At 63.2% G+C, this 56683-nt stretch carries 55 protein-coding genes (2 of these 55 running past the window's edge); 30 read left to right on the top strand and 25 right to left on the bottom strand.

Features of this window, described 5'->3' with window-relative positions:
• The 7 genes in view from tssG to GEV02_RS01280 are tightly spaced (at most 35 nt apart) and all read right to left on the bottom strand, a layout consistent with a single transcriptional unit that may run on beyond the window.
• On the bottom strand, positions 1-535 hold the start of the coding sequence (gene tssG, locus GEV02_RS01310) for a type VI secretion system baseplate subunit TssG (protein ID WP_152836147.1). 548 nt of this gene lie to the left of the window's left edge; 535 of the gene's 1083 nt are visible here — the first part of the coding sequence; its start codon is at positions 533-535; its stop codon lies beyond the left edge, outside the window.
• Positions 499-2343 (bottom strand): type VI secretion system baseplate subunit TssF, encoded by a 1845-nt coding sequence (gene tssF, locus GEV02_RS01305; RefSeq protein ID WP_152836146.1) that lies wholly within the window; start codon positions 2341-2343, stop codon positions 499-501. The genes tssG and tssF overlap by 37 nt, the downstream gene beginning before the upstream one ends.
• A gap of 1 nt (position 2344) precedes the next feature.
• Positions 2345-2836, bottom strand: a complete 492-nt coding sequence (tssE, locus tag GEV02_RS01300; protein ID WP_008449052.1) for a type VI secretion system baseplate subunit TssE — start codon at positions 2834-2836, stop codon at positions 2345-2347.
• A 26-nt stretch (positions 2837-2862) separates the two neighbouring features.
• Positions 2863-3354, bottom strand: coding sequence for an Hcp family type VI secretion system effector (locus GEV02_RS01295; protein WP_008449053.1), 492 nt, complete (start codon positions 3352-3354; stop codon positions 2863-2865).
• Positions 3355-3388: 34 nt separating this feature from the next.
• A complete protein-coding gene (gene tssC, locus GEV02_RS01290) occupies positions 3389-4873 on the bottom strand; it encodes a type VI secretion system contractile sheath large subunit (protein WP_152836145.1) in 1485 nt (494 codons plus the stop codon).
• A gap of 2 nt (positions 4874-4875) precedes the next feature.
• Positions 4876-5379 carry a type VI secretion system contractile sheath small subunit gene (tssB, locus tag GEV02_RS01285; RefSeq protein WP_008449055.1) on the bottom strand — a complete coding sequence of 168 codons (504 nt, stop codon included), beginning with the start codon at positions 5377-5379 and terminating at the stop codon, positions 4876-4878.
• A gap of 35 nt (positions 5380-5414) precedes the next feature.
• Entirely contained in the window at positions 5415-6017 is a 603-nt protein-coding gene (locus tag GEV02_RS01280; protein WP_152836144.1) for a tetratricopeptide repeat protein, read from the bottom strand.
• A 267-nt stretch (positions 6018-6284) separates the two neighbouring features.
• Between GEV02_RS01280 and tssK the strand changes: the two genes are divergently transcribed.
• From tssK to GEV02_RS01210, 14 genes are all read left to right on the top strand, one after another.
• A complete protein-coding gene (gene tssK / locus GEV02_RS01275; protein ID WP_152836143.1) occupies positions 6285-7631 on the top strand; it encodes a type VI secretion system baseplate subunit TssK in 1347 nt (448 codons plus the stop codon).
• Positions 7632-7645: 14 nt separating this feature from the next.
• Positions 7646-8410, top strand: a complete 765-nt coding sequence (icmH, locus tag GEV02_RS01270; protein ID WP_152836142.1) for a type IVB secretion system protein IcmH/DotU — start codon at positions 7646-7648, stop codon at positions 8408-8410.
• Entirely contained in the window at positions 8410-11196 is a 2787-nt protein-coding gene (locus GEV02_RS01265) for a type VI secretion system Vgr family protein (protein WP_152836141.1), read from the top strand. The genes icmH and GEV02_RS01265 overlap by 1 nt, the downstream gene beginning before the upstream one ends.
• Before the next feature lie 3 nt (positions 11197-11199).
• Positions 11200-12033 carry a hypothetical protein gene (locus GEV02_RS01260; protein ID WP_152836140.1) on the top strand — a complete coding sequence of 278 codons (834 nt, stop codon included), beginning with the start codon at positions 11200-11202 and terminating at the stop codon, positions 12031-12033.
• Positions 12034-12157: 124 nt separating this feature from the next.
• Entirely contained in the window at positions 12158-12697 is a 540-nt protein-coding gene (locus GEV02_RS01255) for a hypothetical protein (protein ID WP_152836139.1), read from the top strand.
• Positions 12698-12771: 74 nt separating this feature from the next.
• Positions 12772-13617 carry a hypothetical protein gene (locus GEV02_RS01250; protein ID WP_152836138.1) on the top strand — a complete coding sequence of 282 codons (846 nt, stop codon included), beginning with the start codon at positions 12772-12774 and terminating at the stop codon, positions 13615-13617.
• Positions 13614-14537 (top strand): hypothetical protein, encoded by a 924-nt coding sequence (locus GEV02_RS01245; RefSeq protein ID WP_152836137.1) that lies wholly within the window; start codon positions 13614-13616, stop codon positions 14535-14537. The genes GEV02_RS01250 and GEV02_RS01245 overlap by 4 nt, the downstream gene beginning before the upstream one ends.
• Positions 14538-14664: 127 nt before the next feature.
• Positions 14665-15096 carry a hypothetical protein gene (locus GEV02_RS01240; RefSeq protein ID WP_152836136.1) on the top strand — a complete coding sequence of 144 codons (432 nt, stop codon included), beginning with the start codon at positions 14665-14667 and terminating at the stop codon, positions 15094-15096.
• 26 nt (positions 15097-15122) lie between these two features.
• Positions 15123-15911, top strand: coding sequence for a hypothetical protein (locus GEV02_RS01235; protein ID WP_152836135.1), 789 nt, complete (start codon positions 15123-15125; stop codon positions 15909-15911).
• 40 nt (positions 15912-15951) lie between these two features.
• Positions 15952-16668, top strand: coding sequence for a hypothetical protein (locus GEV02_RS01230; RefSeq protein ID WP_152836134.1), 717 nt, complete (start codon positions 15952-15954; stop codon positions 16666-16668).
• Between the two features lie 96 nt (positions 16669-16764).
• Entirely contained in the window at positions 16765-17616 is an 852-nt protein-coding gene (locus GEV02_RS01225) for a hypothetical protein (protein WP_152836133.1), read from the top strand.
• A 62-nt stretch (positions 17617-17678) separates the two neighbouring features.
• Positions 17679-18506, top strand: coding sequence for a hypothetical protein (locus GEV02_RS01220; protein WP_152836132.1), 828 nt, complete (start codon positions 17679-17681; stop codon positions 18504-18506).
• Positions 18507-18610: 104 nt separating this feature from the next.
• The gene (locus tag GEV02_RS01215) at positions 18611-19153 is read left to right on the top strand and encodes a hypothetical protein (protein WP_152836131.1); all 543 of its coding nucleotides are present in this window, start codon (positions 18611-18613) and stop codon (positions 19151-19153) included.
• Positions 19150-19632 carry a hypothetical protein gene (locus GEV02_RS01210; RefSeq protein ID WP_152836130.1) on the top strand — a complete coding sequence of 161 codons (483 nt, stop codon included), beginning with the start codon at positions 19150-19152 and terminating at the stop codon, positions 19630-19632. The genes GEV02_RS01215 and GEV02_RS01210 overlap by 4 nt, the downstream gene beginning before the upstream one ends.
• 15 nt (positions 19633-19647) lie before the next feature.
• Here GEV02_RS01210 and GEV02_RS01205 read toward each other — a convergent pair whose 3' ends face one another.
• Entirely contained in the window at positions 19648-20145 is a 498-nt protein-coding gene (locus GEV02_RS01205; RefSeq protein ID WP_152836129.1) for an SgcJ/EcaC family oxidoreductase, read from the bottom strand.
• Positions 20146-20293: 148 nt separating this feature from the next.
• Here GEV02_RS01205 and GEV02_RS01200 point away from each other — a divergent pair, with 148 nt between their 5' ends.
• The 5 genes from GEV02_RS01200 (at position 20294) to GEV02_RS01180 (ending at position 24554) form a co-directional block, all read left to right on the top strand.
• The gene (locus GEV02_RS01200) at positions 20294-21061 is read left to right on the top strand and encodes a helix-turn-helix transcriptional regulator (RefSeq protein WP_152836128.1); all 768 of its coding nucleotides are present in this window, start codon (positions 20294-20296) and stop codon (positions 21059-21061) included.
• Entirely contained in the window at positions 21058-22890 is a 1833-nt protein-coding gene (locus GEV02_RS01195; protein ID WP_152836127.1) for a hybrid sensor histidine kinase/response regulator, read from the top strand. Before GEV02_RS01200 ends, GEV02_RS01195 begins: the two co-directional genes overlap by 4 nt.
• Positions 22887-23354, top strand: coding sequence for a response regulator (locus GEV02_RS01190; protein ID WP_008449070.1), 468 nt, complete (start codon positions 22887-22889; stop codon positions 23352-23354). The genes GEV02_RS01195 and GEV02_RS01190 overlap by 4 nt, the downstream gene beginning before the upstream one ends.
• 96 nt (positions 23355-23450) lie before the next feature.
• Positions 23451-24083, top strand: coding sequence for a PEP-CTERM sorting domain-containing protein (locus GEV02_RS01185; RefSeq protein WP_152836126.1), 633 nt, complete (start codon positions 23451-23453; stop codon positions 24081-24083).
• A 78-nt stretch (positions 24084-24161) separates the two neighbouring features.
• Entirely contained in the window at positions 24162-24554 is a 393-nt protein-coding gene (locus GEV02_RS01180) for a nuclear transport factor 2 family protein (protein WP_152836125.1), read from the top strand.
• 97 nt (positions 24555-24651) lie between these two features.
• Here GEV02_RS01180 and GEV02_RS01175 read toward each other — a convergent pair whose 3' ends face one another.
• Positions 24652-25734: an ATP-binding protein gene (locus GEV02_RS01175; protein ID WP_174998961.1), complete on the bottom strand. Its 1083-nt coding sequence runs from the start codon at positions 25732-25734 to the stop codon at positions 24652-24654.
• The gene (locus GEV02_RS01170; RefSeq protein ID WP_152836123.1) at positions 25734-26471 is read right to left on the bottom strand and encodes a response regulator; all 738 of its coding nucleotides are present in this window, start codon (positions 26469-26471) and stop codon (positions 25734-25736) included. The genes GEV02_RS01175 and GEV02_RS01170 overlap by 1 nt, the downstream gene beginning before the upstream one ends.
• Positions 26472-26600: 129 nt before the next feature.
• On the opposite strand from GEV02_RS01170, the gene GEV02_RS01165 reads away from it, so the two are divergent.
• The 4 genes from GEV02_RS01165 to GEV02_RS01150 all read left to right on the top strand — a co-directional run bounded on the left by GEV02_RS01165 (position 26601) and on the right by GEV02_RS01150 (position 33277).
• The gene (locus GEV02_RS01165; RefSeq protein ID WP_152836122.1) at positions 26601-27758 is read left to right on the top strand and encodes an efflux RND transporter periplasmic adaptor subunit; all 1158 of its coding nucleotides are present in this window, start codon (positions 26601-26603) and stop codon (positions 27756-27758) included.
• Positions 27759-27776: 18 nt separating this feature from the next.
• Positions 27777-30908 (top strand): efflux RND transporter permease subunit, encoded by a 3132-nt coding sequence (locus GEV02_RS01160; protein WP_152836121.1) that lies wholly within the window; start codon positions 27777-27779, stop codon positions 30906-30908.
• Entirely contained in the window at positions 30905-32332 is a 1428-nt protein-coding gene (locus GEV02_RS01155) for an efflux transporter outer membrane subunit (protein ID WP_152836120.1), read from the top strand. The genes GEV02_RS01160 and GEV02_RS01155 overlap by 4 nt, the downstream gene beginning before the upstream one ends.
• Positions 32333-32434: 102 nt before the next feature.
• On the top strand, positions 32435-33277 hold the full coding sequence (locus GEV02_RS01150) for a universal stress protein (protein WP_152836119.1): 843 nt from the start codon (positions 32435-32437) through the stop codon (positions 33275-33277).
• Positions 33278-33286: 9 nt separating this feature from the next.
• Here GEV02_RS01150 and GEV02_RS01145 read toward each other — a convergent pair whose 3' ends face one another.
• Entirely contained in the window at positions 33287-35032 is a 1746-nt protein-coding gene (locus tag GEV02_RS01145) for a PHA/PHB synthase family protein (protein ID WP_328595684.1), read from the bottom strand.
• Positions 35033-35149: 117 nt separating this feature from the next.
• Positions 35150-36079, bottom strand: coding sequence for a Gfo/Idh/MocA family protein (locus GEV02_RS01140; RefSeq protein ID WP_268878613.1), 930 nt, complete (start codon positions 36077-36079; stop codon positions 35150-35152).
• 164 nt (positions 36080-36243) lie between these two features.
• On the opposite strand from GEV02_RS01140, the gene GEV02_RS01135 reads away from it, so the two are divergent.
• Positions 36244-37341 (top strand): acyl-CoA dehydrogenase family protein, encoded by a 1098-nt coding sequence (locus GEV02_RS01135; protein ID WP_152836118.1) that lies wholly within the window; start codon positions 36244-36246, stop codon positions 37339-37341.
• An 8-nt stretch (positions 37342-37349) separates the two neighbouring features.
• Positions 37350-38393 carry a serine hydrolase domain-containing protein gene (locus tag GEV02_RS01130; protein ID WP_235922572.1) on the top strand — a complete coding sequence of 348 codons (1044 nt, stop codon included), beginning with the start codon at positions 37350-37352 and terminating at the stop codon, positions 38391-38393.
• A gap of 19 nt (positions 38394-38412) precedes the next feature.
• Here GEV02_RS01130 and GEV02_RS01125 read toward each other — a convergent pair whose 3' ends face one another.
• Positions 38413-39618, bottom strand: coding sequence for an NnrS family protein (locus GEV02_RS01125; protein ID WP_152836116.1), 1206 nt, complete (start codon positions 39616-39618; stop codon positions 38413-38415).
• 186 nt (positions 39619-39804) lie between these two features.
• Here GEV02_RS01125 and GEV02_RS01120 point away from each other — a divergent pair, with 186 nt between their 5' ends.
• Entirely contained in the window at positions 39805-40083 is a 279-nt protein-coding gene (locus GEV02_RS01120; protein WP_152836115.1) for a heavy-metal-associated domain-containing protein, read from the top strand.
• A gap of 14 nt (positions 40084-40097) precedes the next feature.
• Here GEV02_RS01120 and GEV02_RS01115 read toward each other — a convergent pair whose 3' ends face one another.
• The 3 genes from GEV02_RS01115 to moaA form a co-directional block, all read right to left on the bottom strand.
• A complete protein-coding gene (locus GEV02_RS01115; protein WP_152836114.1) occupies positions 40098-40763 on the bottom strand; it encodes a response regulator in 666 nt (221 codons plus the stop codon).
• 24 nt (positions 40764-40787) lie between these two features.
• Positions 40788-42728: a type IV pili methyl-accepting chemotaxis transducer N-terminal domain-containing protein gene (locus tag GEV02_RS01110; RefSeq protein ID WP_328595683.1), complete on the bottom strand. Its 1941-nt coding sequence runs from the start codon at positions 42726-42728 to the stop codon at positions 40788-40790.
• A 92-nt stretch (positions 42729-42820) separates the two neighbouring features.
• Positions 42821-43795, bottom strand: coding sequence for a GTP 3',8-cyclase MoaA (gene moaA, locus GEV02_RS01105; protein ID WP_152836113.1), 975 nt, complete (start codon positions 43793-43795; stop codon positions 42821-42823).
• 494 nt (positions 43796-44289) lie between these two features.
• Here moaA and GEV02_RS01100 point away from each other — a divergent pair, with 494 nt between their 5' ends.
• Positions 44290-44718, top strand: coding sequence for a hypothetical protein (locus GEV02_RS01100; RefSeq protein ID WP_235922571.1), 429 nt, complete (start codon positions 44290-44292; stop codon positions 44716-44718).
• Between the two features lie 36 nt (positions 44719-44754).
• Here GEV02_RS01100 and GEV02_RS01095 read toward each other — a convergent pair whose 3' ends face one another.
• The 6 genes from GEV02_RS01095 to GEV02_RS01070 form a co-directional block, all read right to left on the bottom strand.
• Complete coding sequence (locus GEV02_RS01095; RefSeq protein WP_152836112.1) at positions 44755-45501, bottom strand: peptidylprolyl isomerase; 747 nt, start codon at positions 45499-45501, stop codon at positions 44755-44757.
• 10 nt (positions 45502-45511) lie between these two features.
• Positions 45512-46195, bottom strand: coding sequence for a respiratory nitrate reductase subunit gamma (gene narI / locus GEV02_RS01090; protein WP_152836111.1), 684 nt, complete (start codon positions 46193-46195; stop codon positions 45512-45514).
• Positions 46196-46205: 10 nt separating this feature from the next.
• On the bottom strand, positions 46206-46883 hold the full coding sequence (gene narJ, locus GEV02_RS01085) for a nitrate reductase molybdenum cofactor assembly chaperone (RefSeq protein ID WP_152836110.1): 678 nt from the start codon (positions 46881-46883) through the stop codon (positions 46206-46208).
• Positions 46876-48432 carry a nitrate reductase subunit beta gene (gene narH, locus GEV02_RS01080; protein WP_152836109.1) on the bottom strand — a complete coding sequence of 519 codons (1557 nt, stop codon included), beginning with the start codon at positions 48430-48432 and terminating at the stop codon, positions 46876-46878. Before narH ends, narJ begins: the two co-directional genes overlap by 8 nt.
• On the bottom strand, positions 48429-52136 hold the full coding sequence (locus GEV02_RS01075; protein ID WP_152836108.1) for a nitrate reductase subunit alpha: 3708 nt from the start codon (positions 52134-52136) through the stop codon (positions 48429-48431). The genes narH and GEV02_RS01075 overlap by 4 nt, the downstream gene beginning before the upstream one ends.
• Positions 52137-52303: 167 nt before the next feature.
• Positions 52304-52645: a hypothetical protein gene (locus GEV02_RS01070; RefSeq protein WP_152836107.1), complete on the bottom strand. Its 342-nt coding sequence runs from the start codon at positions 52643-52645 to the stop codon at positions 52304-52306.
• 221 nt (positions 52646-52866) lie between these two features.
• Here GEV02_RS01070 and GEV02_RS01065 point away from each other — a divergent pair, with 221 nt between their 5' ends.
• From GEV02_RS01065 to GEV02_RS01055, 3 genes are all read left to right on the top strand, one after another.
• The gene (locus GEV02_RS01065) at positions 52867-53253 is read left to right on the top strand and encodes a hypothetical protein (protein WP_152836106.1); all 387 of its coding nucleotides are present in this window, start codon (positions 52867-52869) and stop codon (positions 53251-53253) included.
• A gap of 1 nt (position 53254) precedes the next feature.
• A complete protein-coding gene (locus tag GEV02_RS01060) occupies positions 53255-53488 on the top strand; it encodes a DUF3079 domain-containing protein (RefSeq protein ID WP_152836105.1) in 234 nt (77 codons plus the stop codon).
• A gap of 110 nt (positions 53489-53598) precedes the next feature.
• The gene (locus GEV02_RS01055) at positions 53599-55470 is read left to right on the top strand and encodes a LamG-like jellyroll fold domain-containing protein (RefSeq protein ID WP_152836104.1); all 1872 of its coding nucleotides are present in this window, start codon (positions 53599-53601) and stop codon (positions 55468-55470) included.
• Positions 55471-55509: 39 nt separating this feature from the next.
• On the opposite strand, the gene GEV02_RS01050 is transcribed toward GEV02_RS01055, so the two are convergent.
• The 3 genes from GEV02_RS01050 to GEV02_RS01040 form a co-directional block, all read right to left on the bottom strand.
• Positions 55510-55782, bottom strand: a complete 273-nt coding sequence (locus GEV02_RS01050; RefSeq protein ID WP_152836103.1) for a hypothetical protein — start codon at positions 55780-55782, stop codon at positions 55510-55512.
• A gap of 118 nt (positions 55783-55900) precedes the next feature.
• Positions 55901-56563, bottom strand: coding sequence for a carbonic anhydrase (locus tag GEV02_RS01045; RefSeq protein WP_152836102.1), 663 nt, complete (start codon positions 56561-56563; stop codon positions 55901-55903).
• Between the two features lie 9 nt (positions 56564-56572).
• Positions 56573-56683, bottom strand: partial view of a Crp/Fnr family transcriptional regulator gene (locus GEV02_RS01040; protein WP_152836101.1) — the end only. The gene runs 570 nt beyond the window's last position; 111 of the gene's 681 nt are visible here — the last part of the coding sequence; its start codon lies off the right edge, out of view — the gene reads right to left on this strand; the stop codon is at positions 56573-56575.

Genomic DNA, 56683 nt, shown 5'->3' with positions numbered 1-56683 from the left:
TACCCATGCCGGCCAGCGACAGCAGCAGCGGCAGAAAGGTATCCTTGCCGTCGACCTGATACTTCAGCTCCAGCCGGTACTTGCGCCAGGCCTCGTAGAACAAGGCCAGCGCACGGTTGGAGAAGGTGTCGAGAAAGGCGCGAGGCCCCTCGTCCTTTTCGTACAGCGCATGCGCGGCGATGCGCTCCGTGTAGTGCGCGGGCAGCGTGCCGTTACTGCCCAAAAATCCCATGAAGGCAGGCGTAATGCGGATGTACTTCAGCTGCGCCGATTGCAGCGCCGCCGCCAGCGCGCGCGGGTCGGTCGGCACATCACGCGGCTCCGGCTGCATCGCTTCCAGCTGGCTGGCCGGGAAGTTCAGCGAGGTCGAATTCTGGAAGCGCAGGTAGTTCGCCACCGCACCCTCGCCCGGTGCGCCGTGGCGCTTGAGCCACAGCTCCAGCATGCGCACGGCCTGGAAATACTCGAACCGGTACGGCTGCGCAAACAGCCGCTCGATTACAGCAGGCTCAAATCGCCGCTTCGTGGCGTGCATCGCAACAGCTCCTCTCCGGTTTTATTCGATACGATCACCAGTTGGGTGAAACTATTGGCGTGCACGTACAGGCCGAGGAAGCGCTCGATGATGTGGGCGAACGCGTGAATGCCGCTACCGACGAAGGCTTCCTCGTCGATGGTCAGCCTTACCTCGATGCCGCGCACCAGGCAGGCGAACGGGTTCCCGGGCAGCCAGGTGTTGGCCGCCTTGTGCGATACCGCCAGCACGCCGCCGATCTGCCGCTGCGACGACGGTGAGCGCGGCAGGTCGTACAGCGTCAGCATCTCGCGGAAGGCATCCAGGCCGCCGTCGGCAAGCGACAGGTGGTTCAGCGACAGGTGCGAGATCAGGCGCCAGTGCGCGCCGCGACCGCGTTCGAAGCGATGCGAGGATGTCGGCTTGCGCAGGAAGCTGATGGCGCGCACGCTGGAGCCTCCCTCCAGGAACAGATCGCCGCCGCGTTGGCCGTAGCTCAGCGAGGCTGGCAGATCGCGGTTGGTGCAGCTCAGCTCCAGGCTCAGGGTATCGGTCTCCACCTCGGCCGGATCGAAATCGATATCGACGATGGAAATCTGCGTTTCGTAGCCTGGGCTCTTTTCCGCGATGATGTCGTCGCGCCGCATGACCCAGTAATGGCCATTCTTTTCCGGCGTCTGGCCGTGGCGCAGCGAGTAGAACGGGCGGAACTCCTGCACCGATTCGCCTTGCGGCGTTTGCCGCACCAGCTTCACGGAGTCGATGGACTGCACCTCGTAGGCGAAGGCGCGGCGCGCGTCGGCCAGCACCGGATAGCTGGCGGTGGTATGCGTCAGGCGTATCGGCTCGCCGCGCTGGCGGAACAGGTTGACCACCGGCGTGCAGCCCAGCAGCACGTTGTTGGTGTTCAGCGTGCCGAGCATGCGGGCGGTGTTCGAATCGGTGCGCATGCCGGACAAGGCCAGGTGCAGCGTGACCGACTTGCAGCCGGACGGCAGCACGCCGGCCAGCGCATGCAGGTCGATGTCGAAGAAGTTGAACTTCTCTGGGAAGCAGAAATACTCGGTCAGCAGCCGGTAGGCGGCATGCGAGCGTGCGGAGAAATCGATCAGCGATTCCTCTTCCTCGAAGCCGGCCGGGCTGACGGGGATTTTGTGCAGCGGTATCCAGCGGCCATTGCCGTCCGCTTCAACGTAGGCGCATACGCCGCGCATGAACAGCGCGTCGCGCAGCGCGGCGCAGAAGGATGGCTCGCCGTCGATGAACACGCGCAGCTTCGACAGGCCAAGCTGCGGTACCGCCACCTGGGCCGACGTGCTGGAGATGGTCAGGCTGATGCTCGACGTGGCATTCGGCGGCGTGCGCGTCGCCTCCGGCGCGTCGATGATGGCGGCGAAGGCCGCGTGCGTCAGCGCCAGCGGCGCGACCGTCACCGGATACGCGGTGCGGAACGTGCACACGGCGCCGCGCACCGGGCGGGTGGTCAGCTGCGTGCCACGCGGGATTTCGCTGGCGGTGGTCAGCTGCGCCGCGGCGCCGCTGAAATCCATGCGCGCGATCGAGCACGATGGAAACGGCCGCAGATAATGCGGATACAGCACCTCGAACAGTGCTTCGGTAAATTCTGGATAGTCGTCGTCGAGCCGTTTGGCGATGCGCGAATTGAGCAGCGCGAACGATTCGATCATGCGTTCGATGTGCGGATCTTCGCACACCTCGCCGCCGATCAGCAGCCGGCCGGCGATCTTGGGGTAGCGTTCGGAGAATTCGCGCGAATAGCGGCGCAGGAATCCCAGCTCCCTCTCGTAATACGGTAATAATTGGTCCAACTCAGGCTCCCGATTGCGCCACGCGGCGTGCCTTGCTTATGGTGTAGTGCAGGCTGGACGGCTGCAACACAGCGTCAAAATTGACCGGTTCATGCGCCGAACTGACCACCAGCAGCGCCGTAATGGCGAAGTTGAGGCGGTTGATCGCATCGGCGCGCAATTCGAGCGAAGCCTGCACATTGCGCAGGCGCGGCTCATGGCGCGCGATGGCTTTTTCAAGGCATCGGCAAATAAAAGCACGGTCGTCGGTGCTCGACAGCGACAAGCCGGCAAAGTCATTCAAGCCGTATGTCACGATCGAGCGTCCGCATTCGGGATACCGCTTCAGCAGCTCTTCCGGGATCACAGTGCGCGTGTTGAGCAGCGCTTCCAGATCGCGCGCGACCGAGTCCTTCAAGTCCTCGATCGACAAACGCGATACCGTGCCGCTGGAGGCGCCATTGACCGGCATATCCATCAGCCGGTCGAATAGTCCCGGCGTAAAACCCTTCATCGGTATCCCATCAAACAGTCAGTCGATTACGCGGTTTTGTTAGCCGACAGATCCCAGCCGCCCGAGGTGTTACCGCCCGAACCACCGCCAACTTTTTGTTGGGTGTACTTCCACTTCACTTTCGAATACTTGATCGCCACGTCTTCAGTCAGGATGTTGCCCTGTTTGACGGTTGGTGCAACGCTGGAGATCAGAACATTTTCCAGTTCGATTTCGAAGTACTTGATACGCTCGCCATTGCCGTCGGCGCGCAGGAATTCCAGCTTGGCCTTAGGGATGGTTTTACCCGACGAGCAGGTTTGCAGCAGCAGAGGAGTAGCCAGGTCAGCCAGCTTCGAGACAACGATATCTTTGTGCTCGGTGCGCTCGGCAGTGTGGCCGCCGCCGGTCGATGCGGTAGCCGACTTAGGCTGCAGCACTTCCCATTGAACGGTCGATACCTCGATCCAGTCCTTGTGGGTAGCATCGGCGGATTCGCCTTTGATACCGTCGATTTGCAGATAGACGTCGATTGCCATTGTGATTCCTTTCAGTTGTTAAAGTAAGTACTGCTTAGTTCTTGGTCGATGCAGGGAGCTCCGCGACCAAACGGAGTGAAACGGACAGCTCGTCGAGCTGGAAGTGCGGACGCAGGAACGACACGGCGCGGTACACGCCCGGACGGCCCGGCACTTCGGATACTTGGACCGACGCTTCGCGCAGCGGGAACTGGGCTTTCTGTTCCTGGCTGGCGTTATCGTCCAGCAGCACGTACTGGGTCAGCCAGCGGTTCAGGAAGTCTTCCACGTTCGACGCGGCGGCGAAGCTACCGATTTTGTCGCGCATCATCGCCTTCATGTAGTGGGCGATGCGCGAGACGGCGAAGATGTATTGCAGCTGCGCCGACAGCACGGCGTTGGCGTTGGCGGCGTCGTTGTTGTACTTGCGCGCCTTCTGCGCCGATTGCGCGCCGAAGAAGGCGGCGTAGTCGGTGTTCTTGCAGTGGACCAGCGAAATGAAACCGAGGTCGCTCAGTTCTTTTTCGCGGCGGTCGGTGATGGCGATTTCGGTCGGGCACTTGAGCGCGACTTCGCCTTCGTCGGTCTTGAAGGTGTGGGTCGGCAGGTCTTCCACCAGGCCGCCGCCTTCCACGCCGCGGATCGCCGCGCACCAGCCGTAGTCCTCGAAGGCTGCGGTCAGCTTGGTGCCGAAGGCGTAGGCCGCGTTACACCACAGGTATTTCTGGTGGTCGGTGCCGTCGACATCTTCGACGAAGTTGAAGCCTTCGGTGGTGGCGCCATCGGCCGGGTTGAACGGCAGGCGGCCCAGGAAGCGCGGCAGCGTCAGGCCGACGTAGCGCGAGTCTTCCGATTCGCGGAACGACTTCCACTTCGCGTATTCGACGGTGTCGAACACCTTCGACAGGTCGCGCGGCTTACCCAGGTCGCTGTAGCTCTCCAGGCCGAACAGCTCCGGCGACGCGGCCGAGATGAACGGCGCGTGCGCGGCGGCTGCCACGTGCGACATCTGCTCGATGAAGTACATGTCTTCCGGCTGGCGGGTGATCTCGTAATCGCCCAGCAGCGCGCCGAACGGCGCACCGCCGAAGGTGCCGAATTCTTCTTCGTAGACCTTCTTGAACATGGTGCTCTGGTCGAATTCCAGCGCGGACTGGAAGTCCTTGACCAATTCCTTCTTGGTCGCGTTGAGCATCTTGATCTTCAGGTTCTGGCCAGTGGCGCTGTTGCGCACCAGGTAGTTCAAGCCGGTCCAGCTGCTTTCCAGTTTCTGGAATTCCGGCGCGTGCATCACGGCCGACAACTGCGCCGAGATCATGCGGTCCAGTTCAGCGACGCGGGCGTCGATGGTGGCGGCCAGGTTGTCGGAAACGACCACGGTGCCGTCCATCACCTGGTTCACCAGTTCGGAAATCAAATCCTTGGCGCGCGCATGTTCAGCGCTGGATTTGGCGACCTTGCTCTGCTCGACGATCTGGTCAAGCAAGGCCAATTCGGTAGTGGCGGCGGGCGCGCCGCCTGGAGTCAGTTGAGCGGACATGATCAGGCTTTCGTGGTTTGCTGGCCCAGTTCGGCCAATTTCTCGGTGCTGTTCAAGACGTCGTTGAGGATGTCTTCCAGCTTGTCGTTGCCGGCCAGTTTGTTACGCAGGTCGGCCAGCTTGGTGCGCGCTTCGAGCAGCTTGCGCAGCGGCTCCACCTGCTGCACCACGGCTTCGGGACGGAAGTCGTCCATCGATTTGAATTTCAGATCGACCGCGAACTGGCCGCCTTCGTCGCTCAGTTCATTGGCGACGCGGTAGGCTGCGCGTGGCTCCACGCCTTTCAGGACTTCGTCGAAGTTATCGCGGTCGATGCCGACGAAGCTGCGATCCTTCAGGCGCTTTTGCTCGACTTCCGAATTGCCGCCGAAGTCGCCGACCACGCCCATCACGAAAGGCAGCTCCTTGTTTTCAATGGCGTCGCCGATTTCGACGTCATAGGTCATCTGGACCCGCGGTGGGCGAATTTTCTGCAGTTTTTTCTGGACACTGGTATTTTTTGACATGGGATTCCCCTATCGTTGGGTTAAATACGGTTTGCTTACTTCAGGGCGTTGAATGGATTCGCGCTCGAATCGTCGTCGGCCTTGGCCTTGCCTTTTTTGGTCTTGGCGGCGGTGGCGTTGTTACGCGCCGGCACGACGGCTTGCGCAGGCTGCGGCGGCACCAGCACGGTCTCGCCCAGGCTTTCGCGCAGCAGCTTGGCCAGATCCTGCGATTCGGTGCGCAGCGATCCGGACAGATTGTTCTGGCGGCTCAGGTCCGACAGCGCGCGCGTCGACAGGCGCAGGCCGCTGATGGCGATGATGCTGTTGGCCAGGCGGTCGTTAGGATCACGCACCAGGATTTCCTGCGCACTGACGATGGCGTCGCCGTATTGGCCGGCTTCGTAGCGGGTCTGCGCGATATTCGTCCATGGCGCCTTGTCCGCCGGGTAGGCGACCGCGGCCTCTTTCCACAGCGTGATGGCTTGTTCCTTCTGGCCGGAGCCGCTGACCTGGCTGGCCTTGGCCATCATATCTTCCATGCTGGGCATGGCTGGTTTCTGGGCGATAGGCGCGGTCACGCAGGCGCTGAGCGATGCGGCGCAGACAGCGGCGCCAATGAAACGGCCGATGCGGCCGAGGGAGATAACGGTATTCATGCTGTCCTCAAACTAAATATCAAAAAAGAATGCTTAATCACTAATTGTTTCCAACAGGCGCCACGTTATCAGAAATTTATTATTGACCGCGTTCAATTGAATTTTTTGTGTGCGAGGGGAACTTTTTGGTACTCCAGAGGTCTTGTTGCCTATTTTTTAAGCGCGCGCACGATAGAAACCAAGCGGGCGCGGCAATTGCGCAAGGAATGTTATTGTTCTGCTACTTAACAAATGGCATCAATGCGCCACACTCACAAGGACGCACGCATGAGCAGCAAAATTTTATGGGGTGAAGGCTTGTTCCTGCGCCCGCAGCACTTCCAGCAGCAGGACCAGTACCACGAGCAGCGGCTGCATCACAGCATGCAGGCGCTGCATCCCTACGCCTGGGGCGTGAACCAGATCCAGATCGACCGCGACGCGCTGGCCAACAACACGCTGCGCGTGCTGGAACTGTCGCTGCGCTTCCAGGACGGTGAGCTGTACAGCGCCCCCGGCGACGATGAACTGCCGGACACCGTGGACCTGAGCCAGATGCTGCAATCGCAGCAGAGCGTGACGTTCTACGCCGCCCTGCCCGCGTTCAAGCCGTTCGGCGGCAATTTCGGCGACGGCGCCAGCGGCGCCAATGGCAATGCGGTGCGCTTCCTGCAATCGAACCGCGACACGCCGGACCTGTACACGCAGGCGGCATCGGCGCAGCTGAGCTATCTGAAGAAAACCGTGCGCCTCGTATCGGAATTCGAACCGCGCGATTCGTACACCCACTTCCCGCTGCTGCGCCTGCGCCGCGCGGCCACCGGCGGCTTCGAACTGGATGCAACCTTCGTCGCGCCCAGCCTGTCGATCCGCAGCTCGCCGCTGCTGTTCCTGCAGCTGCGCCGCCTGATCGACGCGCTGCAGGCCAAGGTCAGCGCGCTGTACGGCCACCACCGCGAGCCGAGCAAACACGTGATCGAATTCCGCTCCGGCGACATGTCGTCCTTCTGGCTGCTGCACACCGCCAGTTCGGCCTTCGCCTCGCTGTCGCACTACTTCCACCATCCGGCGCTGCACCCGGAACGGCTGTACGAACAGCTGCTGTCGCTGGCCGGCGCCTTGATGACCTTCTCGAAAAGCTGGACCCTGGCCGACCTGCCGCCTTACCAGCACAACGATCCCGGCCCGGCCTTCGCCACGCTGCACCAGATCATCCGCGAGCTGCTCGACACCGTGATCTCGTCCAAGTACTTCGCCATCGCGCTCAAGGAAGTCAAGCCTTCGTACCACCACGGCATGCTGGACTCGCAGAAGATCGACGACAAGACCACCTTCTACATCGCCGTCTCGGCCGATCTGCCGGCCAGCGAGTTGGTGGACATCGTGCCGCTGCGCTTCAAGATCGGCGCGCCGGACGACGTCGAAAAATTCGTGCTGTCGGCCATGCCGGGTGTGCGCCTGTCGCACTCGCCGCAGGTGCCGGCCGCCGTGCCGGTGCGCCCGGACGCCTGCTACTTCGCGCTTGAAGCCAAGGGCCAGATGTATGAGCGCATGCTGCAAGCCCAATCGATTTCCATCTACGTCCCCGGCGGCATCCACGACCTGAAGCTGGACCTGGTGGCCGTTACTTCCTGAACTGAGGACCAACCATGAATACCGTTACCGCACCTTCCCTGATGGGCGCTGGCGCCCCGCCCAGCGCCGCCAGCGCACCGCAAACGCTGCTCGATCTGATGTACGACGGCTTCTACGCCCTGTTCATGCTCAAGAACGGCAACGGCCCGCAGGACGACGGCGAGTTCGCCCGCAAGATGGCGGCCTTCCTCGACGATTTCGGTCGCGGCGCCAAGAAGCAGAACGCCTCGCCGGACGATGTCGACAACGCGAAATATGCGTTCTGCGCCGCCGTGGACGAGATCATCCTGCGTTCCAACTTCAGCATCCGCGACGCGTGGGAACGCCGCCCGCTGCAACTGGTGCTGTTCGGCGACCAGCTGGCCGGCGAGAATTTCTACAACCGCCTGGAGAACCTGCGCGCGCGCGGCAGCGCCCACCTGCAGGCGCTGGAGGTGTTCCATATGTGCTTGCTGCTCGGCTTCCAGGGCAAGTACATCCTCGAAGGCTCGGAGAAACTGAACTACCTGACCTCGCGCCTGGGCGACGAGATCGCCCACATGAAGGGCAAGCGCGGCGGCTTCGCGCCGCACGCCGAGCGGCCGGACCAGATCAAGCACAAGCTGCGCAGCGACCTGCCGGTGTGGGTGCTGTGCTCCGTGTTCGGCTTGATCTGCGTGCTGGGCTACATCGGCCTGCGCACCTCGCTGGACCACAATGCCGAGAGCCGCATGAACGCGTATAACGACGTGGTCAAACTGGCCCCGCGCGCCGCCAACCTGACAATCACGCTACCGTAATGGATCTGCCGTCACTACTTCCCTCGGCGCTTGGCCTGTTCGGCACGGGCCTGAGCCAGCACGCCCGCCTGCTCACGCTGGCCAGCGCGCAGGACTCGGGCTTGCCCGAATCGCTGATGGCCGAACACTTCAGCGGCCGCGAAGGCGTCAATGAACTGTATGCGTTCGATGTCGACGCGCTGAGCGTATCGACCGATCTGGATCTGACGATCTTCATCGGCGAAGAACTGACGGTAACGCTGCTGCAACCGGACGGCAGCCAGCGCGCCTGGCACGGCATCTGCACCGAAGCCGCGTGGCTGGGCGCAGATGGCGGCGTGGCGCGCTACCGCCTGCACCTGGAACCCGCACTGTCGCTGCTGCGGCTGCGCCGGGACAGTTATATTTTTCAGGACAAGAATGCGCAGGACATCGTCACCGAACTGCTGGCCGATTATCCGCAACTGCGTTTCGAATTCGATGTCACGCAAACGCTGGAGCCGCGCGCCATCTGCACGCAGTATCGCGAGAGCGACCTGGAATTCTTCACGCGCCTGCTAGCCTCCGAAGGCCTGAGCTGGCGTTTCGAGCATGACCAGGCGGAGGATGAAAGCAAAGACGGTCAGGCCAAGCACAAGCTGGTCATCTTCGACAGCAAGGCGCGCGCACCGGATACGCCGGGCAACGCCGAAATCCGCTTCCACGGCGTGCGCGCCACCGACACCGACGACGCCATCGACCACTTCTCCGCGCGGCGCCAGGTGCAGGCCAACGCCATCAGCATCAGCAGCTGGGATCCGGCGCAGTTGCTGGCGCCGTCGGCCGAGCAGGCATCCAGCCTGGATGCGGGCGAACTGCCGGTGCTGGCCGTGTACGACGGCAGCGGTGAACGCATCGCCAGCGGCGCAGATAACGGCGTGGCCGCCGATCCACACAGCCAGTTGATGCTGCAGGCGCTGGAGCTGGACAACAAAATCTTCGAAGGCAAAGGCGCCGTGCGCCGCCTGGCCGCGGGCCACGGTTTCCAGCTGACGCAGCACGAGCGCTATGCCGATGGCGACAACCGCTTCCTGGTGCTGTGGGTGCGCCACGAGGCGCGCAACAACATCCAGGCGCAGATCAAGACGCTGGCCTCTCTGGTTGGCGGCGGCATCGAGAACGGCACATACCGCAACAGCTTCGGCTGCGTGCGCGACAGCGTGGCCGTGGTGCCGCGCGCTACCGCCGCGCCGCACGCCAGCACGGCACTGGGGCCGCAGACTGCGGTGGTTGTCGGCCTGGCCGGCGCGGTTGCCACGACCGACCGCGATCACCAGATCAAGATCCAGTTCAGCTGGCAGCGCGGACAAGGCGCCAACGCCGGCGGCATGGGCCACAACACCGACAGCAAGGGCAACGCGCCCGGCGATGAAACCTCCAGCACCTGGGTGCGGGTGGCGGAAGCGCTGGCCGGCCCGAACTGGGGCTCGCAATTCACGCCGCGCATCGGCACCGAGGTGCTGGTCGACTTCATCGACGGCGACATGGACCGGCCCATGGTGGTGGCGCAACTCTACACCGGCGCGGATATGCCGCCGTTCTCGGCTGGCGTGGACTCGGGTGCGAATCATGCGGGCACGCTGTCGGGCATCCACAGCCACAATTTCGACGGCGGCGGCTACAACCAGTGGCAGCTGGACGATACGCCGGGCCAGGTGCGTACGCGGCTTGCCACCAGCAGCGCCGCCACGCAGCTGAACCTGGGCTACCTGGTCCAGCAATCGCCAGGCGCGGCGCAGCGCGGCGCCTATCGCGGCAGCGGCTTCGAACTGCGCACCGATGCCTGGGCCACCGTGCGTGGCGCAGAAGGCGTGCTGCTGACCACCAGCGCGCGCACTGCGCAAGGCAGCAGCGTCAACTCGACACAGATGGATGCGGCCGAGGCGCTGGCTTCATTGAAGGCGTCGAAGGAACTGGCGGATAAGCTCAGTGAAGCGGCCACGCAGCAGCAGGCCTTGTCCAGCAAGCCCGCCGCCGACGCGCACAAGGATTTCATCTCGCAGCTCGATCCAAAGGAAAAAGGCAAGCACGCGGGCGCCGTCAACGGCCAGCAGGCCGCCAAGGCCAAGGATGGCGCGCGCGATCTCGATGCGGCCAAGCCGGTTGAGAAATTCGGCGCCCCGCTGGTGCTGATGGATGCGCCGTCCAGCATCAACTGGGCCACACCGGCATCGACCGTGCTGTTCGCCGGCCAGCAGCTGCATTGGGTGACGCAGGGTGATGTGCACATGACAGCCGGGTACACGGTATCGTCGGTGGCGGCCAACGCGGCGAGCTTTTTCTCGCACGCGGGCGGCATCCAGGCGATTGCCGGCAATGGGCCGGTATCGCTGCAGGCACACACCGACCAGTTGGAGATCCTGGCAGACAAGTCGATCACCGTCATCTCGGTCAACGACAGCATCGAGATCAAGGCCAATCAAAAGATCGTGCTGCAGGCAGGCCAGTCGTCGATTACCTTGGAAGGCGGAGACATTACGTTCGCCTGCCCTGGTAACTTCACCGTTAAAGGCGGGAAGCATGTCTTCGAAGCTGCCGCCAATGTAACGGCTGTTTCAGCAGCACTACCGGACTCCCAGCTAAAATTATTCGATCAAGGGTTTATCGTGAAAGATGAAACCACGGGGCTGCCACTTCCCAACCAGCGCTATCGTATCAAGCTGGCCGACGGCACCTACGAGGAAGGGGTAACTGACGCTGAGGGCTTTACTCACGTCGTTGCGACCACATCGCAACAGGCGCTGTCGCTAGAGATTGCACGGGGCTGATAGATGACCAAATGGAAAACAATCGCCAGCAGCACAACTACTCCAAAAGAGAACAAGACGCGCGCGCCCGCCAGTGTGGCAGCATCGCCTTGTTCCGCTGCCACGATCACGGTCGAGACCTTTGCACTGCAACCAGTCCCTCGCACACGCACCACGGTGGGTGTTGGCGAGAAAATCAAGTTGACGTATAGCCTCGGCAATGCCACATGGACAGTATCGAACGGGATCTTGTCTTCCCCCAATGGTCAAACCGTCACCTTCGAAGCGCCCGATCGGGCGGCTTCCGTGATCGTCAAGGCCACAGGAGGCGGCTGCACCTGTACTGTAACTTTTACTGTCATCGAACCGGCCAGCGTGAAAATGGAACGTGCCCCGGGCACGGGTATATTCCATGCCAATGGCATTCCATCGGTCGGCATTAAAGCGGAGATCTTCCTCGAACCGGATACAGTGTCATTTGAATTCATCGAGATTTCGGAGGATGATTGTCCTGGCGTGGTGACGGGCTACTTTGTTGGCACCACATTGGATGGCATACGGCATGCCGCACACGGTGCAGGTACATGGGTGCGGGTCGGTCCGCTGGTTGCAGGCAAAGGATCGAAGATTATCGGCAGGGACACTGCCTCATCAGGCCATTGCAATTTCGGTACTCCGTATTCGAATGGCACATTCGATTGGGCGATTCCCTGGAAATTCCGCGTCCGCAGCGGGGCCGATAAAGTCTTCGCTACGGTACATCAGCGCTTTACCATTAATGCCGCCGGGGATATGACGGTCAGCAAAGCGGGAGCAACCGGCGCGGCCCAACTTAACGACCCGAATTCTACCTACTAAGAAGGCAAGCAATATGCGCTATGCTGTAATAATAGCAGCGGCTTTGGGCTTCGCAGGTCCGTCTTTGGCCCATGGAGGCCAGACACGTCAGGCTCCAAATCATCACTCTCAGGTGGAGAAAAATATGTCGCAGCAGTATGACAAAGCAACCCAGCAATTAGAGATTTTCAGAACCACCCACGATGTCGAGGCACTCTCGTCGGCCATCTCGTTAGCGAGTGCGCTGCCCGATTTTGTAACCCCGTCGCCGCTGACCAGCCAGCCCCAAGTCAAAGATAAATTGGCGCTGCTGCTTGCCATATTCGGCGCATTGGATGCGGAGATAGCTCCTGATTTTGATCCGGATGAGGTTCCTGAACTGACCGTGGAGCCGCCACCGGAATCAGGGCTGCCCGCCGGCGTTGCTCCTTCCAGTATCAAAGATCCCAAAGTGCGCAAGGCCTATGAAGAGTCATTGGCAGCAAACAGCCTGAAGAATCAACGATATCGTTACCAGTACGCCTTAAGGCAAGAAGATTTGCGCGCAGAGGCAGAAATCGAAAAAATCATTGCCCCCCCTGGTATGCCGGAAACGGCAAATTCCATCATTTTGAAAGACAGACTTGCGCACGCAAAGTTGCAACCTCATCGGCTGGCAAAGCTGCAAGCGCTGCTGATAAGGTAGCGGCTTGCTACGCAAAGCGATGTCGACTCCAGTCAGCAGGTCATGTGGCGACGGCGAGGCTGAAGTCCCCCCTTATGCAAAAACCTCCATTTCAATTGAGCACGCGGCAGGAAGTCCAGGTCACGCTGCTCTACTATTTTGCGTCGCTTGACTATCTCAAGGGATTGCAGCAACGCTTGCACGCACTGGCGGCGCCTGGCACATCGAATAAATGGTGCGGCAACGGCTGGCAGTTTCTGGCCGACTTTGAACTGTCCGTCGCCAGCGATATTGTGAAACGGGCATATCAGACCTATTCGATCACCGGCGCCTATCAGTGCGGGCGTGGCATGGCTGAAATGTCGCTCGGTTTAGCGCCGGAGGAGCAGAGCGAGTTTGACCGCCGCTTTGAGGAACTATCCGCCTATGCTGGGAACATCGACGATACGATGAATCAAACGCAACAAGCAGGCCGTTGGGACGATTTCAGCCTGGCGCGCGAATGCCAGAAATTTCCCGAGGCCTTGGCACAAGCGCCTGCATTGCAGCTGCGCGCAGACATCACAGGAGGAACCGGCATGGTGCCGGCCCGCACAGGAGTCTATTTACCGATAGACGACCCACATGGCACGCCCCAGTTTTGCTGGATCGGTAAGCCTGCTGGCCCACTTTTAGAATGCAGCACCTTCAACGATTTGGGATTGGATGCTTGGGCGGCAGTTGGCCCCATCGATCTTTGGGTCAACGACGACAGCATGCATGCCTTCGTGCAGGACCATTTAAACGATCCGCGCCTGACCCGTGATCCGTTCTTCGCCTATAGTGCGACAAAAGCCGAATTGGCGCCGAGCCTGGTCGCGCGTAACGCCTTTACCTCCCGCCCATGCGATTGGATATTCGTGGAGCAGATTCAGGGCGAACTGTGCGGCATCCAGCCATGATCTTATACATGATTCGAGTGGTGCTTTTTGCTGTGCTATCCATGACCATGGTTCCGTCGCAAGCTGCGCTCAAGCTCTTGACCGAAGAGCTCACCACCGGCACAGAGGAAGTTCGCGAGAATATAGTACTTCTGCTGGAAAAGCTTGGTTCGGAAATGGACACACCCTCGCCGGACAAGTTTCAAATTATCCGCAACCACGCAATTATTCGGGCGCTGGCTGTAAACGGGTTTGCCAAAGACGATGCCGCCGCAGACCGTGCAGCGGCAATTTTGCTCAGCCGCTGTAAGCCAACAGATCTGGCGGCATTTAATGACGTCTACGCAGCTTCGCTACAGCAAATGAAAGGCGATTACTTGAATATCGCCGCCAAAGCAAAGACACGGGAGGCGCGACCATTTGTCGAAAAAATGGCTCTGCAGCCTAAGTGGCGCGACGAACCGGAACGACGCGCGGCTATCCGGATAGTTCAAGCAGCCTTGGGCAATACTGAAATTGAAGAGGAGTTCATCAATGCCGCCACTGAAGCCGAGAAGTCCGCACCGCCCGCGCCACCTAACCGCTTCTACAACGTGGGGACAGCCAAAGACGGTACCGAATTAGCGAAGCAGTTGGAACCACTTGGCCTGATCGGCACACGGCGCAGCCTTTTACATGTATGTAGCTACCTTCGTTCATCGCTAAAAAGCTATGTTCGCGATGTAAGCGAGAAATCGGTACGATATGCTGCGCTAGATGCCCTGCTTTACAATTTTCCTGACGAGCGGGTATTGAATGACCCGAGAGATCTTGCCGGCTGGAGCGCTGCCGAACAGTTCTGCATCAATAAGCTCGGCGCGGTATTCGAGGGGCCGACTCCTGACATTCCGCCAGATCAGCCCTACCCTACCCGGATCCTCCCGCTACCAGCGCGCAAATAACCCTGAGTCATCTCGCAACATGACGGAAGGACGCACGGCATCGTCGGAATTTGATATGAAATCCTTATTTACATCGGCCCTGATGATCGGGCTTACGGCTGGCGCACTACTTCTGGAAGGCTGCTCCATGGAAGACCATACCCCCAGCGTATCGGACAAGCTGTCCGCACTACGTGAAGTGGTCAATGTTCAAATACCGGCGACCTCGGCCCGCTGGGAGATTTTTGGCACGCCGGAATACAAGGGCGGCGTGCCCGGCCCTACCGACTTCACCACCCTGATCGCCGAGTTACAACCTGCCGACGGCGCCTGGTTCGCATCGCAGAAGGAAACCGCCGGCACCTCCTTGATCGCTCCAGAAGCCGCGCGCCCATGGCTGAGCGATCCGTTTCGCCGCTTGCTGGCGGAACATAAGAATACGACGGCGGATCTGTCCGGCCTGCGTGACTGCCGCCGCTACGCCACGACATTGAAACAGTCCGGCAGCCCGGTGCAGGGGTTCGTTTGTGGCGGAGGCAGCCGCTTGCTGCTGTATATCACCTTGTCCTCGCCGCAGTGAAAGGGCGCCGGGGCCAGGACCACGTCTTGAGTATTGAGATGACAGAGAAATTTAACCCTCAAGAAATTTTTCTTATTGAACGCTATATCTCCGTCGCATATTTTGGACAACTGCGCGATGTGTGGGGAGAAATGATCAGGCACATAGAAAAATGCCTTGACAACTACATGGCTCGATTGTCCTTGGAGTATCGAAATCGGCCATTGCCAGAGCAACCTGATGTCGTATGGGGGGAGCGTGTTTTGCCGAACTTTCGCAATACGTTTCAAGAGCTTAGCGATGGATATATTTTATTGTCCAGCGGTAGTCTCAACGGCCTAAACTATTGTCACGGCCCGATGAACGACTTTAAAGGGCAACAAGAATTCTGGTCCGGGTGGATGAACTCTGATGATGACACACGCTATCGAAAACTGCTGATTACGGCAACCAACATGTCAGGAAATATCGCGGCCACCGTGGGAGCTCACTGGGAGTTGTTTGAACTTGAGAGGGACTATATGGAGGCGCTGCGAGGACCACTTGATTTGCCGGAACATTGGCCCGCCTATCAAGTTGACCAAACCATGACTGTTCTGACTGGTGATAAGCCTACTATTGCCGGTATCTATGTGCCTGACGTCGAGAACAGTTGCGCAGAATATATAAGCGTTGAATTTTCTGAGGCGCCCGCTTGTCGCGCTTGGGTACGTAGTGAAAACTTGATCGACGACACGACGGGGAAACAATATGGAACATCTGAGATTTTTGAAGATCGGCTGTGCAGATGGACTCTCGTCAAACGAATGAGCGAAGCATCGGCCACAAAGACGTGAACGCACTGACGATATCGTCTGTTTTTTGGAAAGCGGAAAAATGAAAGTCATGTTTTTAGCAAGAATTTCTTTTCTTCTCGCAACATGTCAAATGCACTATGCGTCTGTGGCCGCCGACTTTGGCGAGAAAGACATTGGTTCATTGTCTGTTGCCGCGGCGAATATAGGGGCGCAGCACGTGCCAAATAATGAAATTATAGATTTATATAAAAATTCAGAGCTAGAAGACATCCCCGCTACGGTTTCCATCACAGCAGCTCAGAAAAAATACATATTGGATTTATTTAATTCCATGCTTGATATTATTGACAAGAAGAGAGATTTGAAAGAAAACGATGCTATTTTCGGAAAAGGGGATTTTTTCTGGCCCAAGGATCCTAAGAAGCCCATCAAGGCCAGGATCTCCTATGATGTCGGCAATTTCAAGTTTCGCTCTATTTCCATAGGATTCAGCCGCGTCAATTCATCATCTCCCTGGAATAGCGCAGGCATTTCTGTTCACCCTAGAAATTTTCCTCTTGGCTTTTTTGAAATGAAAATTTCGAGATCTTTTTTTGAAAGATTTTTATTGGAAAAGGCTATTACAGAGAAACGTCAGCACGAAGCTTTGGAAATTGTGAACGTTTTTTGGTATACGGGACAAGAAAATGGCCGGAAGTTCAGGTTACAGTTTGAGGCAAGCCCGACCGTCTCAAGCATCAAAGATGGATATCCCCGTAGTTTCCATAATGCGGTCATATATTTAGAAGAAAACTAATCGCAACTTAGCCCGGTGCGCACTTGATATTCGACGCTTCATCGCCGATCATCTTGCACGCGCCTCGCACAGACTAATTTTCCAAAGAAATAAAAATTGAAATCCCGTACAAAGCACTATCTATGCCTTTTCGTTGCATTCTTTTTCGCAACTTACGTCAACTCTTCTGCGGCGGGCGTTGATACCCTGTGCGCGGGACTTCCTGCCAAGAAAAACACCGTACTGTTGAATGAGAATGGCAGTCAAATTGATCGTGTCTATTTTGACGCTGGGGACATTCCATTTTCACAGATGAAAAATGAATTTATTTTCTCAAAGGAAAAATATCATTTAATTCTGACTCCGAAAACTCGGACTATCGAGAACGATTGCTCGATGAGTGTGTGTGTTAAGGTAACACAAGTCACCTCGAAGTGTGGCAACGCCAACGAGTACGATTTATCTTTCGGTATCAGCCCGAAAAAATCAGGTCCGGGGCTACTCAAGACTGAATTTGAGTTAAAAATCAGTGACAACGCTGGACCGGATTCTGATCGCCAGGGTTTCTCATTCGAAGAAACAATAACCGGGTCATTCGCTATTCCCTGGCTCGTGCCGGTGAGGTCATCTGGGCTCGCGATCGCAGCGCTCTCGCTATTTCAGCCCACCACCGCTGAGGTTGAAGTCTCCCTTAAAAATACTGGCGCTATTGATTATAAATTCGGAAGTTGGACCGGAGAATCTAAGCAAAATAAAGACTATGAACTAATTCCCGGAAACTGCAAGAATATTTCGCTAGCCCCAAATGCAAGCTGTTCAGTAAAGATACGGAAATTGACTGCTGCCATGCCGGATACGGTAGTCCTTGAGTGGTGGAATACATTTGAAGGAGAAGATGTAAATGTTCGACTTCAGTTCGAAAAGATTAATACTAGCAAGATAGGTACTAATGTCTATAATTTGGAGTGAACATAATCATGCGACCACAATGACAAGCTTCTGCTCTCGCCCGCCAACACAATCCTTAGTCCATGAAAAAAATACTGCTCTGCCTGCCGTTGTTCGTCAGCGCCGCACTTCCGCCAGCCTACGCGCAAAGCCCGGCCAAGCCCGTCAGCGGGCACAAATGTACAAGCAGCCCGTGCGGAAATACCGCAACAGGAGAAGACCCTCAGGAACAGAGAATCCGCGAGGGGGAGCTCGTTTTGGACAAAATCCGTAACGGCGACGACGACCAGTTACGTTGGACATCGATACGCCTGTATTCTGATTCGTCGAACCCGAAGCACTTATCAATGCCCGTGGTGAAAGCAGCTGGATTGGAAATGCGCCTCAATCCAAAACTCGGCCATCTCAGCTTCAGCAAGCAAGGTAGACAACAGGTGTTTTCGATCGCGTCTCCACTTGGCAGCAAGAATTCAATATGCCCGCAGTACGTGATCGATGTTGTCGAGGCGTCGGCCGCGCACGCGCTCTTGCGCATGGCGTGCCTGAAAACAGAGACAGCTCCTGGCCGCTACCATATGGGGATCGAATACTATTTATATGATTTCGAGACGGCCACCATGCGCGAAATCTGGCGTGCCGCAGTCCAGGACAAAAATGCCCACATGCCTGATGCAAAGCCTAAACCTACCCTGAAGATTATTTCGAATGGATATCGCTTTGACTGGAAGGGTGTGCAGCCATCTGACAGTCCGCCATCAATCACTACCCTACACAACAGCTACACGCGCAGCACCGATAAGTCGGGCGTCAAAGGGCTGCTCTGTACCAATCTCAGCGCCCCAAAGGGAGAGGGCGTGGAAGACGACATGTGCGAAGGCGGCATCTTGCCGTTAGTGGTTAAAAATAACTAAAGCCTTATGCAACAACCTCCATTTCAATTGAGCACGCGGCAGGGAGTCCAGACCACCTGCTCTACTACCAACCTACCCGACGGAACTACGTTCCGATGAAATCAATGAAAATACAAACAGCGGTCGCATACTGCACCCTGGCCCTCGCGCTGGCGTTGGCGCCCGCCGCTCACGCCGACGTCGCGTCCAGCCAGCAAGGCCTGCATCAATGGCCCGTCCTGAAAGGCAAGCTGCTCATGGTCGCCGGCACGGTCAGCGACGTCTTGCGCTACAAGCGCAGCATGACCTTCTATTTCGAAGCCAAGCCCGGCGCCGACTGGATACACGTGCCCATCGTGAAATCCCAGGACGATCAGCAGGACACCTGGTTCAACGTCTCCCACGGCGAAACAACGATGGTGGACGGCTTCGTGGCCGCGCGCGGCGGTGACGTCTATCTGATCGAAGCGGCCGTCAGCGAATCGCCGGCCGGCATCAAAGCCAACTGGTACAAGCTGACCACCGACGATCCTGCCTATCCCGATGGTCCGTTCTACCTGCTCAAGCCGGTCGGCCAAAAATTCTACGCCAACAGCAAGGACTTGACGGTGGAATCGGTGTTGAAGAAAGAGGCTGCCGTCAAGCCCGAAAGCCGGGTGAAACGATGAAACGAGCTATCCCGACTATCGTGCTGCTGTCCGCCCTGGCCGCTAATGCCGCCACTCAGATCGACAGCGCCGGCGAGCTGTCCAAACCCAACGCCTGCACGGCTTCAAACAAGGCCGCCTTGCGCGCCCAACTGTCCAAATCGCCGGCTGCAGACGAGGTCTGGCGCTTGACCGAGTTGCTGCTATGCGGCGCCAGAACACCGGCCAACTCAGCGTATCTGCGCAGCCATATGCCGGCCAAAATCACCGTCAGCAACAGCGACACCGGCAGCGAGGACCAGACTTCAACCGTCAAGGTAGACGCCCAACTCATCGATACCTTGCTCGGCGCAGGCGAGGCCCGGGATGCCGAGCTCCGTGATGAAGGCAACGACATCGTGCTCCAGTACTGGCCCAACGAAGCCTGCGTCAATGGCCGCACGCTGCGCTACACCAAGGGCAAATGGCGCATCGTCGCCATCAGCGACGCTTGCGACTGATGCGCCACAGGCCGATTACTTGGCCACAGCTTCCGGCATCGCCGACGAGTGGTGGTTCAGGATCTTCCAGGCGCCATCGACCTTCTTGTACACATAGGTGTAACGCGCCTGCACCTGCTGCGGCTTGCCGTCCTTGTTCAGCTTGAAGGTGTAGACGCCCGTGTCCAGCGCCGCATCCGCGCCCAGCAGGCGGATCTGGCGATAGTTGATGGTGCCGGCCGGCTGCATCTTCAGGAACTTCACGAAGTAGTCCTTGATGCCCGCCGGCGTGGAGCGCACCTCGTTCGACACGGTCGGCTCCAGCACGCCATCCGGCGCGTACAGACGCGTCACCTGCTCGGCATCGCCGGAGGCCAGCGCGGCGTTCCAGCGGTCGAACAGACCGGCGATCTCGGCCTCGCGGGCATTGGCCGGCGCGGCCGCCACTTCCACATAAACTTTCGGTGCCTGCGCCGTGTCGGCTTGCGCCAGACTGCTAGCCGCCAGGGCCAGGGTGATGAGGATACGTTTCATAATCAGCTCCAGTGAAGTATCAGGCGAGCGCGGTATTGGCCGCCGATGAAACCAGTATCACGCCGCCGCCAACACAAAAAATCTGCCGCTCGGGGGTAGTCGCATATGCCGAGTGGCATATAATTCCCCGAAACCACCATATGCCGCCATGACCACTGACACCGCCCTCCCCACCGCCCGCGCCGCGCGCAGCCGCTACCGGCAGATCGAAAGCAGCGTCGCCCGCTGGCGTCTGCTGACCGACGCCGCCGGCGTGCTGGCCGCCGAAGGCGTGCGTCCCGGCGCGCTGGCCACCATCCTCGCCAAGTCGCTGGCCTTCCTGTCGCTAGAAGACGGCCTGCTGATGACCAGCCGCGACGATGGCTTGCAAGTCTGCGCCAGCCAGGGCCAGACGCTGCCGGTCGGCGCCCATCTCAGCCACGCGGCGGCGCTGCAAACAGCGCTGCAACCCGGCCCGCAACCGCCGACGGTGCGGCACGACGTGGTCAGCGCGCTGCGCATCGGCCGCGAGCAACTGGCAGGGCTGGAAATCCTGGTGCCGCTATGCCTGGATGGAAAACATCGCGGCGTGCTGGCCCTGCTCAGCGCCCACCCTGCGCCGCCGCCCAGCGCCGACGACCTGACCACGCTGCAAACGCTGGCCACGCTGCTGGCCGCCGCCATGGCCACTCCACGGCAAGCAACGCCGCGTGTGGCCGCGCCGGACGCTGCCGCCGCGCTCAAACTGCTGACGCCACGCGAGCTGGAAGTGTTCGCGCTGCTGCCCAGCGGCTGGACCAACGCCGCCATGGGCGAGCACTTGGGCATCGCGGCCGGCACGGTCAAGGTCCACGTCGAACGCATCCTGCACAAGCTGGACCTGCACGACCGCACCCAGGCCGCAGTGCGCGCAGCCGATTTCGGACTCGGCGCATGAACGCCCTGCTCCATCCTCGCCACTGGTCGCTGGGCGTCAAGGGCGGCGTCATCATCGCGGCCTCGCTGGCGCTGCTGCTGGGATCGGCCGCCACCAGCTACACGCTGGAACGCAGCACCGCCGCCGCTACCGCCGACATGCTGCGCACCATGCAGGTCCAGGCGGACATCCAGCGCCTGCACACGCAGATCGCCGAAGCGGCCACCGGCGTACGCGGCTACCTGCTGACCGGCCGCGACGATTTCCTCGCGCCGTACCGCATCGCCACCCGGCAGCTGCCCGCCACCATGGCCCGGCTGCAGGAAACGGTGAACGATCCCGAACAACGCAGCCGCCTCGATCGCGTGCGACCGCTGTTGCAGAGCAAGCTCGACAGCCTGGAAGAATTGCGCGGCCAGCGCCATGCCAGCAGCGTCGAACTGCAACAGCATCTGCTGGCCAGCAAGCAAGTGCTCGACCAGTTGCGCGCGGAAATCGGCGCCATGAATGTGCATGAAACGGAACTGGTTGCCAAGCGCACGCTGGCCTTGCAGCAGGCGTCCAACCGCAACCTGTGGATGACCATCGCCGTCATCGCTGCCGGCCTGACCGGCGCGCTGGCGACGCTGACCTTCACCTTCGGCCTGGTGCGCCGTGTGCGGTTGGCCGCCGAAAACGCCGAACGCCTGAACAGCGATCTGCCGCTCAAGCCGACGCTGGCCACCACCGATGAACTGGGCCAGTTGGCCGACCGTCTGCACCAGGCCAGCGTGCTGCTGGCCGGCCGCGCCACGGCGGCGCAGGCGGCCAGCCAGGCCAAGACCGAATTCCTGGCGCGCACCAGCCACGAGCTGCGCACGCCGCTGAACGCCATCCTCGGCTACGCGCAACTGCTGGAGAGCGGACTCAGCGAACCGCGCGACCACGAGCATGCGGTGCAGATCCGCCTGGCCGGCCAGCACCTGCTGTCGCTGATCGACGAAGTGCTGGACATCGGCCGCATCGAGGCCGGCAAGCTGACGCTGGATCGCACGCCGGTGGCGCTGGCGCCGCTGGTGGCCGAGGCACTGGCGCTGATGCTGCCGGTGGCGCAGCAGCGCTCGGTCACGCTGCGGCATGACCATACCGCGCTGGCCGTGATGGCAGATCGCCAGCGCCTGCGGCAAGTACTGCTCAACGTGGTCTCCAACGGCATCAAGTATGGCGCCGCCGGTGGCACCGTCAGCGTCAGCTGCACGCAGGAAGGCAGCGTCATCGCCATCCACATCGACGACAGCGGCCCCGGCATCCCCGCCGCCATGCAGGATCGGTTGTTCACGCCGTTCGACCGCCTGGGCATCGAACGCGGCAAGACCGAAGGCGCAGGACTGGGGCTGGCGGTATCGAAGAGCCTGATGCAAGCCATGCACGGCGACATCCGCCATCAAGCCGGCGCCGTCACCCGCTTCACGCTGACATTGCCTGCCGCGACCGCGCCCGAAGCCGCCGCCATCGCCAGCGCCGCGCCGGTCGAAGCGGCGCCCGCACCAGCCATCGCCACCACCCACAGCCTGGTCTGCATCGACGACGATGCCGCCACCCGCACGCTGATCGCCACGCTGATGCAACGGCGGCCGCACTGGCGTCTGTCCACCGCTGTCGATGCGGCGGGCGGCCTGGCGCTGGCCCGCCTGCGTCAGCCGGACCTGCTGTTGGCGGCCGCAGGCCTGGAAGACGCCGAACTGCGCGCCTGCGCCCGCAAGACGGTGGTGCTGGGCGGCACGGCCGACGCGCCGGCAGGCCAGCTGTCCAAGCCGCTCAACGTCCCCGCCTTCTTCGCCCTGCTGGACCTGATGGAGCAAACACCATGATGGAAAACGAAGTCCTAGCCTCCCGCATCCTCATCATCGACGACCAGCCCGCCAATCTGCGGCTGCTGGAAGACCTGTTCATCGGCGAAGGCTTGACTCACGTGGTCGGCACCACCGACGCCCGGACCGCGCTCGACCTGTACACCGCCTTCGACCCCGACCTGATCGTGCTGGACCTGATGATGCCGGACCTGGACGGCTACGCGGTGCTGGAGCGGCTCAAGCGGCGCGGCGATCCCTACGATTTCCGGCCGGTGCTGGTCATCACGGCCGACGCCACCGCCGAGGCCAAGCGCCGCTCGCTGGCCCTGGGCGCGAAAGATTTCCTGACCAAGCCTTTCGATACGCTGGAAGCCATGCTGCGCGTGTGGAACCTGCTGGAAACCCGGGTGCTGTACAAGCGCCTGCAGGCGCTGGCACCCAAGGAAGACCTGGCGCCGCAAAGCTACCGCAGCCGCCGCTGAAAATATTTTAATTTTTCGAAACCTTTTGCCAGTTGTCTGGAATACACGGTTCGCGCGCCCAGGCTCGCCTCCCATAACCCAGAACGGACAACTGACATGAAAAAACTGCTACTGAAGGCTATCACCCTGGCCGGCATCGCTGCCGCCGCCAACGCCCACGCCGTTGCCGACCCGGCCGGCGACTTCCTCGCGGTCTACACCGGCAGCCACACCGCCGCATTCGACGTGCTGTCGGCCGATGTCGGCTACAACGCCGCCACCAACGAGTTCATCTTCCGCACCACCGCCGCCGGGCCGATCGCCGGTGTGGCCGGGGCCGCCTACGTGTTCGGGCTGGATGTGGGCGGCTCCAGCAACGCGCCCTTCGCCTCCGTCGGCCTGCCGGGCGTGACCTTCAATTCGACCGTGACCTTGCGTTCCGACGGTACCGGCAACGCCGGCGCCAATGTGTTGAACACCCACATCGTCGGCAATGAAATCTACTCCACCGTCTCGGCTTCGCTGCTGCCGTCGAAAGGCCTGGCGTTCAAGGATTACACCTGGACCGTGTGGTCGATCGACAGCCGGGTAAACGGCCTGGGCCGCCTGGCAGACTTCGCGCCGGACGCCAACATCAAGGTCAGCGCCGTGCCGGAGCCGGCCACCTACGGCATGCTGGCCGCCGGCCTGGGCTTGCTGGGCGTGGTCGCCCGCCGCCGCGCGCGTGCGGGTGGCGATATCGCCGCCTGAGTATAGATGCTATCGGCGCGGCCCTGCCACAGCCGCGCCGGCGTCACGTAGGATGCCCTCTCAACCTGGAGACACCCTATGGATAACGCCCAAGCCGCGCAACCGCGCTTCAACGCCGAGCAACTGGCGGCGCTGCAACCGATACAGAATTATTTCCAGGGCCATGCCCAGGACAACGCCGACTTCATGCGCCAGGCTTTCCTGCCGACGGCCCACATCGAATCGATGCGCGAAGGGGTGTTCACCTCGTGGCCGTTGGCGACGTACTGCGAGCGCTTCAAAGGCACGCCGGCCGCCGACGAGGCGCAGCGCCGCCGCACGGTCGACTGGGTCGAAGTCCATGGCAGCGCGGCCAGCGCCCGCATCACGCTGGTGCACGGCGCCACCACCTTCATCGATTATTTCGTGCTGCTGAAAACCGCCGACGGCTGGAAGATCGCCAACAAGGCCTTCCACGGCCAGCCGTCCTGACGCCACCGAAGACTTCGTCATTCCCGCGCAGGCGGGAATCCATGCTGAGCTTCTGAGCACGCGACCTATGGGTTCCCGCCTGCGCGGGAACGACGGGCTAACTGATGGCCGGGCCGGGTATCGGCATCGGCCAGGCGATCTCGAACATCGCGCCGCCGTGGTGGCCGCGCCGGTAGGACGCGACGCCGCCATGCGCCTCGGCGATGGCGCGCACCACCGCCAGCCCCAGCCCGCTGCCACCGACCGCGCCGGCACGCACATGCTCGCCGCGATGGAAGGCCAGGAACAGCTTGCCTTCCAGCTCTTCATCGATGCCGGGACCGGCATCCTCCACCTGCAACAGATACTGCGCACCGAGCACCCGGGTGCGGATGCTGATGGCGCCCGGGTCGGCGTAGCGCCCCGCGTTGTCCAGCAAGGCCAGCAGGATTTGCCGCATGCGCGCGGCGTCGCAGCAGATGCGGCCCTCGGCCAGGTCCAGCACCAGCCGGTAACCCGACCGCTCCAGCTCCGGCGCCAGCAAGTGCGCCACGTCGCGGATGCAGCCGGCCAAGTCGCAATCGGCCAGCTCCAGCTTCAGGTGGCCGCTGTCGAACATGCTCAACATGCGCAAGTCGTCGATCAGGCGCGACAGCCCTTCCACCTGATGCAGCAAGCCGCGGAACTGTTTTTCATCGGGCTGGAACACGCCCTCGGCCAGCCCTTGCAGGCGGCCGCGCAAGATCGTCACCGGCGTGCGCAGCTCGTGGGCAATGGCGGCGTTCCACGTCACCATTTCCCGCTCCATGCGCTGCAGGCGTTCCGCCATCGCGTTGAAGTCGTCGACCAGCAAGGCGGTTTCGCCCAGCGACCGGTCGCCGGCCACCGCGCGCGCGGCCAGGTCGCCATGCGCAACGCGGCGCACGCTGTCGGCCACCGAGTTCAGCGGCGCCAGGATGCGCCGCGCCAGCCGCGCCGACGCCCACACCGCGAACACCAGCGCGACGATCGTCACCGACGCCATCCAGACCCATTCCGTGCTGGTCGGTATCATGTCGCTCGGCCCGGACAGCAGGTCCGGCCGGTACTCGATCACCAGCGCATAGAACACGTAGGAACCCAGCAGCACCACCAGCGTCATGCCCAGCGACACGGCCAGCATGGCCAGCGTGATCTGCCGGTTCAGGCCGGGACCGCGCATCATTCCGCATCCTCCAGCCGGTAGCCGACGCCGCGCAGGCTGGTCAGCACGCCATTCATGCCGCAATCCTCCAGCTTCTTGCGCAGCTTGCTGACGTGGCTATCCACCGTGCGTTCCAATGCATTGCCTTCGGGCAGACAGGCGACCAGCAGCTCGGCCCGCGTGAACACCCGCTTGGGCACGCGCGCCATGTGGGTCAGCAGGCGGAACTCGGTCAACGTCAGGTTCAACGGCGTGCGCTGGCCGGCCACTTCGGCGCTGGCCTGATAGGTTTCCAGATCGATTTCCAGCGGGCCGCAGCGCAGCAGGCCGGCCGCCGGCGGCGCGTTGCGGGCGGCGGCGCGGCGCAACACGGCGCCCACCCTCGCGGCCACTTCGGCCGGATTGAAGGGCTTGACCACGTAATCGTCGGCGCCGATGCGCAGGCCCATCAGCTTGTCGATGTCCTGGTCGTGCGCGGTCAGCATGATGACGGGCGTGTCGCCGCGCTGGCGCAGTTCGGCCAACACCTTCCAGCCGTCCACGCGCGGCATCTGCACGTCCAGCAGCACCAGGTCCGGCTTGAGCGACAGGTGCATGTCCAGCGCGATGCGGCCATCGGCCGCGTGCACGGTGCGCAGGCCGTCGCGGGCCAGGTAGGCTTGCAGGATTTGGGCGATTTCGGATTCGTCCTCGGCGATCAGCACCAGCGGGCTGCCCGCAGCGCCTGCGGAAACCGGGGAATGGGGATTGAGCATGGATTCATTGAAAAAAAGTAACGTTCTCCATCATATCTCCATATTTCCTCAATGGATAGATCACGTAGCACCATTAAAGTCGCTACCCTGCATTCCCTCGTGGAGGGAAAACACTTTGGACGACTCGCTATGCACATCACCAACTTCAAACTCAAGGCCCTGCCGGCATTGCTGTCCGGGCTCACCCTTCTGACCCTGGCCGCCTGCCATCAGGCGCCTCCCGAGGAAGCGCCGCCGCCGGCCAAAGTGACGGCCATGACCGTGTCCGCCGGCCCGGTGGAACTGACCGAGGACTTGCCCGGCCGCGTGACGGCCTTCCGCACGGCGGAGATCCGGCCGCAGGTGGGCGGCATCGTCCAGCGCCGTCTGTTCGAGCAAGGCGCCGAGGTCAAGGCCGGCGCGCCGCTGTTCCAGATCCACACCGCGCCGTTCCAGGCCGACGCCGACACCGCGGCCGCCGCGCTGCAACGCGCCGAGGCGGCGCTGGTGCGCGCCAAGCTTCAGGCCGAGCGCATCCGCCCGCTGGTGCAGGCCGACGCCGTCAGCCAGCAAAGCTATGACGATGCGGTCTCCCAGCGCGACCAGGCCCAGGCCGAAGTGGCCCAGGCCAAGGCCACGCTGGCGCGACGCCGCCTCGATGTCGGCTACGCAACGGTGACGGCGCCGATTTCCGGCCGCATCGGCGAAGAGCTGGTGACCGAAGGCGCGCTGGTGGCGCAGACCGACGCCACGCCGATGGCCCGCGTGCAGCAGATCGACCAGGTGTATGTCGACGTGCGCCAGCCGGCGTCGATGCTGCGCACGCTGCGCGGCGACGCCGCCCATCCGCCCAAGGCCACCATCCTGGACGGCAACGGCAACAGCTACGGCCTGGAAGCGCGCATCCTGTTCTCCGGCATCAACGTCGATACCGGCACCGGCGACATGGTGCTGCGCATCCTGGTGCCCAACCCGGACCGCCAGCTGCTGCCCGGCATGTTCGTGCGCGCCCGCATCGGACGCATGGCCGACGCCGACGGCATCCTCGTGCCGCAGCAAGCCGTGCTGCACGCCGGCTCGACCCGCGTCTGGGTGCTGGACGCCGCCGGCAAGGCCGCGCTGCGCGAGGTCAAGCTGGGCGGCCTGGTCGGCCACAGCTACCTGATTACGCAGGGCCTGAAGAGCGGCGAGCGCGTGGCGGTCGAAGGACTGGACCGCATCCAGCCGGACACCAAGCTCGACATCTCGCCATGGAAGAGCGCAAGCGCCACCCTGGCCAAGGTGGCCGCCCCGGCGGCGCAACGTTAATATTGCAAGGATTTCCCCATGCCTCAATTCTTTATCGACCGCCCGATCTTCGGTTGGGTGATCGCCATCTTCATCATCCTGTTCGGGCTGATCGCGATCCCGCAATTGCCGGTGGAACGCTATCCGTCGGTGGCGCCGCCCAGCGTCAGCATCTCGGCCAGCTACCCGGGCGCGACGCCGCAAACCATGAACGACGCGGTGATCAGCCTGATCGAGCGCGACCTGTCCAGCGTCAAGAACCTGCTGTACTTCGAATCGTCGGCCGACACTTCCGGCTCGGCGCAGATCACCGCCACCTTCAAGCCGGGCACCAATCCCGAGCTGGCCCAGGTGGACGTGCAGAACCGCCTGAAGTCGGTCGAACCGCGCCTGCCGCAGGCGGTGCGCCAGAACGGCCTGTCGGTCGAATCGGCCGGCTCCGGCTTCCTGATGATCGTCGGCCTCAGCGCCAGCAACGGCAAGTACGACGAGATCGACCTCAGCGACTACATGGCGCGCAACATCGTCGAAGAACTGCGCCGCATCCCCGGCGTGGGCCAGGTGCAGCTGTTCGGCGCCGAGAAAGCCATGCGCATCTGGGTCGATCCGGCCAAGCTGCTGTCCTACAAGCTGACCATGAGCGACCTGGGCACGGCGGTGGCGCAGCAGAACGCGCAGATCGCCCCGGGCCGCATCGGCGATACGCCGTCGCTGGCGGGCCAGCGCGTCTCGATCCCGCTGACCGTGCAGGGCCAGTTGCAGACGCCGGAGGAATTCGCCGCCATCGTGCTGCGTGCCAATCTGGACGGCTCCAAGGTCGTCATGGGCGATGTCGCCCGCGTCGAGCTGGGCGCGCAGAACTATGCCAGCGCCACCCGCGAGAACGGCCGTGCCGCCACCGGCGCCGCCGTCAAGCTGTCGCCCGGCGCCAACGCGGTCAAGACCGCCGACGCCGTGCGCGCGCGCATGCATGAGCTGAGCAAGACGCTGCCGTCCGGCATCGCCTACTCGGTGCCGTTCGATACCGCGCCCTTCGTCAAGATCTCCATCGAGAAAGTGATCCACACGCTGATCGAAGCGATGGTGCTGGTGTTCCTGGTGATGTACCTGTTCCTGCAAAAGATACGCTACACGCTGATCCCGGCCATCGTCGCGCCGATCGCGCTGCTGGGCACGTTCGCCATCATGCTGCTGCTCGGTTTCTCGGTCAACGTGCTGACGATGTTCGGCATGGTGCTGGCCATCGGCATCATCGTCGACGATGCCATCGTCGTGGTCGAGAACGTCGAGCGCCTGATGGCGACCGAAGGCTTGTCGCCCAAGGCCGCCACCTCCAAGGCCATGCGCGAGATCACCGGCGCCGTTATCGGCATCACGCTGGTGCTGACGGCGGTGTTCATTCCGATGGCGCTGGCCAGCGGTTCGGTGGGCGCGATCTATCGCCAGTTCACGCTGTCGATGGCGGTGTCCATCCTGTTCTCCGCCTTCCTGGCGCTGACCTTGACGCCCGCCCTGTGCGCCACGCTGCTCAAGCCGGTCGATCCTGGCCACCATCAGAAGACCGGCTTCTTCGGCTGGTTCAACCGCCAGTTCGACCGCATGAACCTGCGCTACGAAAGCGGCGTGGCGCGCGTCATCAAGCGCTCCGGCCGCGTGATGCTGGTGTTCGCCGTGCTGGTCGGCATGCTGGTGTTTGCCTTCCGCGTGCTGCCCGCCTCCTTCCTGCCGGAAGAAGACCAGGGCTACTTCATCACCTCGATCCAGCTGCCGTCCGACGCCAGCACCGAACGCACGCTCGATGTCGTCAAGCAGTACGAGGACCACCTGACGTCGCGCCCCGGCATCGCCAACAACCAATCCATCCTGGGCTGGAGCTTCACCGGCAGCGGCCCGAACGCGGCCATCGCCTTTACCATGCTGAAAGACTGGGACAAGCGCAACGGCGCCACCGTGCAGGAAGAAGTGGCGCTGGCCCAGGCCGCCATGTCGCAGACCAACGAAGGCATGGTGATGAGCGTGATGCCGCCGGCCATCGATGACCTCGGCAACTCCTCCGGCTTCTCGCTGCGCCTGGTGGACCGCGCCGCGCAGGGCGAAGCCGCGCTGAAGGCCGCGCAGGACAAGCTGCTGGGCCTGGCCGCGCACAGCAAGCTGGTCGCGGGCGCTTACCCGGAAGGCCTGCCCAACGGTACCAGAATCCGCCTCGACATCGACCGCCAGAAAGCGGAAGCGCTGGGCGTGAGCTTCACCAGCATCAGCGACACGCTGTCGGCGGCCATGGGTTCGCAGTACGTGAACGACTTCCCCAACCGTGGCCGCATGCAGCAAGTCATCATCCAGGCCGACGCCAACGCCCGCATGCAGCTGGACGACGTGCTGCGCCTGCATGTGCGCAACGCCGCCGGCGGCATGGTGCGCCTGAGCGAAGTGGTGACGCCGCAGTGGCGCGACACGCCGCTGCAAATGGTGCGCTACCAGGGTTATCCGACGGCGCGCATCAGCGGCAGCGCGGCGCCCGGCGCGTCCAGCGGCGAGGCCATGGCGGAAATGGAAAACCTGGCCAAGCAACTGCCGCCCGGCTATGCGGTCGAATGGGCCGGCGTATCGCTGCAGGAGAGACAGTCAGCGGCGCAAGCGCCGATGCTGATGGCCTTGTCAATGCTGGTGGTGTTCCTGGTGCTGGCCGCGCTGTACGAAAGCTGGGCGATCCCGGTGTCGGTGATGCTGGTGGTGCCGCTGGGCCTGATCGGCTGCGTGGCCGCCGTGATGATGCGCGGCATGCCGAACGACGTGTTCTTCAAGGTCGGCATGATTACCGTGATCGGCCTGTCGGCCAAGAACGCGATCCTGATTATCGAGTTCGCGCGCCAGCTGCACCAGCAAGGCAAGGGTCTGGTTGAATCGGCCATCGAAGCGGCCCGCCTGCGCCTGCGTCCGATCCTGATGACCTCGCTGGCCTTCGCGCTCGGCGTGCTGCCGCTGATGCTGGCCGGCGGCGCCAGCTCGGAGACGCAGCACGCGATCGGCACCGGCGTGTTCGGCGGCATGGTCAGCGCGACCATCCTGGCGATCTTCTTTGTGCCGGTATTTTATGTCGTTGTATTAGGTCTGGTTGAACGGTTCGGCGCCAAGCGCCAGCCGGCGGCCGACCTCGTGGAGAAACAAGCATGATGAGCAAATCTCGTAACGCAGCCAAGGCGCCGGCCGCGCTGGCCCTGGCCTTGCTGCTGGGCGCCTGCTCGCTGACGCCGGTGCTGGAAAAACCACTGCCGCCGGTGCCGGCCAGTTTCGGTACGGCGCTCGCCAGCCCGGCCGAGGCCGGCACAGGCGCAGACCTCGGCTGGAAAACCATGTTCGGCGACCCGCGTCTGCAATCGCTGATCGACCTGGCGTTGAAGAACAACCGCGACCTACGGCTGGCCCTGCTCAACGTGCACGCCGTGCGCGCGCAGTTCGACATTCAGGACAGCGCCCGCCTGCCGACGCTGACCGCCAACGCCGGTGTGACCCGGCAGCGCAATCCAGCCGGCGATGGTACGCCGGCGTCGGTGAGCAGCCAGAAGTCCGCCGGCCTGAGCATCAGCGCCTTCGAACTCGACCTGTTCGGCCGCGTGGCCGCACTGTCCGAGGCGGCCTTCGCGCGCTACGTGGCCACCGACGAAAGCCGCCGCGCCGCGCAGATCGCGCTGGTCGGCGCGGTGGCCGATGCCTATTTCGCGCAACGCCTGGCCGACGAACAGCTGCAACTGACCGAACGCACGCTGGCCGACTGGCAGCGTTCGCTGGAGCTGGCGCAGCAACTGAAGTCAGCGCGCCAGCGCAGCGGCCTCTATGTCGCCGAGGCGGAAGGCCAGGTCGCCACCGCCCAGGCCGACCGCGAGTCGCGGCTGCGCGCCGTGGCGCTGGCCGGCAACGCGCTCGACCTGCTGACCGGCGTGCATGCGCCGGCCGGTCTGCCGCAGGGCGTGGCGCTGGACAAGCAGCCGGTGCTGGTGCAACTGCCGGCCGGGCTGCCGTCCGACCTGCTGACGCGCCGTCCCGATGTCCGCCAGGCGGAACAAGGGCTGCGGGCCGCGAACGCCGACATCGGCGCGGCGAAGGCCGCCTTCTTCCCGCAGATTTCGCTGACGGCCAGCCTGGGCTATGCCAGCCCTTCGCTGTCCGGCATGTTCGACAGCGGCCAGCGCGTGTGGTCGTTCGCACCGCAGATCACGCAGCCGCTGTTCAACCACGGCAAGCTGCGTTCGGAGCTGAGGCTGGCGGAGGTGCGCAAGTCCGCCGCCGTGGTCGAATATGAGAAAGCGGTGCAGACCGCCTTCCGCGAAGTGGCGGACGGCCTGGCGGGCCGGGCCACCTTCGGCCGCCAGATCGAAGCGCAGTCGCGCGTGGTGCAAAGCGCCGAGCGGCGCCTGGCGCTGTCCCGCCTGCGCTACGATGCGGGCCAGGACAGCCGGCTGGAACTGCTGGACGCGCAGCGCCTGCTGTACGCCGCCCAGCAGAACCTGCTGGAACTGCGGCGCAGCGAGTTCGGCAACGCGGTCGCGCTGTACAAGGCCCTGGGCGGCGGTCTGCGCTCCGGACCGGACGGCGCCTGAAGCGCCGCAGGACATGGCGTAGTCGCGGAATTTTGATCCACATCATATATTTTGCGGATAGCGTTTGTTAGCCTGAGTTTTTCACCACTCCAGGAGAACGCCATGTCTTACAAATCCATCCTCGTCCACGTCGACAGCTCGGACACCGTCACCGAGCGCGTCGCCGTGGCCGCGCGCCTCGCCGCCGGGCAGGATGCCCATCTGATCGGCGCGGCAGCCACCGGCGTCAACGCCGAGTACTATCGCAACAGCGCCATGATGTACGCAGGCATGGTGCCGCAGGACCAGATCGACGACCTGACCCGCAGCGCCCAGCAAGCGCTGGAGCGCTTCGAAGCCCAGGCCCGCGCGGCCGGCGCGCGGCACGAACGCCGCATCAGCGACGACACGGCGCAGGACGGCCTGGTGCTGCAGGCGCGCTACGCCGACCTGGTGGTGCTGAGCCAGAGCGAGCCGGGCGAGGAAGGCTTGTTGCTGGGACCGGGCCTGGCGGCCTATCTGGCGCTGTACGGCGGCCGGCCGGTGCTGGTCGTGCCCTACGTCGGCACCTATCCGCATATCGACCGCCACGCGCTGGTGGCCTGGGACGGCAGCCGCGCCGCCACCCGCGCCGTCACCGACGCGCTGCCGCTGCTGCGCCGCAGCGCCCGCGTGACGCTGGCGGTGTTCGACCCGCAACGCCAGTACGGCGTGCACGGCGCCGAGCCGGGCGCGGACATCGCGCTGTTCCTGGCGCGCCACGGCGTCAAGGTCGAAGTCTTGCAGCAGCCTAAGCCGGAAGGCATGAATGTCGGCGAGGCGCTGCTGTCGCTATCGGCCGACCTCGGCGCCGACCTGCTGGTGATGGGCGCCTACGGCCACCTGCGCTGGCGCGAAATGGTGCTGGGCGGCGTCACCCGCACGCTGCTGGAATCGATGACGCTGCCGGTGCTGATGTCGCACTAAGAACCGCCCTCAATGCTCCAGGACGAAGTGCCCTGGAGCCGGACCCAGCACCCGTCCCAGGCCCATGGCCGGCGGCGCCGCGCGCTGCCGCACCGAATGGCGCACCAGCCATTGCTGCCAGTGCGGCCACCACGAACCCTCGCTGCGGTCGGCGCCGGCCAGCCATTCGTCCGGGCTGCTGTAGCCGGTGCCGCCGGCCGGACGGCTGCGGTAGCTGCGGCCCGCATGGCCGGGCTCGGAAACGATGCCGGCGTTGTGCCCGCCCGAGGCCAGCACGAAGTCGATGGCCGCCCCGCTCAGCAAATGGATCTTGTACACCGAACGCCATGGCGATACGTGGTCGCGCTCGGTGCCGACGACGAACATCGGCGTGCGGATGCCCGTCAGCGCGACCGGCTTGCCCTGCACCCGGTAGCGGCCCTCGGCCAGGTCGTTGTGCAGGAACAGGCCGTGCAGGTATTCGCTGTGCATGCGGAACGGCAGCCGCGTGCTGTCGGCGTTCCACGACATCAAATCGTTCGGCGCCGTGCGCTCGCCCAGCAGGTACTCGCGCATCATGCGCGACCACACCAGGTCGCGCGCGTGCAGCAGCTGGAACGAGGCCGCCATCTGGTCGCCGTCCAGATAGCCCTGATCCCACATCAGCGCGTCGAGCAGCGCCAGTTCGCTGTCGTCGATGAACAGCCCCAGTTCGCCCGGCTCGCTGAAATCGGTTTGCGCCGCCAGCAGCGAGACCGAGGCCAGCTTGCCGTGCGGCGCATGCTCGCCGGAATCGAGCGCGGCCGCGGCGATCGCCAGCAGCGTGCCGCCCAGGCAGTAGCCGACCGCGTGCACCGCCTCGCCGCCGCCCAGCCGGTCGGCCTGTTCCAGCGCGGCGAACACGCCCCGTTGCAGATAGTCGTCCATGCCCATGTCGCGGTCGTGCTGGCCCGGATTGCGCCAGGACAGCATCAGCACCGTGTGGCCCTGCTGCACCAGGTAGCGCACCAGCGAATTGTGCGGCGACAGGTCGAGGATGTAGTACTTCATGATCCACGACGGCACGATCAGCACCGGCTCGCGGTACACCTGCGCGGTTTGCGGCGCGTACTGGATCAGCTCCATCAACTCGTTGCTGTAAATGACTTCGCCCGGCGTGAGCGCCACATCCTGCCCCGGCACGTAGCTGGAGCCGGCCGGTTCCGGCACCGCCATGCCGGGCGGCGCCAGGTGGCGGCACAGGTCGCGGCGCCAGTTGAGCGCGCCATTGAGCAGGCTGCGCCCGCCGCTGGCGGTTGCGGCCCGCAACACTTCCGGATTGGTCCACAGGAAATTCGACGGCGAGCACATGTCGAGCAGCTGGCGGGCGGAGAACGCCACCACCTCGGCATGGTGCGGCGCCACGCCGCGCACGCCGGTGGTGGCCTGGGTCCAGAAGCGCTCGGCCTGCTTGAACCCGTGCACGTACTGCGAGAACGGCCATTGCCGCCAGGCGAAGCTGTCGAAACGGCTGTCGCCGCCGGTTTCGGCCGGCGCCGGTGCGGCCAGCCCGCCCAGCCACCGCGCCGCCAGTTCGCTGCAAGTGCCCGGCGACACGGACAGGTGCAGCCACCAGTCCTGGAACGCCAGCGACATCGCGATCGGCGACACGCCGCCGGTCAGCCGCGCCAGCCGGCTTTGCACGTACAGGTCGAGGGCGTTGGCGGGTGGCGCGGTCTCCGCGGCCGGGGCCGGTGTCGGCACGGCCGGGACTACTTTCAACTGTGCATTCTTCACAAGTCCTCCTCGGTAGAAGATGGACTTGATTATGGTTGGCGGGCGGCCCGTAAGTATTTGATCCAGATCAAGTATTTTCGCAACCGCGCTCGCTGTGCCGGTGCCGTCGCGCGGGCGTCAGTCGTGGAAGGCGGCCACCACCTTGCGCTGGCCCAGCATGAAGGCGTCGGCCACGTGGCGCAGCGGCGCCACGTCGACGTCGGCGCGGCCGGCGCGCACCAGCTCGGCGAAGCGGCGGTACAGCGACGGGTATTCCGCCTCCTGCTCCAGCGGCTGCTCGACGCCGTGCACCCACAGGCGGGCGCCGCCGTTGCTCAGCTTGAGTTCGCCGTCGGCGGTCTGCACCACGATGTCCCAGCTTTGCGGACCGGTCTGGCGCCAGTCGAACTGGGCGTGCACCGGCATGCCGGCGGCGTCCTGGAAATGCAGTTCGGCGGCGATCGGCGCGTCGCGGTTGTCGGGGAATTCCAGCGTGGCGCGTTTCAGGAAGATCAGCGACGGCAGGATTTCGGTGACGATGGACAGCGCGTTGATGCCCGGATCGAACACGCCCAGGCCGCCGGCCTGCCAGATCCATTCCTGGTTCGGGTGCCACTGGCGCACATCTTCCTTCCAGCGGACCTGCATGGCGGTCGGCGCGTGGGCGGCCAGGTAGGCCTTGGCCGGCTGCACCGCCGGCGCGTAGCGCGAATGCCAGCTGGTGAACAGCGTCACGCCCCGGGCGGCGGCCAGCGCCTCCAGATCGGCCACTTCCGACAGCGTCGCGCCCGGCGGTTTTTCCAGGAACACGTGCTTGCCGGCCGCCAGCGCCACCTGCGCCGCCTGGTAGCGGTATTGCGGCGGCATGCACAGCGACACGGCGTCGATCCCCGGCACCGCCGCCAGCATGGCCTCGATCGAGGTGTAGCCCGGCAGGCCGGGCACGGTGTTATGCCGGCTGGCCGAGGCCACCAGTTCGAAATCGGCGTTGGCCGCGATGGCCGGCAGGTGCTGGTCGTGGACGATCTTGCCGACGCCGACGATCGCGAGTTTGATTGCTGACATCATCAGTCTTTCATAAAAGGGGAGATTGCGCGCCACCATGCTACGACGGCCGCGCCGGCGATACCAATCATTTTTCTCGCTGCACACATACGGAAATGGAATGGCTGTCCCCGCTTGACGGCCGATAATGCGAAAATACCGGACATCCTCACTACGCGAAGCCCGGCATGACATCCCCCCTCCTCGCGCGCGATGCGCGCCGCATCGAACGCTACGCCGCCATGGCGGACACCGCCCGTTTCCTGCACCCGATCCAGCAAGCCTTGTTGCACCGGCGCGGCTGGCTCAAAATGCTGGCCCCGCGCGCCAGCGGCGGCGCCGAGTTGCCGCTGCCGGAAGCGGTGCGGCTGGAGGAAGCCGTGGCCGCCGTCGATGGCAGCATGGGCTGGGTACTGACCTTGTGCGCGGGCGCCGGCTGGTTCGCCGGCTTCCTGCCGCCGGCGCTGGCGCGCGACATCGTCGGCGGCAAGCGCGTCTGCCTGGGCGGCAGCGGCGCGCCGACCGGCTATGCCGAGCAGGAAGGCGATGGGGAAGCCGCAGGGTTCCGCATCACCGGCCGCTGGGACTACGCCAGCGGCGCCCCGATGGCCACCCATTTCACCCTGAACGCCGTGCTGCGCGCCAACGGCCAGCCGCTGCTGGACGAGCGCGGCGCACCACGCATCCGCGCCTTCCTGGTGCCGGCGGAACAGGTTCAGATCGTGCCGTCGTGGGGCAGCATAGGCATGCGCGCCAGCGCCTCACACAGCTACCGCATCGACGGCGCCTGGGTAAGCGAGCAGTACGGCTTCGCCATCCGCCCCGATGCGGCGACGGCGGACGGGCCGCTGTACCGTTTCCCGTTTTACTCGCTGGCCTTCGTCACGCTGGGGGCCAATATCGCGGGCATGGCGGACCACTTCGTACGGCTGGCCGAGCCCTGCATGCGCCGCCGCCGGCACGCGGTGAAGGACTTGCCGTTGCTGGAGGTGCCTGAAGTGGCCGCGCTGCTGCGCGAAAAGCAAGACGCCTTGGCCGCCGCCCGCACGCATTTCTACGCGGTGCTGGACCGCAGCTGGGCGCAGGTGGTGGCGGGCACGCCGCTCGATGCGGATGCCATGCACGCGATCCAGGCCAGTTCACTGGCGCTGGTGGCCGCGGCGCGCGCGGCGGTCGACGAGCTGTATCCCTACTGCGGCTTGTATGCGGCGCACGAGGACAGCGCCATCAACCGCGTCTGGCGCGATTTCCACACCGCCAGCCAGCACTCGCTGCTGCTGCCTTGATGCGGCCGATGAAAACGCCGCTCTTGCTCACGCTGCTGATGTGCGCCCAGGCATCCGCCGCGACGCCGGCCGCCCACTGGCAAGCCATGAGCGGCCAGAGCCCGGCATGCCGCGCCGGCGTGTCGCAAGCGCTGGACTATCTGAAGACTCTGCCCAGCACCTCGATGATGGCGGTGCGCGACGGCCAGGTGCTGGCCAGCTATGGCCCGGTGGAGCGGCCGGAGCAAGTCTACTCGGTGCGCAAGAGCGTGCTGGCCATGATGTACGGCCCATACGTTGCCGACGGCACGATCGCGCTGGACCGCAGCCTGGCCTCGCTGGGCATCGACGATGTGGGCGGCCTGCTGCCGCTGGAGCGCACCGCCACCGTACGAGATCTGCTGGCGGCGCGCTCCGGCGTCTACCACGCGGCGGCCAATCCCGGCGACGATGCCGAAGCGGCCCCGCAGCGCGGCTCGCAGACGCCGGGCGCCTACTTCCTGTACAACAACTGGGACTTCAACGCGGCCGGCAGCGTCTACGAACAGTTGACGGGACAGGACATCTACCAAAGCTTCGAGCGCAACCTGGCGCAGCCGCTGCAAATGGAAGATTTCCAGCTGTCGCAACAGCATCGCAATGGCGACCCGGCCCGCTCGCGCCACCTGGCCTACCACTTCCACCTGTCGACCCGCGACATGGCGCGCCTGGGCCAGCTGATGCTGCAACAAGGCAGCTGGAACGGACGCCAGTTGCTGCCAGCCGACTGGGTTAAGCGCATCACCACGCCGCTGACCCGCGCGGCCGACATGCACCCGCCCTCCACCGCGCGCCGCCAGCTCGATTACGGCCTGCTGTGGTGGATACCATCGGTGCCGGCCGGCTCGCCGCTGACGGGCGCCTACATGGCGTGGGGTTACTACGGCCAGTACATCCTGGTCGTCCCGCAGCAAAACATGGTAATCAGCCATCAGCGCGTGGTCGACCCCGCGCAGGCGCGGACGGCACGCAAGGTCAGTCCGGCCGAATTCCTGCGGCTGGCCGCGCTGCTGGCGCAAGCGCCCTGCCCTTAGCGGTATCTACCCACCGCTGTCAGCCGGGTTTGCCGTCGACGCGTGCGCTGCTCAGGTACGGCGCGTAGACGTAAACGTAGAGGCCGAATGCCACCGTCCAGCACAGCGCGCTGAGCACCAACGTGCTGGCGCCGCCGTCCAGTCCCAGCGCCGACAGCACGCGCGTCAACGCGCTCAGCTGGATCAACGCGAACATCGCGGTTTCGGCCCGGCCTGCGCGCAGCGGCCGGCCGGTGTGGCCCAGCGTGGTGCGCGTCATCATGCCCAGGATCAGGCCGGCCATCGAGCCCACCGTCAGCGCGTGGAAGCCGGCGCTGGCGGTGACTATCTGCCAGCGCGACAGCACCAGCAGCAACAGACCGGCGGCGATCCACGCGTACGACAGATGCATGATCCACAGCAGCGGCACGCGGCCGGTCCGCAGCGCTTGCCAGCGCCACAGGCGCAGCAGCACCAGCAAGGCGGCCACCACGCCGACCGGTCCGATCAGCCAGGCGGGCACGCCGGCGACCCAGCCCAGCGCAAACGCCGCGAGCAAGCCCAGCGACAGCTTGTCCAGCTTGGGCTGCACGACGGGCGTGGTGCCCGGCGCGCCATTGCGGGTGAACATGGGAATGATGCGCGTGCCGATCGCGCCTTCCATCAACACGATGACCAGGATCGCCGCCTGCACCGGCGCGATCGGATTGGCCGCCAGCCAGCCCAGCGTAATGGCATGGAACACGCCGTTGGCCGCAGCCATCAGCGCCAGCAGGCCGACCAGGAAGTAGTTGCGGCGGTTGCCGGCCTTCTGCATCACGCGCCACAGCGGCCAGGCCGCCGCCGGCAGGAACAGCCAATCCACCAGCGCGCCGGCCAGTGGCGGCGCCAGCAGCATCGCCAGGCGGCCCAGCAGCCACAAGGTCACCAGCGCCGCCAGCTTGCCGCGCACCGGCGTCCAGTTGCCGGTCCAGTTGAACGCGGCCGTGTACAGAAACCCGACCACCACCGCCGCCGCCATGCCGAACACCATCTCGTGCATATGCCAGGCGAAGCCCACATGCAGCCAGCCTTCGGCGCCGGCCGGCCACCAGCTCAGGTAGCGCAGCATCCACAGCGGAATCGCCAGCGCGGCGAAGCCCGCCGCAGCCAGGTAGAACGGCCGGAAGCCCAGCCGCCATAGGGGATGGCTGCCATCCCATGCGCCGGCCTTGCCGGCAGGTTCTTCAATATGGAGCAAGCTCATGATCTACATCCTGTAAGAGTATGCGGTCATTGTGGTCGCAGCAGCCGTCGGATGAAAGTTGACGCCCGATTCGCATAACCTGGATCAAGAAAAATCCAACTGCCCGCCGCTTTTGCCGCCCCGCTATCGACCGCCGGCTGGCTTTGGCTTAGGCTGTCTGCGTGTTACCAATATCAAAGGAATGCTATGCAAACAGAACTCATTATTGACGGCATGGACGGCGAAGCCTGCGCCGACATCATCGCCCGCGTACTCGGCGACATCGACGGCGTCAGCGATGTGCGCGTCTCCCTGCGCGACCGCCGCGCCAGCGCGCGCATCGATGAATCGTTGACCTCGCCGCACCTGCTGATGCGCAAGCTGGCGATGGCCGGCTACGCCTCCAGCGCCGCCACCGAGGCCGCGCCAGTGAGCCCACCGGCAGCCACAGCGGGCGGCTGCTGCGGAGGTTGCTGCGGCGGCTAAACAGCCACCACGCCTCAACTACCGCCGTGCATGCGGTGTTCGACCGCATACACGGCCGCCTGCACCCGGCTGCTCAGCTTCAGCTTCTTCAACACATTCTGTACATGAATCTTGACCGTGCTTTCGGCCAGGTCCAGCGTGCGCGCGATGCCCTTATTGCTTTCGCCGCACGCCAGGCAATCGAGGATTTCCCGTTCACGCGGCGTCAGCTTGTCCAGCTCGGACGCCACCGGCGTCGCCGCGCCGCTCTGCAACTGCGCCACCAGCTTGGCGGTCATCGCCTCGGCCACCACGGTCTCGCCGGCGGCGGCGCGGCGTATCGCCCGCGTCAGATAATCGGTGTCGATATTTTTCAGCAGATAGCCGCTGGCGCCCGCCTTCAACGCCACGCTCAGGTCTTCCGCATCCTCGGACACGGTCAGCATCACGATCGCGCTGTCCGGGCAATCCTGGCGCAGCAGCTGCAGCGTCTCCACGCCGGACATGCCCGGCATGTTCAAATCCAGCAGGATCACCTGCGGCTTGAGCTGCTGCGCGCGCTTGACGCCTTCGAAGCCGTCGGCGGCCTCGCCCACCACCGCGAACTCCGGGTGGCGCTGCAACAGCGAGCGTATGCCGCTGCGGAACAGCGTATGGTCGTCGACCAGCAGCACGCTGATAGGGCTTGCTTCATTGTCCATCGGTTCCAGCCTTTCTTGATAGATTTATGCGGCGCGGCGCTGGGCGCGAGGCAAGCGCAGCACCACCTCGGTGCCGGCGCCCGGCGCCGACTTCAGGTGCAGCTGCGCGTCGATGCGCTGCGCCCGCTCGCGCATGATATTGATACCGACATGGGCCTCACCCAGCGACTCCAGCGCGGCGGGATCGAAGCCGTGGCCGTTGTCGCGCACGCTCAGCGTAAAGTCCTGCTCATCTACCAGGCTGACCCACACCTGACTGGCCGACGCATGCTTGCGCACGTTCGACAGCGCTTCCTGCACGATGAACAGCAATTGCAGCTGGTGCTCGCGCGGGAAAGGCGCGCCGTCGGAATCGGCCTCGAAATCGACCGCGATGCCGCTCTGGCGGCGGAACTTGTCGACCACCGTTTCCAGCGACGTGACGAGGTTGCCCTCCTGCAGCCGGGTGCGGAAATTGTGCAGCAGCTCGCGCACATCCTGGTAGCTCTCCTCGACGCCGGCCCGCAGCGCCGGCACGATGCTCTCGACCTCGTCCAGCCGCTGGCTCTGCAGCGACTGCTCCAGCATCTGCACTTGCAGGTTCAGGAAATTCAAGCCCTGGGCGATGCTGTCGTGCAGGCCCTGCGCCACCAGGTTGCGCTCTTCGGAAATGGCCAGCTCGCGGTCGCGCCCTTGCAGGCGCTGGTTCTCGATCGCCGTGCCCAGCAGCTGGCCCAGCGTCTCCAGCAGCGCCGTCTGCGCGGCGGAAAACACCGTCGTCGCGCGGAAGTGCAGATTGAAGAAGCCCAGATGCTGGCGCTGCGCAAAGATGTGGAAGATCGAAATCGTCGCGAAGCCTTCGCGGTGGCATTGCAGCATATTGCGGTCGTCCTTGCGGCGCAGGTCGTGGATCACGGCCAGCTTGCTGACCACCGCCTCGCCGCACAGGCACTCGCCCACTTTCAGGCAGCGCTCGGTTTCCACCAGCTTTTCCGACAAGCCCCAATGCACCAGCATATGCAGGTTGTCGCGGTTGGGATCGAGGATGCGCACCGAGCCGCCATCGGCCTTGAAATACTCGCTGATGCGTTGCAGGAAGCCTTCGCACATCGCCTCCGCCAACTGCGCCTGCTGCAGGAAGGACGCGCTGTCGTACAGCAGCGCCAGTTCGCGGTTCTGCTGCTCCAGCTCGGAGGTCTTCAGATGGACCCGCTGTTCCAGGTTCTGGTACGAGTCCTTGAGCTTGTCGGCCATCTGGTTGAAGCCGCGCGCCAGCATGCCGAATTCGTCATTGCTGTCCACCGGCAGGCGCACGCTGAAATCCTGCTCGCGCATCCGGTCCATGCCCGCTTGCAGGCGCGTCACCGGCGCCACGATCATGTCGAACAACAGGTAGATGATGCTGACCGTGCCCATCAGGGCCAGCGCCAGCAGCGATAATTGCGAAGCGCGCAGCCAGAAAGTGCGGTTCTCGCTGTCGCGCTCGATGCGCTGCACCAGCTGGTCCACGCGCTGCACGAATTCCTCGGTGCGCTGCCGGATCAGCCGCTGCTGGGTGGCCGGCACGGCTTCGGCCGCCGCCAGCGCGCGCACCGGCGGCGCCAGCACGCTGCGCCACTGCTGCTCGACCTCGGTATAGGCGGTACGGATCGCCGCGGTCGGCGGTAGGAACAGCGGGCGTTGCGGATCGCCGCGCCGCAGCATGGCCATCGTGTTGTCGATGCGCGCCAGCTGCGCGTTCAGCTGCGCGATTGCGGCCGCGCGGCCGCCGCCGTTATCCACCTGCATCGACAGCATCGCCAGACGGTAGCTGTCCATGCGCAAGCTGCCGGCCACGTTGATCGCGGCGGCGCTGCCTTCCAGCTGCCACGACAGCAACAGCGTGGCGCCGATCACCATCAGCGCGACTGCCAGAAAACTCAACAGCAGGCCGACGATGCGGGTCGATAATTTCTGCCAGCCGGCGAACAGCGTCGGCTTCAGCACGGCGCGATGCGCCGGTGGGCGATGGCGGTATGGGACATGGTTTCTCCGTAAATCAACAGCCGATTTGCAAGTATACACGCGCGGTGCGCAGGCTAGCCACCGGTCTGCGACATGAAGCGGACGATCTTGGCCGGCGCCTGGCCGAAGTCATGCTGCTGGGGCTTGAGCTCGATGGCCTCGCGGATCGCCTGCTCCAGTTCGGCATCGCTGGCGCCGCCGCGCAGCAAGGGACGCAGCGGATATTGCTGTTCCTGGCCCAGGCACAGGTACAGCGTGCCGTCCACCGCCAGCCGCACGCGGTTGCAGGTGGTGCAGAAATGCTGCGACAACGGCGTGATGAAGCCGATGCTGGCGCTGCCGTCGGCCGTGGCCCAGTAGCGCGCCGGCCCGCCGCCCAGTTCCAGCGCCTGCGGCACCAGCTTGAACTTTTCCGCCAACCGCGCCTGCACCGGCGCCAGATTCAGATAGGCCGTGTTGCGGCCGGTCTCGCCCATGGGCATGACTTCGATCAGGCGCAGCACGAATTGCTGTTCGATGCAGAACGCGGCCATGGCGTCGATCTCGGCGTCGTTAACGCCGCGCATGGCCACCATATTGATCTTGACCGGCGCCAGTCCGGCCGCCTTGGCCGCCTGCAGGCCGTCCAGCACGGCGGGCAGACAGTCACGCCCGGTGATGCCGGCCATGCATACACGGTCCAGCGTGTCGAGGCTGACGTTGACGCGGGAGATGCCGGAGGCGGCCAGCGCCTCGGCGTAGCGCGCCAGCCGGGTGCCGTTGGTCGACAGCGGCAGGTCGCGCACGCCGTCCAGCGCGGACAGCCGGGAAGCCAGTTGCGGCAGGTTGCGCCGGGTCAGCGGTTCGCCGCCGGTCAGGCGCACGCGGGAGGTGCCGAGCCGGGCGAAGGCCGCGACCACCCGTTCGATCTCGTCAAAGCTGAGCCAGTCGGGCGGGTCTTCATAGCCCTTGAAATCCTTGGGCATGCAATAGGTACAGCGCAGGTCACAGCGGTCCGTGACCGACACCCGCAGATAGTCGATCGATCGACCAAAACGGTCGCTTAACATCGTCGCTCTCCTGTTATCAATGGTGTGAGGCCATTGTAGCGGCCGGGAAGCGTCCTGCCACTGCGCATGACGGCTTAGCCGATATAGTCCGAAATGACTAGACGCACCGCCGCGCAGGCACACAGCGGGAGTATGTACATGGGGTACCCCACCCCGCTCCTTGTGGCAAAAGCCCGATTTCCACCCCTGCTTTCCCCTATTTTTCCATCGAATGAACTATCTCCGCGACTCCCGGTCTAACTTGGGGAAAGCAGAAGAAAATAGGTGAGAAAATAGGATGAATACCACAATGACCGTGCAGCTGCCCACCGACACCCTGCTCCAGCTGATCGAAAAGCTGCGCCGCCGTGGCGGCTCGCAAGACATTTCGGAGGCAATGACGCAAGCTCTCGAATGCTGGCTGGCAGACCCAGCCAGATTCGCCCCCGGCGCGGACCCCGGGGGGGCTGCACGGCTATCAATGGAAATCGCTGTTCCTACCCGAAGGCACGATCTTGAAATCGTGGAGCTACGGCGAAAACAACTACGCACGCGTTGAAGGCGACCACATCATCCACAACGGCCACGCCGTCTCGCCGAACCAGTTCGCGCAATCGTTCGCACGCTCGACGCGCAATGCGTGGCAAGATCTATTCATCCGCCGCCCGGGCGATAAGAACTTTAAAATAGCATGCCGACTGCGGGACGAACTGGCCGCAGCCGCCAAAGCGGCAGCACCGGCGCTTGCGACCCGGCCGGCTCCTGAAGCGATGTCCATCCCCACCGCCGCCCCGCCGATGCCCGCCACATCAACGGCAACCTTGCCCGCCACGCCACCCTCACTACCGACCGCTGCGCCACCGCGCAACACCGACCCCGAACCGGGTTGGGATTTACCGGAACGCAGAAAATTCCGCTATCGGCTGGAAGACGTCGCCTATTAACTCAGCAACATCTGCGACAGTGACTATTCGCGCTGCCTACTGCACCAGCGGCGACTGCGCGCCGTCCAGCTCCACGCCCTGGATGTCGGCGCGGCCGACCAGGATGTGCAGATACTGGTGCAGCGCGCGCTGCCAGGACTGCCTGCTCAGCTCATCGGCAATCTGCGCCTGCACGGCGGCGAACGACACCATCGCGCCCTCCACCCGCCGCTGCGCCTGCACGATATGCAGGCCGAAACGGGTTTCCAGCAGCCTCCCCGCCAGCTCCCCCTGTTGCAGGCGGAACAGCAGCTCATCGAACTCCCGCACACACTGCCCGCGCGCCAGTTGCCCCAGGCTGCCGCCCACCGCACCCGACGGACAATTCGAATACTGCCGCGCCAATTCCTCGAAGCGGTCCGGCCGCGCCTGAAGCTCGGCCAGTATCAACTCCGCCGTCTGGCGCAGCAGCTCCAGCGGCGCCGCCGGCGTCACCTGGAACAGGATGTGGCGCGCTTCGACCAAGTCGCCGCTGCGGAAACGCTGGGGCTGGCTCTGGTAGTAACGCAAGCTGCTGGCCTCATCCACCTCCGGCACCACCACTTCCTGCGCGAACAGGTTCTCGATGCGCTCATCGTCGTCGGAACCGGCGATGCCCAGCCGGTCCGCCTCCTGCAACAGCACCTGGCGCAGCACCGCCTCGTGCACCGCCTGGCGCAGCGGGTTGTCCGCCTTGGCCTGGTGCGGCAGCTCCGCCGCGATGACGCTATCGTCGATATCAACGCCGTTGACTGCGATACCCATGATCGTCTCCTTAGCGCGGACGCACCAGTTGATAAGCGCGGCTCAGGTAAGTGACGGCGCCAAAGCCGCTCCACACATGCACCAGGCGAGTGAACGGGAAGATCGCGAACAGCGACATGCCCATGAACAGATGCAGCTTGAACACCAGCGGCGCTTCCTCGATGAAGCCGGCGGCATCGCCGCGCAGCGTCACCACATGCTGCGCCCAGCTCATCAGCAGAACCATCATGTGGCCGTCCATATGCGACGCCGACACAAAGATCGACGACAGCCCCAACAGCAAGGTCGCCAGCAGCCACACCAGCACCAGCTTGTCCTTGACGGTGCTGCGAGCGCACACGCGGTCGTTGCTCAGGCGACGGGCGATCAGCATCAGCAAGCCGATCAGGCACAGCGAGCCCATCACGCCACCGGCCACCATCGCCACCAGCTGCTTGGCGCCGTGGGTGACGCCCAGCGTATCCCACACCCACACCGGCGTCAGCAGGCCGGCCATGTGGCCGAAGAACAGGCCCAGCACGCCGATATGAAACATCGGACTGCCCAGCTTCAGCATGCCGCTGTTGAGCGTCTGGCTGGATTCGGATTTCCAGCTGTACTGCTCGCGGTCAAAGCGGATCAGGCTGCCAACGAAGAAGATGGCCAGCGCGATATAGGGATAGATACCAAACAAGAATTGATGTAAATAGTTCATATTATTCTCCTCAATGACGCTGCGGCGCCGCCGCTTTCGGATAGAAATGCACCGGATGGGCGCCCCCGACCATGGCCGGCGCCAGCAGCGGTTCGATGCCGTCGGCGCCGGGGCCGAAGGTTTCCAGCGCCTCGTCCATATCGCGCACCGGCGGCTCGCTCAACTCCTCGGCCTGTACCGGCGTCAGCGTCTGCAACAGGTCGAACACGCAGGCATACGGGCTGCCGTTGGCGTGCAGCTTGCGGCCGATGTAGGCCAGCACATGAATCGCGTCACCCAGCACGCGCTGCGCCTCGGCCTGCTCCAGCTGCGACAGATACTCCAGGAACAGCGGCACATAGTCCGGCAAGTCGTTGCCGACCATTTGCAGGCCGTGCTTGCTGTACTCGGCCAGCAGGTCGACCATGGCCTGCCCGCGGTCGCGCGATTCGCCGTGGATATGCTCGAACAGATGCAGCGAATGCGACGGGTTGCGGTCGAAGGTCGTCACATACTGTTGCTGCAAGTCGATCAGCGCGGTGCGGCGCATGTGCAGCATCAGCCCCTCCAGCGCGGCGTGCCAGCGCGGCAGCGTGTCCAGCAGATGCCGGTCCAGCTCCGGCAGCTCGGCCAGCAACTCCGGTTCCGGGTACAGCAGCAGCGCCGACAGCACGCAATAGCCGTGGGCTTCATTTGAATAGTCAGACATCGAGGCTCTCCTTCTTTTTACGCGACTTCGGCATCGACATGAATATCTCCGAACCGTGCTTGCGTTTGCCGAACAGGCTGGCGTCGCTGACGCCGTCCGAGCAGCCGTTGCCGAAACTGAAGCCGCAACTGCCCTTCTCGTTGAAACTGTCCTCGGCCATTTCCTTGTGGCTGCTCGGAATCACGAAACGGTCCTCGTAGTTGGCGATGGCCATGATGTGATACATGTCCTGCACCATCTCCGCCTCCAGCCCGACCTGCTTCAGCACCTCCAGGTCCGGCACGGCCGCCACATGCTTGCTGCGCATATAGGCGCGCATGGCCAGCATGCGGTCCAGCGCGCGTATCACCGGCTGCTGGTCGCCCGCCGTCAGCAGGTTGGCCAGGTATTGCACCGGAATGCGCAGGCTGGCTGTGTCCGGCAAGATGCCGTTCTTGCCCATGCGGCCAGACTCTGCGGCGGCCTGGATAGGCGACAGCGGCGGGATGTACCACACCATCGGCAGCGTGCGGTACTCGGGATGCAGCGGGAACGCCACCTTCCACTCGACCGCCATCTTGTACACCGGCGAACGCTTGGCCGATTCCAGCCACGAATCCGGGATGCCCTGCCGGCGCGCCTCTTCAATCACGGCAGGATCGTGCGGATCGAGGAACAAGCCCAGCTGCGACGGATACAGGTCGCGCGGATCGGCCACCGAGGCCGCCTGCTCGATCTTGTCGGCGTCGTACAGCAGCACGCCCAGATAGCGTATGCGGCCCACGCAGGTTTCCGAGCACACCGTCGGCTGCCCCGCTTCGATGCGCGGGTAGCAGAAGGTGCACTTCTCGGCCTTGCCGGACGACCAGTTGTAATAGATCTTCTTGTACGGGCAACCGGAGATGCACATGCGCCAGCCGCGGCACTTGTCCTGGTCGATCAGCACGATGCCGTCGTCCTCGCGCTTGTACACCGAGCCCGACGGGCAAGACGCCACGCAAGTCGGATTGAGGCAATGCTCGCACAGGCGCGGCAAGTACATCATGAAAGTGTTCTCGAAGGTGCCGTACATTTCCTTCTGCATATTGTCGAACAGCTTGTCCTGGCTGCGCTGGGCAAACTCGCCGCCCAGGTCATCCTCCCAATTCGGACCCCACTCGATCTTTTCCATCTTCTTGCCGGTCAACACCGAGATCGGACGGGCCGTCGGCGGCGTTTCCGACAGCGGCGCGTTTTGCAGGCGCTCGTAGTCGTAGGTGAACGGCTCGTAGTACTCGTCGATCTGCGGCAGGTTGGGATTGGCGAAAATCTGCGCCAGGATCTTCAGCCGGCTGCCCTGACGCGGCTCGATCTTGCCGGCGTCGGTGCGGCGCCAGCCGCCGTTCCACTTGTCCTGGTTTTCCCAGTCCTTCGGATAGCCGATGCCGGGTTTGGTTTCGACGTTGTTGAACCAGGCGTACTCCACGCCGTCACGGCTGGTCCACACGTTCTTGCAGGTGACCGAGCAGGTGTGGCAGCCGATGCACTTGTCCAGGTTCAGCACCATGCCGATTTGCGCGCGAATTTTCATGCTTTGCTCCCATTCGTTTCTTTCAACGGACCTTCCAGCCAGTCGACCTTGTTCATCTTGCGCACCAACACGAATTCATCGCGGTTGGAGCCGACCGTGCCGTAGTAGTTGAAGCCCCACGACAGCTGGGCGTAGCCGCCTATCATGTGGGTCGGCTTGGTGACGGCGCGCGTCACCGAGTTGTGGATGCCGCCGCGCTTGCCCGACATCTCGGCGCCAGGCACGTTGATGATCTTTTCCTGTGCGTGGTACATCAAGGTCATGCCTTCCGGCACGCGCTGGCTGACGATGGCGCGGGCAGTCAGCGTGCCGTTGACGTTGAACACCTCGATCCAGTCGTTGTCGACGATGCCGGCCGCCTTGGCGTCGGTCTCCGACAGCCACACGTGCGGGCCGCCGCGCGACAGCGTCAGCATGCGCAGATTGTCCGAGTAGGTCGAGTGGATCCCCCACTTCTGGTGCGGCGTGATGAAGTTCAGCGCGATTTCCTTGTTGCCGTTCGGTTGCGCGCCCAGCATCGCCGCCGTGGTCTTGGTGTTGATGGCCGGCTTGTACACGCACATGCCTTCGCCGAAATCGCGCATCCAGCGGTGATCCTGGTAGAACTGCTGGCGGCCGGTCAGCGTGCGCCAGGGGATCAGTTCATGCACATTGGTGTAGCAGGCGTTGTAGCTGACCTCTTCCGACTCCAGGCCCGACCAGGTCGGCGAAGAAATGATCTTGCGCGGCTGCGCCTGCACATCGCGGAAGCGGATGCTGTCATGCTCGCGTGGCAGCGCCAGGTGGGTGTGGTCGCGGCCGGTGATGGTCGACAACGCGTCCCAGGCCTTGACCGCCACGTGGCCGTTGGTCTCCGGCGCCAGCGACAGTATCATCTCCGCCGCGTCGATGGCGGTATCCAGGCGCGGCTGGCCGTGCGCCACGCCGGGCGCCGTCACCGTGCGGTTGATGCCGCGCAGTACCTCGACCTCGTGGCCGGTCTTCCAGCTGATGCCCTTGCCGCCGTTGCCTATCTTCTCCAGCAATGGGCCGATGGAGGTGAACTTCTGGTAAATCTGCGTGTAGTCGCGCTCGACCACGGTGAAATTGGGCATGGTCTTGCCCGGCACCGGTTCGCACTCGCCGGCGCGCCAGTCTTTCGGATCGAAGGGTTGGCCCAGCTCGCCCGGCGTATCGTGCATCAGCGGGGTCAAAATCAAATCCTGCTGCGTGCCCAGGTAGGCGCCGCCGATTTCCTCGAACTTCCTGGCGATGCCCTTGTAGATTTCCCAGTCCGAACGCGATTGCCACAGCGGCTGCACGGCTTCCGACAGCGGATGGATGAAGGGATGCATGTCCGACGTGTTCAGGTCGTCCTTCTCGTACCAGGTGGCGGTCGGCAGCACGATGTCGCCGTACAGGCAGGTGGTGGACATGCGGAAGTCCAGCACCACCAGCAGGTCCAGCTTGCCTTCAGCGGCCGGGCGCACCTTGACGTCGCGCGGCTTGATGCAGTGGTCCTCGTCGCTCATCAGCGCGTTCTGCGTGCCCAGCAGGTACTTGAGGAAGTACTCGTGGCCCTTGCCCGAACTGCCCAAAATATTGGAGCGCCACACGAACATATTGCGCGGGAAGTTGGCCGGATTGTCAGGATCGTCGCAGGAGAATTCCAGCTTCTTGTCCTTGATCTGGCCGACCGCGTAGTCGACAGGGCTCATGCCTGCGGCAGCGGCGGCGCGCGTCACTTCCAGCGGATTGGTCTGCAACTGCGGCGCCGACGGCAGCCAGCCCAGGCGCTCGGCCTTGGCGTTGAAGTCCAGCAGCGTCATCGGCGCGATGTCCGGGCCGGCCGTCGGCGAAGCGATTTCCTCGGTGTGCAGCTTTTCGTGGCGCCATTGGCTGGTGTGCGCGTAGAAGAACGAGGTGCCGTTCATCTGGCGCATCGGACGGTTCCAGTCCTGGGCGAACGCCAGCGGCGTCCAGCCGGTTTGCGGACGCAGTTTTTCCTGGCCCACGTAATGCGCCCAGCCGCCGCCCGATTGGCCGACGCAACCGCACATCATCAGCATGTTGATGATGCCGCGATAGGTCATGTCCATGTGGTACCAGTGGTTGAGCGCGGCGCCGACGATGACCATGCTCTTGCCGCGCGTCTGGTCGGCGTTCTCGGCGAACTGGCGCGCCACGGTGATGACGTCGGCCGCCTTGACGCCGGTGTGCTTGACTTGCCAGGCCGGGGTGTAAGGCACGTCGTCCTCGTAGCTGGTGGCGACATTGCCGCCGCCCAGGCCACGGTCGATGCCGTAGTTGGCCAGCGTCAGGTCGAACACGGTGGCGACCAGCGCGGTGCTGCCGTCGGCCAGCGTCAGGCGTTTGACAGGCACGTTGCGCATCAGCATATCGCTGCCGTCCTTGCCGCCGAAGTAAGGGAAGCCGACCGCCAGCACCTCATCGCTGCAACCGATCAGCGACAGCAGCGGATCGACCGGCGCGCCATTGCCGCCCTCTTTCATTTCCAGATTCCACTTGCCGGACTCGCCCCAGCGGAAGCCGATCGAACCGGCCGGCGCGACGATGCGGCCGCTGGTTTCGTCGATGACCAGGGTTTTCCAGTCCGGGTTGTTGGTCTCGTCCAGATTGTCGGCCAGGTGCGAGGCGCGCAGGAAGTACTCCGGCGCCAGCTTGCCGTTCTGCTCTTTCAGCAGCACCAGCATCGGGAAGTCGGTGTACTGCTTGGCGTATTCCTTGAAGTAGGCCGACTGGTGGTCCGCGTGATACTCTTTCAGTATCACGTGGCCCATCGCCATCGCCAGCGCGGCGTCGGTGCCCTGCTTCGGCGCCAGCCAGATATCGCCGAACTTGGCCATCTCGCCGAAGTCGGACGACACCGCCACCGTCTTGGTGCCCTTGTAGCGCACCTCGGTGTAGAAGTGGGCGTCGGGGGTGCGCGTCATCGGCACGTTCGAACCCCATACCATCAGGTAAGTCGAGTTGTACCAGTCGGCCGATTCCGGCACGTCGGTCTGCTCGCCCCACACTTGCGGGCTGGCCGGCGGCAAGTCGCAGTACCAGTCGTAGAAGCTCAGCGCCACGCCGCCGATCAGCGACAGGTAGCGCGTGCCGGCCGCATAGCTGACCATCGACATGGCGGGTATCGGCGAGAAGCCGACGATGCGGTCCGGGCCGTATTTCTTGATCGTCAGCGCGTTGGCGGCGGCGATCATCTCATTGCTCTCATCCCAGGTGGCGCGCACGAAGCCGCCGAGGCCGCGCACCGACTTGTACAACGCCGAGCGTTCAGGATCCTGGCTGATGTATTCCCAGGCGGTGACCGGATCCATGGTCAGCCTGGCCTCGCGCCACATTTCCATCAGGCGGCCGCGCACCATCGGGTACTTGACGCGCTGCGCCGAGTACACGTACCACGAATAGCTGGCGCCGCGCGGACAGCCACGCGGCTCGTGGTTGGGCAGGTCGGGACGGGTACGGGGATAATCGGTTTGCTGCGTTTCCCAGGTGATCAGCCCGTTCTTCACATAGACCTTCCAGCTGCACGAACCGGTGCAGTTGACGCCGTGCGTGGAGCGCACGATCTTGTCGTGCTGCCAGCGCTGGCGATAGGCGCTTTCCCAGGTGCGATCCTCGTGCACGACGGCGCCGTGGCCGTCGGAAAAGGTCGATACCGTTTTATTGAAGAACTTCAGGCGATCCAGAAAGTGACTCATGCTGCCTCCTAACTTGCACCCGGCGGGGACCGGGCATGCGGTCGCATGCAACATGCATGGACTCGACGATGATTGCAGTCTAAGGAGCGCGGGCGCTGGTGTGAATCGGCAAGATGGTGGCCGGGCGGCGCGAGAAGGACTAGGGGCACTACGCCGAAGTGACTAGTTCAAAAATCAACGGCGCAGTCGTGGCCGGCGCACGCGGGCAGCCAGCGGCCGTCGGCGGCGCGCACGGCGGCGGCGCGGACCAGGCCGGGCTGCTCCAGCGCGCCCAGCTGGGCAAGCATGGCCGGCACGCTGCAATAGCGCAGCACCAGGCCGCTGTCATAGCGTATCTGGCCGACGATGTCCGGCCTGGCGACGGGCGCCTCGCAACGCGTGCCGGACGGTGGCGTCCATGATCCACTGGCGGCCGGGCCGTAGCCCTGTGACATCCACGCTGTTCCGGCGGCGACCGCCAGCGCGACGGCCAGGCGGCCAGCCGTCCGATAATTCCTGGTGAGCCTCATCTTTAGTCCTTTACATCCGGCCGCAGTGCGGGCCGCGCCGCCATTATTCGCCGCGCGCCAGGTGCCGGTCCTTGACTTGAATCAAGCGGCGCCGGGGCGCCGGCAAGGCAAAGGAACTAGTCCAACTAGTCATTCATGGCGATGGGCAGCGGCGGCGGTCCGCGCTATACATACAGCCTGGGCCGCCGCGTCGCGCGCGCCATTGCATATTGAGGAAGTGTATGAACATCGCCACGTTTGAAGAATTGCTGATCGCCGCCGCCGTCCAGCCGCAGCCCCAACGCCTGCTGCTGACCTTTGCCGTGGCCGAACCGGAACCGGGCGCCGCGCCGGGCATGTCGCCGCGCACCACGCTGGTACCCGTCATGTGTGTCGACAAGCAGGTCGGCGAGCTGGACACCTTCGCCAACCTGGCCGAAGAAGCCCAGCACATGGGCCAGCCGTGGGATGTGCTGCTGATCACCACCCTGTCCGGCAAGGACGGCCGCCTGCCCGACGCCCAGCAGACCGATGTCGCGCTGAACAAGATGCTGGGCGCGATCCAGCAAGGCCAGATGGACCGCCTGCTGGCCTTCGACCGCCAGGGCGATCTGATGAGCTACGCCTGACATGGCCAAGATCTTCCCGCTGCGCCCGGCGCGGCCCGAGATGATCTGCTGGGGCTGCGACCGCTATTGCCCGGCCAACGCCATGATCTGCGGGAACGGCTCGGACCGCAGCCAGCATCCATACGAGCTGTTCGGCGAAGGATGGGAGAGTTTCGGCCTGAACGCGCAGGATACGTCGCCGTCCGCCACGCCGGATGCGCCGGAAGTCGACACCAAAAAGCGAACCGCCACTTAGCGCCATTTTTTCTTTTGCTCTTTTTCCCAGGAATAGTGAAATCTTATGAAAAAACAATTAAAATATTGATAAATTTAATTGTTTAACACTCACACTGCCCAAGGGACGTCATGCCATACATCAAAGTCGAAAACGGAGTCATGCAGGAGTACAATAACGACGGTCTCAACACCGGCCCCGTTGCCAGCATAGGCTTGAACGCGTATAGCTACCTTGAGCGACGAGCATGGTCTGCGACAGGCAGAGGCGGCACCGGACCAGACAATCCCGACTACGTCGATGACTTCCCCTTCCTTCAATCCAAAGGCATTAAATACCTGCAGGTGATGGTTGCTCCGTATGCCAGTAAAGATAGCACGCTGCCATGGGGGAAAGTGGTAGGCGAGCCTGCCTTCAGCGGCAACCTTGTCAGCAATCTCAACATCAATGACAGTTATTGGGCCACAGTCCAGACTTTCCTCGACTCCGCCAGAAGCCACAACATCGGCATCATCGCCTGCCCGTTCTGGAATATCAAGGCGATCCCGCAGTTGGTTGGGGAGAACAATAGCGCGCTGTTGCAAAGCGATTCGAAAACCAGGAATTACATACGCGCTTTCACAGCGGCATTCGTCGCCAGGTATAAGAATCATCAAGGCATCGCCGCCTGGATGGCCGGTCAGGAAATCACTCTAAAGACAGGAATCGACTTCAACACAGCCCCAGCCATTCTGAAGGAAATTGCTGAAATCATCCGGGCGCAGGATGATCTGAAACGCATGATTTCTTCGGGTAACGCGGCGCTGACGCACGTCAGCCCACGGCAATATACGATCGACCAGTATGCCGACATCGTCCTCGCGATGAATCCAAGCCCGATCGACACGCTGTGCGAAAACCTGTTTCTCAAAAGCGAGTATTTCAGCACCGGCGAATCGCCTGCAGACGTGCTGGGTACCGGCATGGAGGCCAACTTCACATCTTGCTCTCTGCCGTACTTGAAGGTGATGCAAAAGCTGGCCAAGGAATCAGGCAAACCATATTACGTGGGCAGCTTCGGCCTGACCAAGCCAGAAGAGGAGGCGCTGCAGGATAACACCCAACACAACCTGTCCACGTTGCTTCAGAATTTCTATCGTACCGGCGTGCAGCTTGCCTGCCATTGGGTATGGAACAGCGGTAACATAGGGGATCTAGACAAGTGGAAAGTGCTAGTTTCCGACACTCATCCGAGCGAGAACAAACGAGCGGAGGTCTTCGCGGCCATCACTGCGGTGCTCGACCGCTCTCGCACCGCGCCTCCGGACAACGTGATCGATCGGAAATTGAATAGCACCCGCTTCACCCGGTGCGCCACATTCAAAAATGCCCCGAACAAAAGCTGCTTGTTTACGATTACGCCCAAAACTACACTCTGTCCGGGCACGGATTTTTCCATCTCGTTCACCATTAAGCAAGACGACCAGTCAGTGGTGACGCCTGGGCCACTGTTCCGCCGATTCTCGGGCGCCGCGAATGTAGATGCACGGGGGTGGGTCGTGTACAAAACCTCTGCCAACCTATACTCGCAAGTGTTTGCTTTAGATAGTCTTGTCAACGACTCTAGCAAGGCTGGCGATGATGGGCGCACCAACGTGGCCGGCAAATGGACGCGGATCACCTTTACCGTGAATGCCAACTCCCGCATTGCACTCTATGTGAACGATTTCCTGATGTCGTACACATATAAGTCGCTCCAGTGGTCCAATGTCGATGGCAAACTCGCCATCCAGGTCGGGCGGGACAGCTACAGTTCGTCAACAGTAACTTGGCAACTCTCCGACATCATCCTGTACGACCGCGTTCTGACGCCGCAGGAAGTGTTTGACTATGGCGTGACGGGCCAGGTTGTCAACGCAGCGGGAAGATGGAACCTGAACGGCGATCTCAAAGACAGCATCAACAACAACGACGGCGTCAGCCCGGGAGGCACGAACGTCATCAGCTTCGATTCGACGCTATAACACACCCGGGCGACATGCCGGTCACGGCATGTCGTACCGTCAAGCCTTACCGGTGAGTACCAGGAAATGGGCAAAGTTTTCTGAGGAAGTAAAGAACTGTTCGAGTGGGACCGCTTGCCCACTGCGCACCATTGCGGTCAAGTCCGGTGCCGACGCAGTAGCCTCCTGCACACCTGAGGACATCATCTGCTCCACATTGCCAAGCTTGCGCGACAGCAGTCCGCAGGTGGCGGTCGCCACTGTCAGGGCTGCGCCTTGCAATAGAAAACGACGGCGTTGCTGCGCTGCCGGCGACGATTTGACTAGTTTCATTTCCCCTCCTGGTGTGTACGATAAGTAGAGAACGTATCACAGCAATAGCATTATTGCAACAATGATCCAATGCCATCGTCGCCCAAGCGACGCAATTACTTCAGTCACGGCATGCCGTCTAAGCAGTCATCGCCTCGCGCGCCGTCAGCGGGCACACCAGCGGCAGGAATTGCTGGCGGCGCGGCGAGTACGCCATCAGCGCGCCGCTTTGCAAATCGAAGTACCAGCCGTGCAGCTTGAGCTTGCCCTCGTCGACGCGGCGCTTGAGCCACGGATAGGTCAGCAGATTGTCCAGCGACAGCAGAATGCTGGCCAGCTCGCACGCGTGATGCTGCTCCGCGCTGCCGCGATGCGCCAGGTCGCGCCGCACGCGCTGCGCCACCGGTTCGGCAATCCGCATCCACTGGCCAACGAAATCCGTCTCGCGCTGCGCCGGCCGTGGCGCCATCAGCGCGCGGATGCCGCCGCAACCGGCATGACCCAGCACGATCACACGCTCCACCTCCAGCTCGCAGACGGCGAACTCAATCGCCGAACTGACGCCGGCCGAAGCCGTCGGCGTACACGGCGGCACCAGGTTGGCGATATTGCGCACCACGAAGATGTCGCCCGGATCGCTGCCGGTCAGCAGCACCGGATCGACCCGCGAATCGCAACAGCCTATCAGCAGCGTACCGGGCCGCTGGCCGGTGCGCAACGTGCCGTAAGGGCTTTCGCTATTGTTGAAATACTGCTGCTGGAAACGGCCGAAGCCGCTGATGAATTTTTCGATGTCTTGCATGGTCGTCCTTCAGGCGGCGCAGCGCCGCAGCGCAGGCACGTCCAGGATGTGTATCTTGCGCCCCTTGAAAGTGATCAGCTGCTGCGTACTCAACTCCGCAAGAATGCGCGAAAAGTGTTC

The organism is Rugamonas aquatica, from assembly GCF_009380215.1.
GTDB lineage: Bacteria > Pseudomonadota > Gammaproteobacteria > Burkholderiales > Burkholderiaceae_D > Rugamonas > Rugamonas aquatica_B.
Note: the sequence above shows the minus strand (reverse complement) of the source record. Positions and strands in the feature narration are given on the sequence as shown.

Bases quoted from the DNA above. Each gene is read 5' to 3' on its own strand.
- tssE (WP_008449052.1), bottom strand. From the start codon at position 2,836: ATGAAGGGTTTTACGCCGGGACTATTCGACCGGCTGATGGATATGCCG.
- GEV02_RS01295 (WP_008449053.1), bottom strand. From the start codon at position 3,354: ATGGCAATCGACGTCTATCTGCAAATCGACGGTATCAAAGGCGAATCC.
- tssC (WP_152836145.1), bottom strand. From the start codon at position 4,873: ATGTCCGCTCAACTGACTCCAGGCGGCGCGCCCGCCGCCACTACCGAA.
- tssB (WP_008449055.1), bottom strand. From the start codon at position 5,379: ATGTCAAAAAATACCAGTGTCCAGAAAAAACTGCAGAAAATTCGCCCA.
- GEV02_RS01280 (WP_152836144.1), bottom strand. From the start codon at position 6,017: ATGAATACCGTTATCTCCCTCGGCCGCATCGGCCGTTTCATTGGCGCC.
- tssK (WP_152836143.1), top strand. From the start codon at position 6,285: ATGAGCAGCAAAATTTTATGGGGTGAAGGCTTGTTCCTGCGCCCGCAG.
- icmH (WP_152836142.1), top strand. From the start codon at position 7,646: ATGAATACCGTTACCGCACCTTCCCTGATGGGCGCTGGCGCCCCGCCC.
- GEV02_RS01265 (WP_152836141.1), top strand. From the start codon at position 8,410: ATGGATCTGCCGTCACTACTTCCCTCGGCGCTTGGCCTGTTCGGCACG.
- GEV02_RS01260 (WP_152836140.1), top strand. From the start codon at position 11,200: ATGACCAAATGGAAAACAATCGCCAGCAGCACAACTACTCCAAAAGAG.
- GEV02_RS01255 (WP_152836139.1), top strand. From the start codon at position 12,158: ATGTCGCAGCAGTATGACAAAGCAACCCAGCAATTAGAGATTTTCAGA.
- GEV02_RS01250 (WP_152836138.1), top strand. From the start codon at position 12,772: ATGCAAAAACCTCCATTTCAATTGAGCACGCGGCAGGAAGTCCAGGTC.
- GEV02_RS01245 (WP_152836137.1), top strand. From the start codon at position 13,614: ATGATCTTATACATGATTCGAGTGGTGCTTTTTGCTGTGCTATCCATG.
- GEV02_RS01240 (WP_152836136.1), top strand. From the start codon at position 14,665: ATGGAAGACCATACCCCCAGCGTATCGGACAAGCTGTCCGCACTACGT.
- GEV02_RS01230 (WP_152836134.1), top strand. From the start codon at position 15,952: ATGAAAGTCATGTTTTTAGCAAGAATTTCTTTTCTTCTCGCAACATGT.
- GEV02_RS01220 (WP_152836132.1), top strand. From the start codon at position 17,679: ATGAAAAAAATACTGCTCTGCCTGCCGTTGTTCGTCAGCGCCGCACTT.
- GEV02_RS01215 (WP_152836131.1), top strand. From the start codon at position 18,611: ATGAAAATACAAACAGCGGTCGCATACTGCACCCTGGCCCTCGCGCTG.
- GEV02_RS01210 (WP_152836130.1), top strand. From the start codon at position 19,150: ATGAAACGAGCTATCCCGACTATCGTGCTGCTGTCCGCCCTGGCCGCT.
- GEV02_RS01205 (WP_152836129.1), bottom strand. From the start codon at position 20,145: ATGAAACGTATCCTCATCACCCTGGCCCTGGCGGCTAGCAGTCTGGCG.
- GEV02_RS01200 (WP_152836128.1), top strand. From the start codon at position 20,294: ATGACCACTGACACCGCCCTCCCCACCGCCCGCGCCGCGCGCAGCCGC.
- GEV02_RS01195 (WP_152836127.1), top strand. From the start codon at position 21,058: ATGAACGCCCTGCTCCATCCTCGCCACTGGTCGCTGGGCGTCAAGGGC.
- GEV02_RS01190 (WP_008449070.1), top strand. From the start codon at position 22,887: ATGATGGAAAACGAAGTCCTAGCCTCCCGCATCCTCATCATCGACGAC.
- GEV02_RS01185 (WP_152836126.1), top strand. From the start codon at position 23,451: ATGAAAAAACTGCTACTGAAGGCTATCACCCTGGCCGGCATCGCTGCC.
- GEV02_RS01180 (WP_152836125.1), top strand. From the start codon at position 24,162: ATGGATAACGCCCAAGCCGCGCAACCGCGCTTCAACGCCGAGCAACTG.
- GEV02_RS01175 (WP_174998961.1), bottom strand. From the start codon at position 25,734: ATGCGCGGTCCCGGCCTGAACCGGCAGATCACGCTGGCCATGCTGGCC.
- GEV02_RS01170 (WP_152836123.1), bottom strand. From the start codon at position 26,471: ATGCTCAATCCCCATTCCCCGGTTTCCGCAGGCGCTGCGGGCAGCCCG.
- GEV02_RS01165 (WP_152836122.1), top strand. From the start codon at position 26,601: ATGCACATCACCAACTTCAAACTCAAGGCCCTGCCGGCATTGCTGTCC.
- GEV02_RS01160 (WP_152836121.1), top strand. From the start codon at position 27,777: ATGCCTCAATTCTTTATCGACCGCCCGATCTTCGGTTGGGTGATCGCC.
- GEV02_RS01155 (WP_152836120.1), top strand. From the start codon at position 30,905: ATGATGAGCAAATCTCGTAACGCAGCCAAGGCGCCGGCCGCGCTGGCC.
- GEV02_RS01150 (WP_152836119.1), top strand. From the start codon at position 32,435: ATGTCTTACAAATCCATCCTCGTCCACGTCGACAGCTCGGACACCGTC.
- GEV02_RS01140 (WP_268878613.1), bottom strand. From the start codon at position 36,079: ATGATGTCAGCAATCAAACTCGCGATCGTCGGCGTCGGCAAGATCGTC.
- GEV02_RS01135 (WP_152836118.1), top strand. From the start codon at position 36,244: ATGACATCCCCCCTCCTCGCGCGCGATGCGCGCCGCATCGAACGCTAC.
- GEV02_RS01130 (WP_235922572.1), top strand. From the start codon at position 37,350: ATGAAAACGCCGCTCTTGCTCACGCTGCTGATGTGCGCCCAGGCATCC.
- GEV02_RS01125 (WP_152836116.1), bottom strand. From the start codon at position 39,618: ATGAGCTTGCTCCATATTGAAGAACCTGCCGGCAAGGCCGGCGCATGG.
- GEV02_RS01120 (WP_152836115.1), top strand. From the start codon at position 39,805: ATGCAAACAGAACTCATTATTGACGGCATGGACGGCGAAGCCTGCGCC.
- GEV02_RS01115 (WP_152836114.1), bottom strand. From the start codon at position 40,763: ATGGACAATGAAGCAAGCCCTATCAGCGTGCTGCTGGTCGACGACCAT.
- moaA (WP_152836113.1), bottom strand. From the start codon at position 43,795: ATGTTAAGCGACCGTTTTGGTCGATCGATCGACTATCTGCGGGTGTCG.
- GEV02_RS01095 (WP_152836112.1), bottom strand. From the start codon at position 45,501: ATGGGTATCGCAGTCAACGGCGTTGATATCGACGATAGCGTCATCGCG.
- narI (WP_152836111.1), bottom strand. From the start codon at position 46,195: ATGAACTATTTACATCAATTCTTGTTTGGTATCTATCCCTATATCGCG.
- narJ (WP_152836110.1), bottom strand. From the start codon at position 46,883: ATGTCTGACTATTCAAATGAAGCCCACGGCTATTGCGTGCTGTCGGCG.
- narH (WP_152836109.1), bottom strand. From the start codon at position 48,432: ATGAAAATTCGCGCGCAAATCGGCATGGTGCTGAACCTGGACAAGTGC.
- GEV02_RS01075 (WP_152836108.1), bottom strand. From the start codon at position 52,136: ATGAGTCACTTTCTGGATCGCCTGAAGTTCTTCAATAAAACGGTATCG.
- GEV02_RS01070 (WP_152836107.1), bottom strand. From the start codon at position 52,645: ATGAGGCTCACCAGGAATTATCGGACGGCTGGCCGCCTGGCCGTCGCG.
- GEV02_RS01065 (WP_152836106.1), top strand. From the start codon at position 52,867: ATGAACATCGCCACGTTTGAAGAATTGCTGATCGCCGCCGCCGTCCAG.
- GEV02_RS01060 (WP_152836105.1), top strand. From the start codon at position 53,255: ATGGCCAAGATCTTCCCGCTGCGCCCGGCGCGGCCCGAGATGATCTGC.
- GEV02_RS01055 (WP_152836104.1), top strand. From the start codon at position 53,599: ATGCCATACATCAAAGTCGAAAACGGAGTCATGCAGGAGTACAATAAC.
- GEV02_RS01050 (WP_152836103.1), bottom strand. From the start codon at position 55,782: ATGAAACTAGTCAAATCGTCGCCGGCAGCGCAGCAACGCCGTCGTTTT.
- GEV02_RS01045 (WP_152836102.1), bottom strand. From the start codon at position 56,563: ATGCAAGACATCGAAAAATTCATCAGCGGCTTCGGCCGTTTCCAGCAG.